The organism is Bacteroides sp. 1001136B_160425_E2, assembly GCF_015559655.1.
Taxonomy (GTDB): domain Bacteria; phylum Bacteroidota; class Bacteroidia; order Bacteroidales; family Bacteroidaceae; genus Bacteroides; species Bacteroides luhongzhouii.
In genome coordinates this window covers 1-57,671 of the sequence record NZ_JADMQH010000017.1, presented here as the reverse complement: position 1 = coordinate 57,671, position 57,671 = coordinate 1, and the positions used below count along the sequence as shown (strand labels likewise).

Annotated in this window: 59 protein-coding genes (1 of these 59 running past the window's edge); 54 read left to right on the top strand and 5 right to left on the bottom strand. The window is 41.8% G+C overall.

Annotated elements, in window-relative coordinates:
- From rpoB to I2I04_RS17045, 38 genes are all read left to right on the top strand, one after another.
- A protein-coding gene (gene rpoB / locus I2I04_RS17230; protein WP_143259186.1) for a DNA-directed RNA polymerase subunit beta crosses the window boundary here: on the top strand, positions 1-2,094 show its 3' portion. Its footprint begins 1,719 nt before the window's first position; only the last 2,094 of its 3,813 coding nucleotides appear in the window; its start codon lies off the left edge, out of view; the stop codon is at positions 2,092-2,094.
- Between the two features lie 106 nt (positions 2,095-2,200).
- A complete protein-coding gene (gene rpoC / locus I2I04_RS17225; protein ID WP_143259185.1) occupies positions 2,201-6,484 on the top strand; it encodes a DNA-directed RNA polymerase subunit beta' in 4,284 nt (1,427 codons plus the stop codon).
- Between the two features lie 145 nt (positions 6,485-6,629).
- Complete coding sequence (locus tag I2I04_RS17220; RefSeq protein ID WP_195655490.1) at positions 6,630-6,938, top strand: DUF3467 domain-containing protein; 309 nt, start codon at positions 6,630-6,632, stop codon at positions 6,936-6,938.
- A 136-nt stretch (positions 6,939-7,074) separates the two neighbouring features.
- Complete coding sequence (gene rpsL / locus I2I04_RS17215) at positions 7,075-7,485, top strand: 30S ribosomal protein S12 (RefSeq protein ID WP_002558078.1); 411 nt, start codon at positions 7,075-7,077, stop codon at positions 7,483-7,485.
- Positions 7,486-7,628: 143 nt separating this feature from the next.
- Positions 7,629-8,105, top strand: a complete 477-nt coding sequence (rpsG, locus tag I2I04_RS17210) for a 30S ribosomal protein S7 (RefSeq protein ID WP_004296352.1) — start codon at positions 7,629-7,631, stop codon at positions 8,103-8,105.
- A gap of 45 nt (positions 8,106-8,150) precedes the next feature.
- Positions 8,151-10,268, top strand: coding sequence for an elongation factor G (gene fusA / locus I2I04_RS17205; protein WP_143259183.1), 2,118 nt, complete (start codon positions 8,151-8,153; stop codon positions 10,266-10,268).
- An 82-nt stretch (positions 10,269-10,350) separates the two neighbouring features.
- Positions 10,351-10,656, top strand: coding sequence for a 30S ribosomal protein S10 (gene rpsJ, locus I2I04_RS17200; protein ID WP_002558075.1), 306 nt, complete (start codon positions 10,351-10,353; stop codon positions 10,654-10,656).
- 18 nt (positions 10,657-10,674) lie between these two features.
- Positions 10,675-11,292, top strand: coding sequence for a 50S ribosomal protein L3 (rplC, locus tag I2I04_RS17195; protein WP_143259182.1), 618 nt, complete (start codon positions 10,675-10,677; stop codon positions 11,290-11,292).
- Positions 11,292-11,918, top strand: a complete 627-nt coding sequence (gene rplD / locus I2I04_RS17190) for a 50S ribosomal protein L4 (protein WP_004313456.1) — start codon at positions 11,292-11,294, stop codon at positions 11,916-11,918. The genes rplC and rplD overlap by 1 nt, the downstream gene beginning before the upstream one ends.
- A gap of 16 nt (positions 11,919-11,934) precedes the next feature.
- Positions 11,935-12,225 (top strand): 50S ribosomal protein L23, encoded by a 291-nt coding sequence (gene rplW / locus I2I04_RS17185; RefSeq protein ID WP_004296347.1) that lies wholly within the window; start codon positions 11,935-11,937, stop codon positions 12,223-12,225.
- Positions 12,226-12,230: 5 nt separating this feature from the next.
- Entirely contained in the window at positions 12,231-13,055 is an 825-nt protein-coding gene (gene rplB, locus I2I04_RS17180; protein ID WP_007747936.1) for a 50S ribosomal protein L2, read from the top strand.
- A gap of 20 nt (positions 13,056-13,075) precedes the next feature.
- The gene (gene rpsS / locus I2I04_RS17175) at positions 13,076-13,345 is read left to right on the top strand and encodes a 30S ribosomal protein S19 (protein ID WP_007747939.1); all 270 of its coding nucleotides are present in this window, start codon (positions 13,076-13,078) and stop codon (positions 13,343-13,345) included.
- A gap of 36 nt (positions 13,346-13,381) precedes the next feature.
- On the top strand, positions 13,382-13,792 hold the full coding sequence (gene rplV / locus I2I04_RS17170; RefSeq protein WP_004296344.1) for a 50S ribosomal protein L22: 411 nt from the start codon (positions 13,382-13,384) through the stop codon (positions 13,790-13,792).
- Between the two features lie 5 nt (positions 13,793-13,797).
- Positions 13,798-14,529 (top strand): 30S ribosomal protein S3, encoded by a 732-nt coding sequence (gene rpsC / locus I2I04_RS17165; RefSeq protein ID WP_004296343.1) that lies wholly within the window; start codon positions 13,798-13,800, stop codon positions 14,527-14,529.
- A gap of 23 nt (positions 14,530-14,552) precedes the next feature.
- Complete coding sequence (gene rplP, locus I2I04_RS17160; RefSeq protein WP_004291234.1) at positions 14,553-14,987, top strand: 50S ribosomal protein L16; 435 nt, start codon at positions 14,553-14,555, stop codon at positions 14,985-14,987.
- A gap of 5 nt (positions 14,988-14,992) precedes the next feature.
- Positions 14,993-15,190 (top strand): 50S ribosomal protein L29, encoded by a 198-nt coding sequence (rpmC, locus tag I2I04_RS17155; protein WP_004296342.1) that lies wholly within the window; start codon positions 14,993-14,995, stop codon positions 15,188-15,190.
- Positions 15,187-15,456 carry a 30S ribosomal protein S17 gene (gene rpsQ, locus I2I04_RS17150; protein ID WP_004296341.1) on the top strand — a complete coding sequence of 90 codons (270 nt, stop codon included), beginning with the start codon at positions 15,187-15,189 and terminating at the stop codon, positions 15,454-15,456. Before rpmC ends, rpsQ begins: the two co-directional genes overlap by 4 nt.
- A 2-nt stretch (positions 15,457-15,458) precedes the next feature.
- The gene (gene rplN, locus I2I04_RS17145; RefSeq protein ID WP_004296340.1) at positions 15,459-15,824 is read left to right on the top strand and encodes a 50S ribosomal protein L14; all 366 of its coding nucleotides are present in this window, start codon (positions 15,459-15,461) and stop codon (positions 15,822-15,824) included.
- Between the two features lie 19 nt (positions 15,825-15,843).
- Positions 15,844-16,164, top strand: coding sequence for a 50S ribosomal protein L24 (rplX, locus tag I2I04_RS17140; RefSeq protein ID WP_004296339.1), 321 nt, complete (start codon positions 15,844-15,846; stop codon positions 16,162-16,164).
- On the top strand, positions 16,164-16,721 hold the full coding sequence (rplE, locus tag I2I04_RS17135) for a 50S ribosomal protein L5 (RefSeq protein WP_004296338.1): 558 nt from the start codon (positions 16,164-16,166) through the stop codon (positions 16,719-16,721). Before rplX ends, rplE begins: the two co-directional genes overlap by 1 nt.
- A 5-nt stretch (positions 16,722-16,726) precedes the next feature.
- Positions 16,727-17,026, top strand: coding sequence for a 30S ribosomal protein S14 (rpsN, locus tag I2I04_RS17130; RefSeq protein WP_004296337.1), 300 nt, complete (start codon positions 16,727-16,729; stop codon positions 17,024-17,026).
- Between the two features lie 52 nt (positions 17,027-17,078).
- Positions 17,079-17,474, top strand: a complete 396-nt coding sequence (rpsH, locus tag I2I04_RS17125; protein ID WP_004296336.1) for a 30S ribosomal protein S8 — start codon at positions 17,079-17,081, stop codon at positions 17,472-17,474.
- 15 nt (positions 17,475-17,489) lie between these two features.
- On the top strand, positions 17,490-18,059 hold the full coding sequence (rplF, locus tag I2I04_RS17120; RefSeq protein ID WP_004296335.1) for a 50S ribosomal protein L6: 570 nt from the start codon (positions 17,490-17,492) through the stop codon (positions 18,057-18,059).
- Between the two features lie 21 nt (positions 18,060-18,080).
- The gene (gene rplR / locus I2I04_RS17115; protein ID WP_143259181.1) at positions 18,081-18,425 is read left to right on the top strand and encodes a 50S ribosomal protein L18; all 345 of its coding nucleotides are present in this window, start codon (positions 18,081-18,083) and stop codon (positions 18,423-18,425) included.
- A gap of 5 nt (positions 18,426-18,430) precedes the next feature.
- On the top strand, positions 18,431-18,949 hold the full coding sequence (rpsE, locus tag I2I04_RS17110; protein WP_004296333.1) for a 30S ribosomal protein S5: 519 nt from the start codon (positions 18,431-18,433) through the stop codon (positions 18,947-18,949).
- Between the two features lie 9 nt (positions 18,950-18,958).
- Positions 18,959-19,135 carry a 50S ribosomal protein L30 gene (gene rpmD, locus I2I04_RS17105; protein ID WP_004296332.1) on the top strand — a complete coding sequence of 59 codons (177 nt, stop codon included), beginning with the start codon at positions 18,959-18,961 and terminating at the stop codon, positions 19,133-19,135.
- 32 nt (positions 19,136-19,167) lie between these two features.
- On the top strand, positions 19,168-19,614 hold the full coding sequence (gene rplO / locus I2I04_RS17100) for a 50S ribosomal protein L15 (protein WP_044655423.1): 447 nt from the start codon (positions 19,168-19,170) through the stop codon (positions 19,612-19,614).
- Between the two features lie 4 nt (positions 19,615-19,618).
- The gene (gene secY / locus I2I04_RS17095; protein WP_004296330.1) at positions 19,619-20,959 is read left to right on the top strand and encodes a preprotein translocase subunit SecY; all 1,341 of its coding nucleotides are present in this window, start codon (positions 19,619-19,621) and stop codon (positions 20,957-20,959) included.
- A 15-nt stretch (positions 20,960-20,974) separates the two neighbouring features.
- The gene (map, locus tag I2I04_RS17090) at positions 20,975-21,772 is read left to right on the top strand and encodes a type I methionyl aminopeptidase (RefSeq protein WP_065539673.1); all 798 of its coding nucleotides are present in this window, start codon (positions 20,975-20,977) and stop codon (positions 21,770-21,772) included.
- A 1-nt stretch (position 21,773) separates the two neighbouring features.
- On the top strand, positions 21,774-21,992 hold the full coding sequence (infA, locus tag I2I04_RS17085) for a translation initiation factor IF-1 (protein ID WP_002558052.1): 219 nt from the start codon (positions 21,774-21,776) through the stop codon (positions 21,990-21,992).
- Positions 21,993-22,000: 8 nt separating this feature from the next.
- Positions 22,001-22,117, top strand: coding sequence for a type B 50S ribosomal protein L36 (gene ykgO / locus I2I04_RS17080; RefSeq protein WP_002558051.1), 117 nt, complete (start codon positions 22,001-22,003; stop codon positions 22,115-22,117).
- 33 nt (positions 22,118-22,150) lie between these two features.
- Positions 22,151-22,531 carry a 30S ribosomal protein S13 gene (gene rpsM, locus I2I04_RS17075; protein ID WP_004296328.1) on the top strand — a complete coding sequence of 127 codons (381 nt, stop codon included), beginning with the start codon at positions 22,151-22,153 and terminating at the stop codon, positions 22,529-22,531.
- Between the two features lie 11 nt (positions 22,532-22,542).
- Positions 22,543-22,932 (top strand): 30S ribosomal protein S11, encoded by a 390-nt coding sequence (rpsK, locus tag I2I04_RS17070; protein ID WP_004296327.1) that lies wholly within the window; start codon positions 22,543-22,545, stop codon positions 22,930-22,932.
- Between the two features lie 117 nt (positions 22,933-23,049).
- Positions 23,050-23,655, top strand: a complete 606-nt coding sequence (rpsD, locus tag I2I04_RS17065; RefSeq protein ID WP_143259180.1) for a 30S ribosomal protein S4 — start codon at positions 23,050-23,052, stop codon at positions 23,653-23,655.
- 11 nt (positions 23,656-23,666) lie between these two features.
- On the top strand, positions 23,667-24,659 hold the full coding sequence (locus tag I2I04_RS17060; protein ID WP_004296325.1) for a DNA-directed RNA polymerase subunit alpha: 993 nt from the start codon (positions 23,667-23,669) through the stop codon (positions 24,657-24,659).
- 3 nt (positions 24,660-24,662) lie between these two features.
- Positions 24,663-25,166: a 50S ribosomal protein L17 gene (gene rplQ, locus I2I04_RS17055; RefSeq protein ID WP_143259179.1), complete on the top strand. Its 504-nt coding sequence runs from the start codon at positions 24,663-24,665 to the stop codon at positions 25,164-25,166.
- Between the two features lie 147 nt (positions 25,167-25,313).
- The gene (locus tag I2I04_RS17050) at positions 25,314-25,709 is read left to right on the top strand and encodes a hypothetical protein (protein ID WP_143259178.1); all 396 of its coding nucleotides are present in this window, start codon (positions 25,314-25,316) and stop codon (positions 25,707-25,709) included.
- Positions 25,710-25,820: 111 nt separating this feature from the next.
- Positions 25,821-26,363: a hypothetical protein gene (locus I2I04_RS17045; protein WP_195655489.1), complete on the top strand. Its 543-nt coding sequence runs from the start codon at positions 25,821-25,823 to the stop codon at positions 26,361-26,363.
- 152 nt (positions 26,364-26,515) lie between these two features.
- Here the strand turns inward: I2I04_RS17045 and I2I04_RS17040 are convergent, their stop codons facing one another.
- A complete protein-coding gene (locus tag I2I04_RS17040) occupies positions 26,516-28,330 on the bottom strand; it encodes a MutS family DNA mismatch repair protein (protein WP_195655488.1) in 1,815 nt (604 codons plus the stop codon).
- A gap of 252 nt (positions 28,331-28,582) precedes the next feature.
- Here I2I04_RS17040 and I2I04_RS17035 point away from each other — a divergent pair, with 252 nt between their 5' ends.
- The 11 genes from I2I04_RS17035 to I2I04_RS16985 all read left to right on the top strand — a co-directional run bounded on the left by I2I04_RS17035 (position 28,583) and on the right by I2I04_RS16985 (position 43,274).
- A complete protein-coding gene (locus I2I04_RS17035; RefSeq protein WP_185911558.1) occupies positions 28,583-29,227 on the top strand; it encodes a DUF6563 family protein in 645 nt (214 codons plus the stop codon).
- A 306-nt stretch (positions 29,228-29,533) separates the two neighbouring features.
- The gene (locus I2I04_RS17030; protein ID WP_195655487.1) at positions 29,534-31,531 is read left to right on the top strand and encodes a urocanate hydratase; all 1,998 of its coding nucleotides are present in this window, start codon (positions 29,534-29,536) and stop codon (positions 31,529-31,531) included.
- 228 nt (positions 31,532-31,759) lie between these two features.
- A complete protein-coding gene (gene ftcD, locus I2I04_RS17025) occupies positions 31,760-32,662 on the top strand; it encodes a glutamate formimidoyltransferase (protein ID WP_143259173.1) in 903 nt (300 codons plus the stop codon).
- A gap of 139 nt (positions 32,663-32,801) precedes the next feature.
- Entirely contained in the window at positions 32,802-34,055 is a 1,254-nt protein-coding gene (gene hutI, locus I2I04_RS17020) for an imidazolonepropionase (protein ID WP_143259172.1), read from the top strand.
- Between the two features lie 42 nt (positions 34,056-34,097).
- On the top strand, positions 34,098-34,727 hold the full coding sequence (locus I2I04_RS17015; RefSeq protein WP_143259171.1) for a cyclodeaminase/cyclohydrolase family protein: 630 nt from the start codon (positions 34,098-34,100) through the stop codon (positions 34,725-34,727).
- Positions 34,724-36,223, top strand: coding sequence for a histidine ammonia-lyase (hutH, locus tag I2I04_RS17010; RefSeq protein ID WP_195655486.1), 1,500 nt, complete (start codon positions 34,724-34,726; stop codon positions 36,221-36,223). The genes I2I04_RS17015 and hutH overlap by 4 nt, the downstream gene beginning before the upstream one ends.
- Positions 36,224-36,570: 347 nt before the next feature.
- Positions 36,571-37,221, top strand: a complete 651-nt coding sequence (locus tag I2I04_RS17005) for a TetR/AcrR family transcriptional regulator (RefSeq protein ID WP_143259169.1) — start codon at positions 36,571-36,573, stop codon at positions 37,219-37,221.
- A 55-nt stretch (positions 37,222-37,276) separates the two neighbouring features.
- On the top strand, positions 37,277-38,623 hold the full coding sequence (locus tag I2I04_RS17000) for a TolC family protein (RefSeq protein ID WP_143259168.1): 1,347 nt from the start codon (positions 37,277-37,279) through the stop codon (positions 38,621-38,623).
- A gap of 33 nt (positions 38,624-38,656) precedes the next feature.
- Positions 38,657-39,694: an efflux RND transporter periplasmic adaptor subunit gene (locus tag I2I04_RS16995; protein WP_143259167.1), complete on the top strand. Its 1,038-nt coding sequence runs from the start codon at positions 38,657-38,659 to the stop codon at positions 39,692-39,694.
- A gap of 114 nt (positions 39,695-39,808) precedes the next feature.
- Positions 39,809-42,967, top strand: coding sequence for an efflux RND transporter permease subunit (locus I2I04_RS16990; protein ID WP_195655485.1), 3,159 nt, complete (start codon positions 39,809-39,811; stop codon positions 42,965-42,967).
- Between the two features lie 13 nt (positions 42,968-42,980).
- Positions 42,981-43,274: a PG0541 family transporter-associated protein gene (locus tag I2I04_RS16985; RefSeq protein WP_004296309.1), complete on the top strand. Its 294-nt coding sequence runs from the start codon at positions 42,981-42,983 to the stop codon at positions 43,272-43,274.
- 147 nt (positions 43,275-43,421) lie between these two features.
- On the opposite strand, the gene I2I04_RS16980 is transcribed toward I2I04_RS16985, so the two are convergent.
- From I2I04_RS16980 to I2I04_RS16965, 4 genes are read right to left on the bottom strand one after another with little or no spacing between them, the layout of a single operon-like run.
- Positions 43,422-46,676, bottom strand: coding sequence for a fimbrillin family protein (locus tag I2I04_RS16980; protein ID WP_229127007.1), 3,255 nt, complete (start codon positions 46,674-46,676; stop codon positions 43,422-43,424).
- Between the two features lie 36 nt (positions 46,677-46,712).
- Positions 46,713-47,987, bottom strand: coding sequence for a fimbrillin family protein (locus I2I04_RS16975; protein ID WP_195655484.1), 1,275 nt, complete (start codon positions 47,985-47,987; stop codon positions 46,713-46,715).
- A 32-nt stretch (positions 47,988-48,019) separates the two neighbouring features.
- Positions 48,020-48,922: a DUF5119 domain-containing protein gene (locus tag I2I04_RS16970; protein WP_195655483.1), complete on the bottom strand. Its 903-nt coding sequence runs from the start codon at positions 48,920-48,922 to the stop codon at positions 48,020-48,022.
- Positions 48,923-48,948: 26 nt separating this feature from the next.
- Complete coding sequence (locus tag I2I04_RS16965) at positions 48,949-50,205, bottom strand: DUF3575 domain-containing protein (protein ID WP_229127006.1); 1,257 nt, start codon at positions 50,203-50,205, stop codon at positions 48,949-48,951.
- 333 nt (positions 50,206-50,538) lie between these two features.
- On the opposite strand from I2I04_RS16965, the gene I2I04_RS16960 reads away from it, so the two are divergent.
- From I2I04_RS16960 to I2I04_RS16940, 5 genes are all read left to right on the top strand, one after another.
- Positions 50,539-51,939, top strand: a complete 1,401-nt coding sequence (locus I2I04_RS16960) for an SGNH/GDSL hydrolase family protein (protein WP_195655481.1) — start codon at positions 50,539-50,541, stop codon at positions 51,937-51,939.
- Complete coding sequence (locus I2I04_RS16955) at positions 51,926-52,843, top strand: SGNH/GDSL hydrolase family protein (protein ID WP_229127005.1); 918 nt, start codon at positions 51,926-51,928, stop codon at positions 52,841-52,843. Before I2I04_RS16960 ends, I2I04_RS16955 begins: the two co-directional genes overlap by 14 nt.
- Positions 52,830-54,317, top strand: a complete 1,488-nt coding sequence (locus I2I04_RS16950) for an MBOAT family O-acyltransferase (RefSeq protein WP_143259164.1) — start codon at positions 52,830-52,832, stop codon at positions 54,315-54,317. The genes I2I04_RS16955 and I2I04_RS16950 overlap by 14 nt, the downstream gene beginning before the upstream one ends.
- 123 nt (positions 54,318-54,440) lie before the next feature.
- Positions 54,441-55,445: an aldo/keto reductase gene (locus I2I04_RS16945; RefSeq protein ID WP_195655479.1), complete on the top strand. Its 1,005-nt coding sequence runs from the start codon at positions 54,441-54,443 to the stop codon at positions 55,443-55,445.
- Between the two features lie 728 nt (positions 55,446-56,173).
- Positions 56,174-57,217, top strand: a complete 1,044-nt coding sequence (locus I2I04_RS16940) for a hypothetical protein (protein WP_195655522.1) — start codon at positions 56,174-56,176, stop codon at positions 57,215-57,217.
- The last annotated feature ends 454 nt before the right edge of the window (positions 57,218-57,671 follow it).

The following is a 57,671-nucleotide window of genomic DNA, read 5'->3' as shown; positions in this document are numbered from 1 at the left end:
GAAGAGGAAGAAAAGGTTATTGCGCAGGGAAATGCTCCGTTGAATGACGATGGTACATTCGTACTTAATAGAGTTAAGTCTCGTCAAGATGCAGATTTCCCGGTTGTAGAACCATCTGAAGTTGACTTGATGGACGTTGCTCCTCAACAGATCGCATCTATTGCAGCTTCTTTGATTCCATTCTTGGAACATGATGATGCTAACCGTGCATTGATGGGATCGAACATGATGCGCCAGGCGGTTCCTTTGTTGAGAAGTGAAGCTCCGATCGTAGGTACAGGTATCGAACGTCAGTTGGTAAGAGACTCTCGTACGCAGATTACTGCAGAAGGCGATGGTGTGGTTGACTATGTGGATGCTACTACTATCCGTATTTTGTATGACCGTACGGAAGACGAAGAATTTGTAAGTTTTGAACCTGCTTTGAAGGAATATAGAATACCTAAGTTCCGTAAGACTAACCAGAACATGACGATTGACTTGCGTCCGATTTGTGACAAGGGCCAGCGTGTGAAGAAAGGTGATATCTTGACTGAAGGCTATTCTACTGAAAAAGGTGAATTGGCATTGGGTAAGAACCTGTTGGTTGCTTACATGCCTTGGAAGGGTTACAACTATGAGGATGCTATCGTATTGAACGAACGTGTGGTACGCGAAGACTTGTTGACTTCGGTTCATGTAGAGGAATATTCTCTGGAAGTTCGCGAAACAAAACGTGGTATGGAAGAGTTGACTTCTGATATCCCGAATGTAAGTGAAGAAGCTACAAAAGATCTGGATGAAAATGGTATCGTAAGAATCGGTGCTCGTATCGAGCCGGGTGATATCATGATTGGTAAGATTACGCCGAAGGGTGAATCTGATCCTTCTCCGGAAGAAAAATTGCTTCGCGCTATCTTCGGTGATAAGGCAGGTGACGTGAAAGATGCTTCTTTGAAAGCTTCTCCTTCTTTGAAAGGTGTTGTGATTGATAAGAAACTTTTCTCACGTGTGATTAAGAATCGTAGCTCTAAACTCGCCGATAAAGCATTGTTGCCTAAGATTGATGACGAATTTGAATCTAAGGTAGCTGACTTGAAACGTATCCTGGTTAAGAAACTGATGATTTTGACTGAAGGTAAGGTTTCTCAAGGTGTGAAGGACTATCTGGGTGCGGAAGTAATTGCTAAAGGATCTAAGTTCAGTGCTTCTGATTTTGATTCACTTGACTTTACTTCTATTCAGTTGAGCAACTGGACGAGCGACGATCATATTAACGGTATGATTCGTGATCTGGTGATGAATTTCATTAAGAAATACAAAGAGCTGGATGCTGAATTGAAACGTAAGAAGTTTGCTATTACGATTGGTGATGAACTTCCTGCTGGTATTATCCAGATGGCAAAAGTATATATTGCTAAGAAACGTAAGATTGGTGTGGGTGATAAGATGGCAGGTCGCCACGGTAACAAGGGTATTGTATCCCGTGTTGTTCGTCAGGAAGATATGCCGTTCTTGTCAGATGGTACTCCGGTTGACATCGTGTTGAATCCGTTGGGTGTGCCTTCTCGTATGAACATTGGTCAGATTTTTGAAGCTGTACTCGGACGTGCCGGAAAAACTTTGGGCGTGAAATTCGCGACTCCTATTTTCGACGGTGCTACCATGGAAGATTTGGATCAGTGGACAGACAAGGCAGGATTGCCCCGTTACTGTAAGACTTATCTTTGTGATGGTGGTACAGGTGAGCAATTTGACCAGGCAGCTACTGTGGGTGTAACTTACATGTTGAAGTTGGGCCACATGGTTGAAGATAAAATGCATGCTCGTTCTATCGGTCCGTACTCATTGATTACTCAGCAACCTCTTGGTGGTAAAGCTCAGTTCGGTGGTCAGCGTTTCGGAGAAATGGAGGTTTGGGCACTCGAAGGTTTCGGCGCTGCTCATATCTTGCAAGAGATCCTGACTATCAAATCTGATGACGTGGTAGGACGTTCGAAGGCTTATGAAGCAATTGTGAAAGGTGAACCTATGCCGCAACCTGGTATTCCGGAATCCTTGAACGTATTGTTACACGAGTTGAGAGGTTTAGGTTTGAGTATCAACCTAGAATAAAATAATGAAAGAATGTGAGATGTCAATACACCGATGAAGGTCTGTTGGCATCCGCACTTTTTTCAATTTCCAATGATTCAATTATCAAATCTCAATTATATAGAGTATGGCTTTTAGAAAAGAAAATAAGACGAAAAGTAATTTCTCGAAGATCTCAATTGGTCTGGCTTCTCCGGAAGAAATCCTTGAGAATTCGAGTGGTGAAGTTTTGAAGCCTGAAACCATTAATTACCGTACGTACAAACCCGAACGCGACGGTTTGTTCTGCGAGCGCATCTTTGGTCCTATCAAGGATTATGAATGTCATTGCGGTAAATATAAGCGTATCCGTTATAAAGGTATCGTCTGCGACCGTTGTGGTGTGGAAGTTACTGAAAAGAAAGTGCGCCGTGAACGTATGGGACATATCCAGCTGGTTGTGCCGGTGGCTCACATCTGGTATTTCCGTTCGCTTCCTAATAAAATCGGTTACTTGCTCGGATTACCGACAAAGAAACTGGATTCGATTATATACTACGAACGTTATGTTGTTATTCAGCCGGGTGTGAAAGCTGAAGATGGCGTAGCCGAATATGATTTGCTTTCTGAAGAAGAATATCTGGATATCCTGGATACACTTCCGAAAGACAATCAATATCTTGAAGATAATGATCCGAACAAATTTGTTGCAAAGATGGGTGCTGAAGCTATCTATGATTTGCTGGCTCGTCTGGATCTGGATGCTTTATCTTACGAATTGCGTCACCGTGCCGGTAACGATGCGTCTCAGCAACGTAAGAACGAAGCTTTGAAACGTCTTCAGGTAGTAGAATCGTTCCGTGCATCACGTGGACGTAACAAACCGGAATGGATGATCGTACGTATTGTTCCGGTTATTCCGCCCGAACTTCGTCCATTGGTTCCGTTGGATGGTGGCCGTTTTGCTACATCTGACTTAAACGACCTTTATCGTCGTGTGATTATCCGTAACAACCGTCTGAAACGACTGATTGAAATCAAGGCTCCCGAAGTGATCTTGCGTAATGAAAAACGTATGCTTCAGGAATCTGTCGATTCTTTGTTTGATAACTCACGTAAGTCAAGTGCTGTGAAGACAGACGCCAACCGTCCGTTGAAGTCATTGTCTGACAGTTTGAAAGGTAAACAAGGACGTTTCCGTCAGAACTTGCTGGGTAAACGTGTTGACTACTCTGCTCGTTCGGTAATCGTCGTTGGTCCGGAATTGAAAATGGGTGAATGCGGTATTCCTAAATTGATGGCTGCCGAATTGTACAAGCCGTTTATTATCCGCAAACTCATCGAACGTGGTATCGTAAAGACTGTTAAGTCTGCAAAGAAAATCGTTGACCGCAAAGAACCGGTGATTTGGGATATCCTGGAACATGTGATGAAGGGACACCCGGTACTGTTGAACCGTGCTCCGACATTGCACCGTTTGGGTATTCAGGCTTTCCAGCCTAAAATGATCGAAGGTAAAGCTATTCAGTTGCACCCGTTGGCATGTACGGCATTCAATGCCGACTTTGACGGTGACCAGATGGCTGTTCACTTGCCTTTGAGTAATGAAGCAATTCTTGAAGCACAAATGTTGATGCTTCAATCACATAATATCTTGAATCCGGCAAACGGCGCTCCTATTACTGTGCCTGCACAGGATATGGTTCTTGGTTTGTACTATATTACCAAGTTGCGTGCTGGTGCAAAAGGTGAAGGTTTGACATTCTACGGACCGGAAGAAGCGTTGATCGCTTACAATGAAGGCAAGGTAGATATTCATGCTCCGGTGAAGGTTATCGTAAAAGACGTTGATGAAAATGGTAACATTGTAGACGTAATGCGCGAAACTTCAGTAGGACGTGTGATTGTGAATGAAATCGTTCCGCCTGAAGCTGGTTATATCAATACAATTATCTCTAAGAAATCTCTTCGTGATATTATTAGTGATGTAATTAAGGTATGTGGTGTGGCTAAGGCTGCCGACTTCCTGGATGGAATCAAGAATTTAGGTTATCAGATGGCGTTCAAGGGTGGTTTGTCATTCAACTTGGGTGATATTATCATTCCGAAGGAGAAAGAAACTTTGGTACAGAAAGGTTACGACGAAGTTGAACAGGTCGTAAACAACTATAACATGGGTTTCATTACCAATAACGAACGTTACAATCAGGTAATTGATATTTGGACACATGTGAACTCCGAGTTGTCTAATATCCTGATGAAGACTATTTCTTCGGATGATCAGGGTTTCAACTCTGTATATATGATGCTTGATTCTGGTGCTCGTGGTTCTAAAGAACAGATTCGTCAGTTGTCAGGTATGCGTGGTTTGATGGCAAAACCGCAGAAAGCAGGTGCTGAAGGTGGTCAGATCATCGAGAACCCGATTTTGTCGAACTTTAAAGAAGGACTTTCGGTGTTGGAGTACTTTATCTCTACCCACGGTGCTCGTAAAGGTTTGGCGGATACCGCTTTGAAGACTGCCGATGCCGGTTATTTGACTCGTCGTCTGGTGGATGTATCACACGATGTGATTATTACAGAAGAAGACTGCGGTACACTTCGCGGATTGGTTTGTACGGACCTTAAGAATAACGATGAGGTTATTGCTACTCTGTACGAACGTATCTTAGGCCGTGTTTCCGTGCATGATATTATTCATCCTACTACAGGTGAATTGCTTGTTGCCGGTGGTGAAGAAATCACAGAAGAAGTTGCCAAGAAGATTCAGGAGTCTCCGATCGAGAGTGTTGAAATCCGTTCGGTATTGACTTGTGAAGCTAAGAAGGGTGTTTGTGCTAAATGTTACGGACGTAACCTGGCGACGAGCCGCATGGTTCAGAAGGGTGAAGCTGTCGGTGTAATCGCTGCTCAGTCTATTGGTGAGCCGGGTACACAGTTGACATTGCGTACATTCCACGCCGGTGGTACTGCTGCGAATATTGCCGCTAATGCAAGTATCGTTGCTAAAAACAGTGCACGTCTTGAATTTGAAGAATTGCGTACGGTAGATATCGTTGACGAGATGGGTGAATCAGCAAAAGTGGTAGTAGGTCGTTTGGCTGAAGTACGTTTTGTGGATGTGAATACCGGTATCGTTCTTTCTACTCATAATGTACCTTATGGTTCAACACTGTATGTAAGCGACGGTGACTTGGTAGAAAAAGGTAAGCTGATTGCTAAGTGGGACCCGTTCAACGCTGTTATTATCACAGAAGCAACTGGTAAGATCGAATTTGAGGGCGTGATTGAAAACGTTACTTATAAGGTTGAATCGGATGAAGCAACAGGTCTTCGTGAAATTATTATTATTGAATCCAAGGATAAAACCAAAGTTCCTACAGCTCATATCTTAACAGAGGACGGTGATTTGATTCGTACTTATAACTTACCGGTAGGTGGTCACGTTATCATCGAGAACGGTCAGAAGGTAAAAGCTGGTGAAGTAATCGTGAAGATTCCGCGTGCCGTAGGTAAGGCGGGTGATATCACGGGTGGTCTTCCTCGTGTTACAGAATTGTTTGAAGCTCGTAACCCGTCAAATCCGGCTGTCGTCTCTGAAATCGATGGTGAGGTGACAATGGGTAAGATCAAACGTGGTAACCGTGAAATCATCGTAACTTCTAAGACAGGTGAGGTTAAGAAATATCTGGTTGCACTGTCTAAGCAGATTCTGGTACAGGAAAATGACTATGTACGTGCTGGTACTCCGTTGTCTGACGGTGCTACTACTCCGGCAGATATCTTGGCAATCAAGGGGCCTACAGCTGTACAGGAATATATCGTGAATGAAGTTCAGGATGTATACCGCTTGCAGGGTGTGAAGATCAATGATAAACACTTTGAGATTATCGTTCGTCAGATGATGCGCAAAGTACAAATTGATGAACCGGGAGATACTCGCTTCCTCGAACAGCAAGTCGTAGACAAACTGGAATTCATGGAAGAAAATGATCGTATCTGGGGTAAGAAAGTCGTAGTGGATGCTGGTGATTCTCAAAATATGCAAGCTGGTCAGATTGTAACTGCCCGCAAGTTACGTGATGAGAACAGTATGTTGAAACGTCGTGACTTGAAACCGGTTGAGGTTCGTGACGCTGTTGCTGCTACCTCTACTCAGATCCTTCAAGGTATCACGCGTGCTGCTTTGCAAACATCAAGCTTTATGTCGGCTGCTTCCTTCCAGGAAACGACGAAAGTGTTGAATGAAGCTGCTATCAACGGTAAGATCGATAAGCTTGAAGGTATGAAGGAAAATGTGATCTGTGGACACTTGATTCCTGCCGGTACCGGACAACGCGAGTTCGAAAAGCTCATCGTTGGATCAAAAGAAGAGTATGACCGTATCTTGGCTAACAAGAAAACAGTACTTGACTACAATGAAGTAGAATAAATACAATTCAATTGACTATATGAGAAGGAGCGGTTGCCAGATTGGGCAATTGCTCCTTTTTTATTTCTTTTTTACTTGCGTGTATTGCCATTAGTTTCAGGAAAAATGTGTTATTTTGCAGGATAACTTTTTAATCATATTAAATATGGAAGAACAAAATAACAACGGACAATTACAGATTGAATTGAGAGAAGAGGTAGCACAGGGAACTTATGCAAATCTTGCTATTATCACTCATTCGAGTTCTGAATTCATCCTTGACTTCGTGCGCGTAATGCCGGGTATACCGAAGGCTGGTGTGCAATCTCGCATTATTGTGGCTCCGGAGCACGCAAAACGCCTGCTGCGGGCATTAGAAGATAATATAGCAAAGTATGAGCGCATATTCGGTCCGATTCGTACTTCAGATGAACCTTCTATTCCTCCTTTGACAGGTGTAAAAGGCGAAGCGTGAGGATGATATAAAAACATTAAAAAAGAAAAAAAAGTTGTAGCGCATTGAATATTCAAATATTATTCGTATTTTTGCAGCCCAAAATGTATAGTTACGAAATTAATATAACAATAATATAAATCAAAAAACAATTAAAATGCCTACAATTCAGCAATTAGTAAGAAAAGGACGCGAAGTGCTGGTGGAGAAAAGTAAATCTCCAGCCTTGGATTCATGTCCTCAAAGACGTGGCGTTTGCGTGAGAGTATACACTACTACTCCGAAGAAGCCGAACTCTGCAATGCGTAAAGTAGCTCGTGTACGTTTGACTAACCAAAAAGAGGTGAACTCATACATTCCGGGAGAAGGACACAACTTGCAGGAACACTCAATCGTTTTGGTACGTGGTGGTCGTGTGAAAGACCTTCCGGGTGTACGTTACCATATCGTACGTGGTACACTTGATACAGCTGGTGTTGCTGGTCGTACTCAAAGACGTTCTAAGTATGGTGCTAAGCGTCCGAAACCGGGACAAGCCGCTGCTCCTGCTAAAGGTAAGAAAAAATAAGGATTAAGACCTAATTAAAATTAAAGTAATAACTTACGTTTTAGTTTGTTGGAAATGCTAAAGGTTGAGTAAATTCTCCGGAGGGAGAGTTGAAGAAGTCAAGAAGTAGACAACCAAGAACAAAAACATTATTTTTCAAACAAATGAGAAAAGCAAAACCAAAAAAACGCCTGATTCTTCCGGATCCTGTGTTTAATGACCAAAAGGTTTCCAAGTTTGTGAACCACTTGATGTATGATGGAAAGAAAAATACATCTTATGAAATCTTTTATGCCGCTTTGGAAACAGTGAAAGCAAAACTTCCTAACGAAGAAAAATCTGCTCTCGAAATCTGGAAAAAGGCTTTGGATAATGTAACTCCGCAAGTGGAAGTGAAGTCTCGCCGTGTAGGTGGTGCTACTTTCCAAGTTCCTACTGAAATCCGTCCGGATCGTAAAGAATCAATCTCTATGAAGAATCTGATTCTGTTTGCTCGCAAAAGAGGTGGTAAATCAATGGCTGATAAGTTGGCTGCTGAAATTATGGATGCCTTCAATGAACAAGGCGGTGCATACAAGCGTAAAGAAGATATGCACAGAATGGCAGAAGCTAACCGTGCATTTGCTCATTTTAGATTCTAATACTGTAAGAAACCTAATATAAACTTAAAGTAAAGGAATTAGAAGATGGCTAAACATGATTTACATTTAACTCGTAATATCGGTATCATGGCTCACATTGATGCCGGAAAAACAACTACTTCTGAACGTATCCTGTTCTACACTGGGTTGACTCACAAAATTGGTGAAGTTCATGATGGTGCTGCTACTATGGACTGGATGGAACAGGAGCAAGAACGTGGTATCACTATTACATCTGCTGCTACAACAACAAGGTGGAAATATGCTGGTGATACTTATAAAATTAACTTAATTGACACTCCGGGACACGTTGACTTTACTGCAGAGGTGGAACGTTCATTGCGCATCCTTGATGGTGCTGTGGCTGCTTACTGTGCTGTTGGTGGCGTTGAGCCTCAATCGGAAACTGTATGGCGTCAGGCTGATAAATATAATGTTCCTCGTATTGCTTATGTAAATAAGATGGATCGCTCTGGTGCAGACTTTTTTGAGGTCGTTCGCCAGATGAAAGATGTCCTTGGAGCTAATCCATGTCCTATTGTTGTTCCTATCGGTGCTGAAGAGTCTTTCAAAGGTCTTGTTGATCTTATCAAAATGAAAGCTATCTATTGGCATGACGAAACAATGGGAGCGGATTATACTGTGGAAGAAATCCCTGCAGAACTTGTCGATGAAGCTAATGAATGGAGAGATAAGATGCTCGAAAAAGTAGCTGAATTTGATGATGCTTTGATGGAGAAATATTTCGATGATCCTTCTACTATTACTGAAGATGAAGTGTTGAGAGCTCTTCGCAATGCAACAGTTCAAATGGCTGTAGTTCCTATGCTTTGTGGATCTTCTTTTAAAAACAAAGGCGTTCAGACATTGCTTGATTATGTTTGTGCTTTCTTGCCTTCTCCACTTGATACAGAGAACGTAATAGGTACAAATCCTAATACGGGAGCTGAAGAAGATCGTAAGCCAAGTGATGATGAAAAAACATCAGCTTTGGCGTTTAAGATCGCAACTGACCCATATGTAGGTCGTTTGACTTTCTTCCGTGTTTATTCAGGTAAAATTGAAGCTGGATCTTATATTTACAACTCTCGTTCTGGTAAGAAAGAACGTGTTTCTCGTCTGTTCCAGATGCATTCTAATAAACAGAATCCGGTTGAAGTGATCGGTGCTGGTGATATAGGTGCAGGTGTAGGTTTCAAAGATATTCATACAGGGGATACTTTGTGTGATGAAACAGCTCCGATAGTTCTTGAATCTATGGACTTCCCGGAACCGGTTATTGGTATCGCTGTAGAACCCAAGACTCAGAAAGATATGGATAAACTGTCTAACGGTTTGGCTAAATTGGCTGAAGAGGATCCGACGTTTACAGTGAAAACTGATGAACAAACAGGACAGACTGTGATTTCTGGTATGGGCGAGTTGCACTTGGATATTATCATCGATCGTCTGAAGCGTGAGTTTAAAGTAGAGTGTAATCAAGGTAAACCACAGGTTAATTATAAGGAAGCTATCACTAAGACAGTTGATCTTCGTGAAGTGTATAAGAAACAGTCTGGTGGTCGTGGTAAATTTGCTGATATCATTGTTAAGATTGGTCCGGTTGATGAAGACTTTAAAGAAGGAGGTTTGCAGTTTATCGATGAAGTGAAGGGTGGTAATATTCCTAAGGAATTTATTCCTGCAGTTCAGAAAGGTTTCACAAATGCCATGAAGAATGGTGTTTTGGCTGGTTATCCGCTTGATTCATTGAAAGTTACTTTGGTTGATGGGTCATTCCACCCGGTTGACTCTGACCAGTTGTCATTCGAAATCTGTGCAATGCAAGCTTATAAGAATGCATGCGCTAAGGCAGGTCCTGTTTTGATGGAACCTATCATGAAACTGGAAGTTGTAACTCCGGAAGAAAACATGGGTGATGTTATCGGTGACTTGAATAAACGTCGTGGACAGGTTGAAGGTATGGAGTCTAGCCGTTCTGGTGCTCGTATTGTGAAAGCAATGGTTCCACTGGCAGAAATGTTTGGTTATGTAACGGCTTTACGTACTATCACTTCTGGTCGTGCAACTTCATCAATGACATACTCTCATCACGCTCAGCTTTCTTCTTCTATTGCTAAGGCTGTATTGGATGAAGTAAAAGGACGTGCTGATTTACTCTAAAATATCTAAAGTAGCAGGCTAGCGAATGACTCTTAGTCTGCTGCTTTATCTTATTATAAATGTATTAATTAAAAAAAAAGTAATGAGTCAGAAAATTAGAATTAAATTGAAATCTTACGACCACAACTTGGTTGATAAATCAGCTGAGAAAATTGTAAGAACTGTAAAGGCTACAGGTGCTATTGTTAGCGGTCCAATACCTTTGCCTACGCATAAGCGTATCTTTACTGTGAACCGTTCGACTTTCGTAAACAAAAAGTCTCGTGAGCAATTTGAGCTCTCTTCTTATAAGAGATTGATCGACATCTATAGTTCAACAGCTAAGACAGTAGATGCTCTGATGAAGTTGGAATTGCCAAGTGGTGTGGAAGTAGAAATTAAAGTTTGATAATTAAAAATTAGTGAAATGCCAGGATTATTAGGAAAAAAAATCGGAATGACATCCGTTTTCAGTGCCGATGGTAAAAATGTACCATGCACTGTTATCGAAGCAGGTCCTTGTGTTGTTACTCAAGTTAAGACTGTAGAAAAAGATGGCTATGCAGCTGTTCAGTTGGGTTTCCAGGACAAAAAGGAAAAGCATACAACTAAACCGTTGATGGGACATTTTAAAAGAGCAGGAGTAACGCCGAAGAGACACTTGGCTGAGTTCAAAGAATTTGAAACAGAGTTGAATCTGGGTGATACCATTACTGTAGAACTGTTTAACGACGCTAGCTTTGTTGACGTTGTTGGTACTTCTAAAGGTAAAGGGTTTCAGGGTGTAGTAAAAAGACATGGTTTTGGTGGTGTGGGGCAAGCTACTCACGGTCAGCATAACCGCGCTCGTAAGCCGGGTTCTATCGGTGCTTGTTCTTACCCTGCAAAAGTATTCAAAGGAATGCGCATGGGTGGACAACTTGGAGGTGACAGAGTCACTGTACAAAACTTACAGGTATTAAAAGTAATCGCGGATCATAACCTTCTTTTGATTAAAGGTTCTATCCCGGGTTGCAAAGGTTCAATCGTATTAATTGAGAAATAATGGAAGTTAACGTATATAACATTAAAGGTGAAGACACTGGGAGAAAGGTTACGTTAAACGAATCTATCTTCGGAATTGAGCCCAACGACCACGCTATCTATTTGGACGTAAAACAATTTATGGCTAATCAGCGTCAGGGTACTCATAAGTCAAAAGAAAGAAGTGAAATCAGTGGTTCAACTCGTAAGATCGGTCGTCAGAAAGGTGGCGGTGGAGCACGTCGTGGTGATATGAATTCACCGGTTCTTGTGGGAGGTGCCCGCGTTTTCGGTCCGAAACCAAGAGACTACTTCTTTAAGTTGAATAAAAAAGTTAAGACACTGGCTCGTAAGTCAGCTTTGTCTTATAAAGCTCAAAACGATGCAATCGTTGTCGTTGAGGATTTCACATTTGAAGCTCCTAAGACAAAAGATTTCGTTGCAATGACAAAAAATCTTAAAGTTTCCGATAAAAAGCTACTTGTGATTTTACCGGAAGCAAATAAAAACGTATATTTGTCAGCTCGTAACATCGAGGGTGCTAATGTGCAGACTATCTCAGGATTAAATACTTACAGAGTATTGAATGCTGGGGTTATTGTGCTTACAGAAAACTCTTTGAAGGCTATTGACAATATCTTAATTTAAAAAGGAGGCTTAAATAATGGGAATTATTATTAAACCGTTGGTGACAGAGAAAATGACTGCAATTACAGATAAGCTGAATCGTTTCGGCTTTGTTGTACGTCCTGAAGCTAACAAACTGGAAATTAAGAAGGAAATTGAAGCTCTTTATAATGTTACTGTAGTTGATGTGAATACTGTGAAGTATGCTGGCAAGAATAAGAGCCGTTATACCAAAGCAGGTATCATCAATGGTCGTACGAATGCTTTCAAAAAAGCAATCGTGACATTGAAAGAAGGAGATACTATTGATTTTTATAGCAATATTTAATAAAAATGGCAGTACGTAAATTTAAGCCCACAACACCGGGGCAAAGACATAAAATTATTGGTACTTTCGAAGAAATTACTGCATCAGTACCAGAAAAGTCTCTTGTATATGGTAAGAAATCATCTGGTGGTCGTAACAACGAAGGTAAGATGACTATGCGCTACATTGGTGGCGGTCATAGAAAGGTGATTAGAATTGTTGATTTCAAGAGAAATAAGGACGGTGTTCCAGCAGTAGTTAAAACTATTGAATATGATCCGAATCGTTCGGCTCGTATCGCTTTGTTATTTTATGCTGATGGAGAAAAAAGATATATTATTGCTCCCAATGGATTGCAAGTTGGTGCGACTTTGATGTCAGGTGAAACAGCAGCGCCAGAGATTGGTAATGCTCTTCCTCTTCAAAACATTCCGGTGGGTACTGTGATTCACAATATCGAATTACGTCCGGGACAGGGTGCAGCTCTGGTTCGTTCAGCTGGAAACTTTGCTCAGTTGACTTCTCGTGAGGGTAAGTATTGTGTAATTAAGTTGCCTTCAGGTGAAGTTAGACAGATTCTTAGCACTTGTAAAGCTACTATCGGTAGTGTAGGTAACTCTGATCATGGATTGGAAAGTTCAGGTAAAGCTGGACGTTCTCGTTGGCAAGGACGTCGTCCTCGTAACCGTGGTGTTGTAATGAACCCGGTTGATCACCCGATGGGTGGTGGTGAAGGACGTGCTTCCGGAGGTCACCCAAGATCACGTAAGGGATTGTACGCTAAGGGACTTAAGACTAGAGCTCCTAAGAAACAATCGTCTAAGTACATTATTGAGAGAAGAAAAAAGTAATCTGATTAATTGAGTAAACTATGAGTCGTTCATTAAAAAAAGGTCCATATATTAACGTTAAGCTTGAAAAGAGAATTCTTGCCATGAATGAATCAGGTAAGAAAGTCGTAGTAAAGACTTGGGCCAGAGCTTCAATGATTTCGCCTGATTTTGTAGGCCATACAGTTGCAGTTCACAATGGAAATAAATTTATTCCTGTTTATGTTACCGAGAATATGGTAGGACACAAGTTGGGCGAATTTGCTCCAACTCGTACATTCAGAGGACACGCTGGTAACAAGAAAAAATAACAGGATTTATTTGAAATAATAAAGTAATAAATAATAATGGGAGCAAGAAAAAAAATATCGGCTGAAAAAAGAAAAGAAGCCCTTAAGACCATGTATTTTGCAAAATTGCAAAATGTTCCTACTTCTCCACGTAAGATGCGTCTGGTTGCAGATATGATCCGTGGTATGGAAGTGAACAGAGCACTTGGTGTTTTGAAATTTTCTTCAAAAGAAGCTGCTGCAAGAGTGGAAAAATTGCTTCGCTCTGCAATTGCTAACTGGGAACAGAAAAACGAACGTAAAGCAGAAAGCGGTGAGCTGTTCGTAACACAGATTTTTGTTGATGGTGGAGCTACACTCAAAAGAATGAGACCAGCACCACAGGGTAGAGGTTATAGAATTCGCAAACGTTCAAATCACGTAACATTGTTCGTTGGTGCTAAAAGTAATAACGAAGATCAAAATTAAGGTAGATGGGACAAAAAGTTAATCCAATAAGCAACCGTTTAGGAATTATCAGAGGATGGGATTCTAACTGGTATGGTGGAAATGATTACGGTGATTCTTTGCTGGAAGATAGCAAAATCCGTAAATATCTTAATGCAAGACTTGCAAAAGCAAGTGTATCAAGAATCGTAATTGAACGTACGCTGAAGCTCGTTACTATTACTGTTTGTACTGCTCGCCCGGGTATTATTATCGGTAAAGGTGGCCAAGAAGTTGATAAGTTAAAAGAGGAGTTGAAGAAGGTTACCGACAAAGATATTCAAATCAATATCTTTGAAGTGAAAAGACCGGAGCTGGATGCTGTGATTGTTGCTAATAACATCGCTCGCCAGGTTGAAGGTAAAATTGCCTATCGCCGTGCCATCAAGATGGCTATCGCAAACACAATGCGTATGGGTGCTGAAGGTATCAAAATTCAGATTTCAGGACGTTTGAATGGAGCTGAAATGGCTCGTTCTGAAATGTATAAAGAAGGAAGAACTCCGTTGCACACTTTCAGAGCTGATATCGACTACTGTCATGCAGAAGCATTGACTAAAGTAGGTCTTCTTGGTATCAAAGTTTGGATTTGTAGAGGTGAAGTGTTTGGTAAGAAAGAATTGGCTCCGAACTTTACACAAAGCAAAGAAAGTGGTCGTGGAAACAATAGTGGAAACAACGGCGGAAAGAACTTCAAAAGAAAGAAAAATAATCGCTAAACGAATTTGAATTTTAGGAAACTATGTTACAACCGAAAAAGACAAAATTCAGAAGACAACAAAAAGGCCGTCAGAAAGGTAATGCCCAGAGAGGTAACCAGCTGGCCTTTGGTTCTTTTGGCATAAAGGCTTTGGAGACTAAGTGGATTACAGGCCGTCAGATCGAAGCTGCTCGTATTGCAGTAACAAGATATATGCAACGTCAAGGACAGATCTGGATCCGTATATTCCCGGATAAACCGATCACTAGAAAACCTGCCGATGTACGTATGGGTAAAGGTAAAGGTGCTCCAGAGGGATTTGTGGCTCCTGTGACTCCGGGTAGAATCATTATTGAAGCTGAAGGAGTATCTTACGAAATCGCGAAAGAAGCATTGCGCTTAGCTGCTCAAAAGCTTCCTATTACAACGAAGTTTGTCGTAAGACGTGATTATGATATTCAAAATCAAAATGCGTAAGTGTTATGAAAATTGCAGAAATTAAAGAAATGACTACTAATGACTTAGTAGAAAGAGTAGAGGCGGAAACAGCTAATTATAACCAAATGGTTATTAATCATTCTATTTCTCCTTTGGAAAATCCTGCTCAAATCAAACAATTACGCAGGACTATTGCGCGTATGAAAACAGAATTGCGCGAAAGAGAACTTAACAATAAATGATCAGCTTGATGGAAGCAAGAAATTTAAGAAAAGAAAGAACAGGGGTTGTATTGAGCAATAAGATGGATAAGACCATCACAGTTGCTGCCAAATTTAAGGAAAAACACCCTATATATGGTAAGTTCGTTAGTAAAACGAAGAAGTACCATGCTCACGATGAAAAGAATGAATGCAATATCGGTGATACTGTAAGCATCATGGAAACTCGTCCTTTGAGCAAGACTAAAAGATGGAGATTAGTAGAAATAATTGAAAGAGCTAAGTAATTATGATACAAGTAGAATCCAGACTTACAGTATGTGATAACAGTGGAGCGAAAGAGGCGTTGTGTATCCGCGTTTTGGGTGGTACAGGCCGTCGTTATGCTTCAGTGGGGGATGTCATTGTAGTTTCAGTGAAGAGTGTTATCCCTTCTAGTGATGTTAAAAAAGGTGCAGTATCAAAGGCTTTGATTGTACGTACAAAGAAAGAAATCCGTCGTCCTGATGGTTCTTATATACGTTTTGATGATAATGCTTGCGTGTTGTTGAATAATGCAGGTGAAATTAGAGGTAGTCGTATTTTCGGTCCTGTAGCAAGAGAACTTCGTGCTACAAACATGAAAGTTGTGTCACTTGCGCCTGAGGTACTTTAATTTGTAAAAGATTTAAGTAATGAGTAAATTACATATTAAAAAAGGCGATACAGTTTACGTAAATGCTGGCGAAGATAAGGGCAAAACTGGTCGTGTATTGAAGGTTCTTGTTAAAGAAGGACGTGCATTTGTAGAAGGTATCAATATGGTATCTAAAAGCACAAAACCGAATGCTAAGAATCCGCAAGGTGGTATTGTGAAGCAGGAAGCTTCTATCCACATTTCAAACTTGAACCCGGTTGATCCAAAAACTGGTAAAGCAACGCGTATTGGGAGAAAAAAGAGTTCGGAAGGAACTTTAGTGCGTTATTCTAAAAAATCAGGAGAGGAGATTAAGTAATGAGTAATACTGCTAGTCTTAAGAAAGAATATGCAGAGCGTATAGCACCTGCATTGAAATCACAGTTCCAGTATTCTTCTACAATGCAGGTACCCGTACTTAAGAAGATTGTTATCAATCAAGGGTTAGGTATGGCTGTTGCTGATAAGAAGATTATCGAAGTTGCAATCAATGAAATGACAGCTATCACAGGTCAGAAAGCTGTAGCTACCATTTCTCGTAAAGATATTGCAAACTTTAAGTTACGTAAAAAAATGCCGATTGGTGTTATGGTAACTTTACGTCGTGAAAGAATGTACGAATTCCTTGAAAAATTGGTTCGTGTAGCTCTTCCTCGTATTCGTGACTTCAAAGGTATCGAAAGTAAGTTTGATGGTAAAGGTAACTATACCCTTGGTATTCAGGAGCAAATCATTTTCCCTGAAATAAATATCGATAGTATTACAAGAATTCTCGGAATGAATATTACCTTTGTAACTTCTGCGGAAACAGATGAAGAAGGTTATGCTTTGCTGAAGGAATTCGGTTTACCTTTTAAAAACGCTAAAAAAGACTAATAGATATGGCAAAGGAATCAATGAAAGCACGTGAAGTAAAACGTGCTAAATTAGTAGCCAAATACGCCGAAAGAAGAGCTGCTTTGAAGCAAATCGTAAGAACAGGTGATCCTGCTGATGCTTTTGAAGCTGCACAGAAGTTGCAAGAGTTGCCAAAGAATTCTAATCCGATTCGTATGCACAACCGTTGCAAACTGACTGGACGTCCTAAAGGTTATATTCGTCAATTCGGAATTTCGAGAATTCAATTCCGTGAGATGGCATCTAACGGACTGATCCCAGGCGTAAAAAAAGCAAGCTGGTAATTATTGTTTAAATATTGTCAGGGTAGTCCTGATTAATTTAATTTATTTTTATATGACTGATCCAATAGCAGATTATTTAACGAGGTTGCGGAACGCGATTGGTGCAAAGCACAGAGTTGTTGAAGTTCCCGCTTCGAATTTGAAAAAAGAAATCACTAAGATTCTTTTTGAAAAAGGCTACATCCTTAATTATAAGTTTGTAGAAGATGGTCCTCAAGGAACTATTAAGGTTGCCTTGAAGTATGATTCTGTTAACAAAGTTAACGCAATCAAAAAGTTAGAAAGAATATCTTCTCCGGGTATGCGTAAGTATACTGGTTACAAAGATATGCCGCGTGTTATTAATGGGCTGGGTATTGCTATAATATCTACTTCCAAAGGTGTTATGACTAACAAAGAGGCTGCAGAACTGAAGATCGGTGGTGAAGTCTTGTGTTATGTATATTAATTAGGAGGAATTAGAATGTCAAGAATAGGAAAATTACCCATTAGTATCCCTGCTGGAGTGACGGTCACTCTGAAGGATAATGTGGTTACCGTAAAGGGACCCAAAGGCGAAATGAGCCAATATGTGAATCCTGCTATCAATGTTGCTATTGAAGACGGACACGTAACTTTAACAGAAAACGATAAAGAAATGCTTGATAACCCGAAGCAAAAACATGCTTTCCACGGTTTGTATCGTTCATTGGTTCACAACATGGTTGTGGGTGTATCTGAAGGATACAAGAAAGAACTGGAACTTGTTGGTGTAGGTTATCGTGCTTCTAACCAAGGTAACATCATTGAGCTTGCTTTAGGTTATACACACAATATTTTCATTCAATTACCTGCTGAGGTAAAAGTTGAAACGAAATCTGAAAGAAATAAGAACCCTCTTATTATATTGGAATCGTGTGACAAACAATTGCTTGGTCAAGTTTGCTCTAAAATACGTTCTTTCCGTAAGCCTGAACCATACAAGGGTAAAGGTATTAAGTTTGTTGGCGAAGTAATTCGTAGAAAGTCTGGTAAATCAGCCGGCGCTAAGTAATTCATATAAAATTAGATTATTATGACAACAAAAATAGAAAGACGAGTTAAGATCAAATATAGAGTACGCAACAAGATTTCAGGTACTACTGAATGTCCGCGTATGAGTGTATTTAGAAGTAACAAGCAAATTTATGTCCAGATTATCGATGATCTTTCTGGTAAGACACTGGTTGCTGCTTCTTCTTTAGGTTTGACTGAGAAAGTCGCTAAAAAAGAACAAGCTGCTAAAGTTGGTGAAATGATTGCTAAAAAGGCTCAGGAAGCAGGTATAACTACTGTTGTTTTCGACCGTAATGGTTACTTGTATCATGGGAGAGTAAAAGAAGTGGCTGATGCTGCTCGTAACGGTGGACTTAAATTTTAATCATTATGGCAGGAGTTAATAATAGAGTTAAGATTACTAACGATATAGAACTGAAAGATAGATTGGTTGCTATTAATCGTGTTACTAAAGTTACCAAAGGTGGTAGAACTTTTAGTTTCTCTGCAATCGTTGTTGTAGGTAACGAAGAAGGTATCATTGGTTGGGGACTTGGTAAAGCAGGTGAAGTAACAGCTGCTATCGCTAAAGGTGTTGAGTCAGCTAAAAAGAACCTGGTGAAAGTGCCTATTTTGAAAGGTACTGTTCCTCATGAACAATCAGCTAGATTTGGTGGTGCTGAAGTATTCATCAAACCTGCATCTCACGGAACCGGTGTTGTAGCTGGTGGTGCTATGCGTGCTGTATTGGAAAGTGTTGGTGTTACTGACGTTTTGGCTAAATCTAAAGGTTCTTCAAATCCGCACAACCTTGTTAAAGCTACAATCGAAGCTTTGAGTGAAATGCGTGATGCAAGGATGGTTGCTCAGAACAGAGGTATTAGTGTTGAAAAAGTATTTAGAGGATAAGGAGGAGATATGTCAACTATAAAGATTAAACAAGTTAAAAGTAGAATTGGTGCTCCAGCTGATCAGAAAAGAACTCTTGATGCACTGGGACTTCGTAAACTGAACCGTGTGGTTGAACACGAAAGCACTCCTTCAATTCTTGGAATGGTAGATAAAGTAAAACACTTGGTTGCCATTGTTAAGTAATTATTTGTTGAATAATAAAACGAAATTACAATATGAACTTAAGTAATTTAAAACCTGCAGAGGGATCTACTAAGACAAGAAAAAGAATTGGACGTGGAACTGGTTCTGGCTTAGGCGGTACTTCTACAAGAGGTCATAAGGGAGCTAAATCAAGATCTGGATACTCTAAGAAGATTGGTTTTGAAGGTGGTCAGATGCCTCTTCAACGTCGAGTTCCTAAATTTGGTTTCAAGAATATCAATCGTGTAGAATATAAAGCCATCAATCTGGATACTATCCAGAAACTTGCTGAAGCTAAGAGTTTGGCAAAAGTTGGTGTAAACGACTTTATCGAAGCAGGATTTATTTCTTCAAATCAGTTGGTAAAAGTATTGGGTAACGGAACTCTGACTAACAAGCTGGAAGTAGAAGCTCATGCATTCTCTAAGACTGCAACTGCTGCTATTGAAGCTGCTGGTGGAACTGTAGTAAAACTCTGATTCAATGAGAAAAGCTATTGAAACATTAAAGAATATATGGAAGATTGAGGATCTGAGACAACGGATCCTCATCACCATATTGTTTGTGGCAATTTACCGTTTCGGATCATATGTCGTATTACCGGGTATTAATCCGGCAATGCTGGCAAAATTGCACGAACAAACAAGTGAAGGCCTTTTAGCCTTGTTAAATATGTTCTCTGGAGGAGCATTTTCTAATGCCTCTATTTTTGCATTAGGAATCATGCCTTATATCTCTGCATCTATCGTAATTCAGTTATTGGGAATCGCTGTACCGTATTTCCAGAAGTTGCAACGCGAGGGTGAGAGCGGCAGAAGAAAGATGAATCAATATACTCGTTACTTGACGATTGCTATATTGTTAGTTCAGGCCCCTTCTTATTTGCTCAATCTTAAAATGCAGGCTGGCCCTTCCTTAAATGCTTCATTAGATTGGACTCTGTTTATGGTTACCTCTACCATTATTTTGGCAGCAGGTAGTATGTTTATTTTGTGGCTTGGTGAAAGAATTACTGATAAAGGTATTGGTAACGGTATTTCATTTATCATCTTGATTGGTATTATCGCTCGTTTCCCTGATGCTTTGTTGCAGGAAGTTGTATCCAGAGTAGCAAATAAGAGTGGTGGTCTGATTATGTTTATAATTGAAATCGTATTCTTATTGTTAGTGATTGGTGCTGCTATTCTTTTGGTGCAAGGTACAAGAAAGATTCCTGTACAGTATGCAAAAAGAATCGTTGGTAACAAGCAATATGGTGGTGCTAGACAGTATATCCCTTTAAAGGTGAATGCTGCCGGTGTTATGCCTATCATCTTTGCTCAGGCAATTATGTTTATTCCAATTACGTTTATCGGCTTTTCAAATGTAAATGATGCAGGCGGTTTCTTGCATGCGTTTACAGATCATACAAGTTTCTGGTATAATTTTGTCTTTGCGGTAATGATTATATTATTTACGTATTTCTATACTGCAATTACAATTAATCCGACTCAGATGGCTGAGGATATGAAGAGAAATAATGGTTTCATCCCTGGTATTAAACCGGGAAAGAAAACAGCAGAGTATATTGATGATATAATGTCTCGTATCACTTTGCCGGGTTCTTTCTTCTTGGCTTTAGTTGCTATTATGCCTGCTTTTGCCGGTATATTCGGAGTGCAAGCAGGATTCGCTCAATTCTTCGGCGGTACATCTTTGTTAATTCTTGTAGGTGTTGTTCTTGATACTCTGCAACAGGTTGAAAGTCATTTGTTGATGAGACATTATGATGGTCTGTTGAAATCGGGTCGTATTAAAGGACGCGCTGGTGTAGCGGCATATTAATTCTTTAGATTAGAAATGATATTTCTTAAAACAGAAGATGAAATAGAATTGCTCCGTCAGAGTAACCTGCTTGTTGGTAAAACTCTTGCAGAGGTTGCCAAATTGGTGAAGCCTGGTGTAACTACACGTGAGTTGGATAAAGTTGCTGAAGAGTTCATTAGAGATCATGGGGCAACTCCAACTTTCAAAGGATTTCCGAATCAATACGGAGAACCGTTTCCCGCATCTCTCTGTACTTCTGTTAATGAACAGGTGGTACATGGAATCCCGGGGGATATCGTACTGAAAGATGGCGATATCGTATCAGTGGATTGCGGAACTTACATGAATGGTTTTTGTGGTGATTCAGCTTATACCTTTTGTGTAGGAGAGGTAGACGAAGAAATTCGTAACTTGTTGAAGGTAACTAAAGAAGCGTTATATATTGGCATTCAGAACGCAGTGCAAGGCAAAAGAATCGGAGATATCGGATATGCTATTCAGCAATATTGTGAATCTCATTCTTATGGTGTAGTGCGTGAGTTTGTTGGTCATGGCATTGGTAAGGAGATGCACGAAGATCCTCAGGTTCCTAATTATGGTAAAAGAGGATATGGACCTTTGATGAAAAGAGGTCTTTGCATAGCGATAGAGCCGATGATAACATTGGGAGACCGACAAGTGATTATGGAACGTGACGGATGGACTGTGAGGACCAGAGATCGTAAATGTGCTGCACATTTTGAACATACGGTAGCTGTTGGAGCTGGTGAAGCTGATATTTTGTCTTCATTCAAATTCATAGAAGAAGTTTTAGGAGATAAAGCAATATAATATGGCAAAGCAATCTGCAATAGAACAAGATGGAGTTATAGTTGAAGCATTGTCAAATGCAATGTTTCGTGTTGAATTAGAAAACGGACATGAGATTACTGCACATATTTCAGGTAAGATGAGGATGCATTACATCAAGATCCTGCCGGGAGATAAAGTGAGAGTCGAAATGTCTCCTTACGACTTATCGAAAGGAAGAATTGTGTTTAGATATAAATAAAATAAGATATGAAAGTAAGAGCATCATTAAAGAAACGCACGCCAGAATGTAAGATCGTTAGACGTAATGGCCGTTTGTATGTTATTAACAAGAAAAATCCTAAGTATAAACAACGTCAAGGATAATTTGTTATTTTTGCAAAAAAAATAATTTAGTATATGGCTATAAGAATAGTTGGTGTAGATTTACCTCAGAACAAAAGAGGTGAAATTGCGTTGACCTATGTATATGGAATAGGTCGCAGTAGTTCAGCAAAAATTTTAGATAAAGCTGGTGTAGATAAAGATCTGAAGGTTAAAGACTGGACAGATGATCAGGCTGCTAAGATTCGTGAGATTATCGGTGCAGAGTATAAAGTAGAAGGTGATCTTCGTTCTGAAATCCAATTGAACATTAAGCGATTAATGGATATTGGTTGCTATCGTGGTGTACGTCACCGTATTGGTCTGCCTGTTAGAGGTCAGAGCACTAAGAACAATGCACGTACTCGTAAGGGTAGAAAGAAAACCGTTGCTAATAAGAAAAAAGCTACTAAATAATAATTGTTGATATGGCAAAAAAAACAGTTGCAGCTAAAAAGAGAAATGTGAAAGTAGACGCTAATGGACAGTTGCATGTTCATTCATCTTTCAACAATATTATTGTTTCTCTTGCAAATAGTGAAGGGCAGATTATCTCTTGGTCATCTGCTGGTAAAATGGGATTTAGAGGTTCTAAAAAGAATACTCCTTATGCAGCTCAGATGGCTGCCCAGGATTGTGCAAAGATTGCATTCGATCTTGGCCTGAGAAAGGTAAAAGCATATGTGAAGGGTCCAGGTAACGGACGTGAGTCTGCTATTAGAACTATCCACGGTGCTGGTATCGAAGTTACTGAAATCATTGACGTGACTCCGCTTCCACATAATGGTTGTCGTCCTCCGAAAAGACGTAGAGTTTAATTTACCTTTAACTTACACAATGATCTTGATTTTGTTTTTGGATTACATTAATTTCTCTCTGTAATCGCGGCTGCAACAAATTGAGTTCATGAATAAACAATTAAATATTTAAAAGAAATGGCTAGATATACTGGACCAAAATCAAGAATCGCCCGTAAATTCGGTGAAGGAATCTTTGGAGCTGACAAAGTTTTGTCAAAGAAGAACTATCCTCCCGGACAACATGGTAATTCAAGAAAAAGAAAAACTTCTGAATATGGTGTGCAACTTCGTGAAAAACAGAAAGCTAAATACACCTATGGAGTTTTAGAGAAACAATTCCGCAATTTGTTTGAAAAAGCAGCTACTGCTAAAGGTATTACCGGTGAGGTACTCCTTCAATTGCTGGAAGCCCGTCTTGACAACGTAGTATTCCGTTTGGGTATTGCTCCTACACGCGCTGCTGCTCGTCAGTTGGTTAGTCACAAGCACATCACTGTAGATGGTGAAGTAGTAAACATTCCTTCATTTGCAGTAAAACCAGGACAATTGATTGGTGTTCGTGAAAGATCTAAGTCTTTGGAAGTAATTGCTAATTCTCTTGCAGGTTTCAATCACAGCAAGTATGCTTGGTTGGAATGGGACGAGGCTTCAAAGGTTGGTAAAATGTTGCACATACCTGAAAGAGCAGACATTCCTGAGAACATTAAAGAACATTTGATCGTTGAATTGTATTCTAAATAATAATTAATTTCATGGCGATATTAGCATTTCAAAAACCTGATAAAGTATTAATGTTGGAGGCGGACTCCAGATTCGGTAAATTCGAATTCCGTCCGTTGGAACCGGGTTTTGGTATTACTGTAGGTAATGCATTACGCCGTATCCTTCTTTCTTCATTAGAGGGTTTTGCTATCACTACTATCAGAATCGATGGTGTGGAGCATGAATTTTCTAGTGTACCTGGAGTAAAAGAGGATGTTACCAACATTATCTTGAATCTGAAACAAGTGAGATTCAAGCAAGTAGTTGAAGAGTTCGAGAGCGAAAAAGTGAGCATCACTGTCGAGAATTCCAGTGAATTTAAAGCAGGTGACATAGGTAAGTATTTGACTGGATTTGAAGTGTTAAATCCGGAATTAGTTATTTGTCATTTAGATTCTAAGTCAACTATGCAGATTGATATTACCATTAACAAAGGCCGTGGATATGTACCTGCTGATGAAAATCGCGAGTATTGCACGGATGTTAATGTAATTCCAATCGACTCTATTTATACACCGATACGTAATGTCAAGTATGCTGTAGAAAACTTCCGTGTAGAACAGAAGACTGACTACGAAAAGCTAGTGCTTGAAATTAGTACCGACGGTTCTATACATCCGAAAGAAGCGCTGAAAGAAGCTGCAAAGATTCTGATTTATCACTTCATGTTGTTCTCTGACGAGAAAATCACGCTTGAAAGTAATGATACTGATGGCAATGAAGAGTTTGATGAAGAAGTGTTGCATATGCGTCAGCTGTTGAAAACTAAACTCGTTGATATGGACTTGTCAGTTCGTGCCCTTAATTGCTTGAAGGCTGCTGACGTAGAAACTCTCGGCGACTTGGTACAGTTCAACAAAACTGACTTGCTGAAATTCAGAAACTTCGGAAAGAAATCGCTTACCGAGCTTGATGATTTGCTGGAAAGTCTGAATCTGTCGTTTGGAACCGACATTTCTAAATATAAATTAGATAAAGAATAAAAAATGAGACATAATAAAAAATTCAATCATTTAGGTCGTACTGCTTCTCATAGAAGCGCTATGTTATCTAACATGGCTTGCTCTTTGATCAAGCACAAAAGAATCACTACGACTGTTGCAAAGGCGAAAGCTTTGAAAAAGTTTGTTGAGCCTTTGATTACTAAGTCTAAAGAAGATACAACGAACTCTCGTCGTGTTGTATTTAGCAACTTGCAAGATAAGATTGCAGTAACAGAGTTATTCAAAGAAATCTCTGTTAAGATTGCTGATCGTCCGGGTGGTTATACTCGTATCATCAAGACTGGTAACCGTTTGGGTGACAACGCAGAAATGTGCTTCATTGAGTTGGTGGACTACAATGAAAATATGGCTAAGGAAAAAGTTGTTAAGAAAGCTACTCGTACTCGTCGTTCGAAGAAGGCTGCCGAAGCTGCTCCGGCTGCTGTTGAAGCTCCTGCAACTGAAGCTCCTAAGGCTGAAGAACCGAAAGCTGAATCAGCTGAATAATTTTACAATTATTCTTATAGATATAAAAAAGGCTACCTGTGAGGGTAGCCTTTTTTGTTTGTTTGCCGTTTACTAATACTAAGATACATTAAAATATATCCTAATTAAACTTTTCATAGAGAGAATCTGTTATATTTGCAAGTGAATATGGCAAAATTTGTAAAGGTGATATTGTTTCTGTTGCTGACAGTTGCTTTTCATAGCATAGCAGGCAATGTTTCTGCCGAAAAAACGGTGGATAAGCAGGAGTGTGATATTACATATGCTATGGGACAGCGTGGGGAAATCTGTGCACCGGACCTTCCGGGTAAGCCTGTGGCTGAATTGACCAATTTACAGAGCCATCAGATATCTGTGACACGTATTCAACGTGTGCAGCTTGGAGAATATTTCTTTTCTTTAAAGAATGTGTTACAAGGTTGTGCTGATCGTGAGAATTCACTGACACAACATTGGGGGCGGATTTATGATACAACGACTTCCTATTACTGCCAGCCATCAAGTGAATACTATGTATACACTTTGAGGCGTATAATTATTTAGTAGTATATTTATTGGTATTGTTTATTTTGTGGTTACTGGTATCTTCTGTATACTGGTGACATCACTTCTTTTATCTTTATATTTTTACTAATAAATTAAACTTTAAATATTATGGCAACTACTCAAACGATTGATGCTACTATATTCGCATCTACACACCCCGATATCGCTAAACGTATAAGTGTTTCAGGAGTTTTAATTTCTTCTGTAATGTTATTGATCGGTATTTTAGCTTTTGCTTCAACATTCGAATTGGATGACAGGTCTTCTACGGTTAGTATGGCTTTAATGGTTTTGGGAACAGGTTTATTCCTTATGGGAATTTTCCGTCTCTTTTGGAAATCAAAGGAGGTTATTTATTTGCCAACAAAAAGTGTAGCTAAAGAGCATAGTGTTTTCTTTGATTTGAAGCATATGGATGTTTTGAAGAATCTAGTGAATTCGGGCTCATTCTCTGTTGATTCGAAAATAAAAAGTGAGGCTAGTGGTAATATACGTATGGACGTGATACTTTCTGCTGATAAAAAGTTTGCAGCTGTACAGTTATTCCAATTTATACCTTACACGTATCAGCCAATAACATCGGTGCAGTATTTCACCAATGAAGAAGCTTCAGCGGTAGTAGCTTTTCTGTCAAAAAGTAAAATGCAGTAAATGTCTATCTATAAGACCTGTTTGATTTTGTTTTTTCGACACATTAAAAAACATGTAGTTTGAAACTTTATATAGAGTTTGCTGCTACTAAATAAAACAGGTTTTAGATGTTACTGTAAAAGATAACTTTGATTTTCATACAAAAATGGGGATTAGTCGTTAATGACGGCGATTCCCATTTTTTTCATTAAGAAGCAAGCGTTCATGTTTTGAGCAACTCCGTTTTTCATTTGATATGAGAAGGTGAGCTCATTGTTTGTAATGTCAGCTTCGAAACAGTAATTCCGGATATTTTGTGGGAAAGACTCTATTAAGGTTCCTAATAACAAGTCATGGGTAGCGATGATACCATTGGCATTCATGTGCATGAATTGTTTGATAAGGGCGAAAGAGCCTTTTTGTTTATCCATGGAGTTTGTGCCTTTCAGTATTTCATCAAGAATGATGAAAAGTTCTTCTCCGGCTTCAAGTTTGTCTATGATTAATTTGAGCCGCTTAAGTTCTGCAAAGAAATAAGATTCGTTGTCGGCTAGGGAATCACTGGTTCGGAGACTGGTAACGAGGCGTGCTGGATATATTTTCATTTGCTTTGCCCAAACGGGGGCTCCAATACATGCCAGTAGATAGTTTACTCCTACGGTACGTAGATAAGTACTTTTGCCTGCCATATTGGCACCTGTGATTATAATAAAGAAAGGACGTTTCTCAATGTCTATTCCGTTGCGCACACATTTGTTGCGATCCATTAAAGGATGTCCCAGAGATTCAGCTTGTAGGTGGAAAGATTGAGCGGCGATAGTGGGGTAGATATAATCCGGATGATTATATGCGAATGTTGCCAGGGAGCAATAGGCATCTATTTCTCCGATTGTTTCTATCCAGCGGGGTAGGTCGGATGCGTGCATTTCTTTCCACTTCTCGATTCGCATCACCTGGCGTAGCTCCCAAAATATCAGTCCGTTGAGTATAGTGCTCATTAGCAGATTGCTTCGTTGGTCGAGTGCGTTCATCAGTTTAGAAAGCTGGCGGACGGCTTGAGAAGCGGTTTGATTCTGACTCGTAAGGTCCGTTTTTAACTCTTGCAGTATATGGCTGTGCATTTCTTTTTGTTCAGTGAGCAGAATTTGGTCAGCATATGTCGAAAGAATCTGCAGCTTTTCTCCGTAGGTTGTTTGCAGTTTCGTGATTCCTTTAGAGAAAATAGTGCTGAATAATACAAAGCTGACAAATACTCCTCCTGCAATGTTAGCCGATATAATTCCCCCAATGGCTAGACTTATGCACAAGAAATTAATAACTGTTACCGCTATTGGAAGGATGCGCAAGAGTGTGCGTTTTCGATAATAACTCGGACTGGCTGCCCATTCTTTGATTTCGGTGGTATCGGCAGGCTTTCCTTTATAGAGTAATCCAAGTAAGCGGATTTGTTGGCGATATTCCAAATCGGTGGAGAGTTCCCGGATCGCTTCCTGACGGTGTTCAATAGCCTCCTTCTTTTCCAGATGTACATTGAACCAGTTTGCGAGATGCTGCTTGCCGATAGGAGTTGCGGTCCGGTTAATGTATTGGAAAAGAGAGAATTCGCCAAATACGTCTAAATCAAGAGTATAGAGGTGAGATGGATTTATGAACTCTTTTCCATCATCAAAATCAGAAAAATCATATTGCATGGCACGTAGTTCCTGCTCATTGATTTCTATTTTCTTTTTCAGAAAGTCTTTCCGGTAGAACCAGAAATTATGGCGTTTTACTAACCAAATGAATAAGATAAAGGGCAGGATAGCCACTGCAGAGAGACATAGCCAACCGTCAGACCAAAAGATAATGGCATTTGCTACGGCTCCTACAAATAAGATAAGTCGGAGAAGGCTTATATAATAGATACGTTTCCGTGCCTTCTGTAACTCCAGCTCTGTTTTCTGAATGATTTGCTGATATGTGGTAATGACCTGTTCTAGTTTTTCCATGACAAATTTAAATCTTTTGCACAAAGGTAATATAATTCATAACGGTCGGGATAGGAGCTTGTTTTTGTCAAGAGTAGATTTACTGTTTATTAACGGAAGTAGGAAGAAGTGCCCCTGAATTGTAACTCATCTTGATAATGTTGTTGTTAGCTGGAAGAAATTTTCAATATTTCTTTTCTCATTCTTGCATTTATCCGCTAAAATTTATAACTTTCCACTCGAAAAGGCGTTAGACAGGAAAGGAGGATGCTTATGAAGAAAGGATGTATCTTATGTTTGCTGATAAGCGTGATTAGCCTTCCGTTAATTGCGCAGAATATTATTTATTCCAACCTGAAAGAGTTACTGACTCAACATGGTGATACCACTACTGTGTTGCGTGTAGAAAAACGTTCCAAAAATCAGATCGTATTAACAGGAGGGGCTGATTACCGGATCACGGCCGGTGATGACGAGTCGATGTGCCGGCGTTTGAAGAAGCGTTGTTTTGCAGTGCGTGACGAAAAAGGGAATTTATATTTGAACTGTCGTAAGTTGCGCTATAAGAAGTTGCGTTTTGGAGCATGGTATGCTCCTGCTGTTCAGTTAGGTAAAAACATTTATTTTTGTGCAATGCCTTTAGGCTCGGTTATCGGAGGTAACTTTGTGGAAGAAGATGATGTAAAACTGGGAGGGAATATAGGCGATGCTCTTGCCGCTTCAAGTCTGGTTACAAAACGTGTTTGCTATGAATTGAATGGTGAAACAGGAAAAGTCGACTTTTTGGGGAAAGACAGAATGCTGCAATTATTGAAGAATTATCCGGAACTGAGACAAGCATATTTGAAAGATGATAGTCAGGAGGCAAAGCATACTTTTAAATATCTGTTAGAGTTGCAGAATAAACAAAAGGAGTAATTCCATTCATTTCGGTTGGCATACTATGAAAGGCCCTATCAATAATACAATCACCTGTATAATGATATTATTGAGATGTGGGTTACTATCCATTTTGAGAAAACAGCTTGTCTTCGTGCTTGTATAGAAGCATAAGAGAGTTTTGGCATTGCTTGTGTCTTGTCCTTCTATCAAACTGTAAATGTAACAATACCTTTCTGATAATAAATCTGTCAATTCTCTTGTCTTTTATCTTCTTTTTTTCTATCTTGCGAAGAGTTATAAGACTGTATTGCTTACAGTTTGTAATCCTTAATTCTGTTTATTATGAGAATAACTCTTGGCAACACACTACCTCCTTATCCGGATTTTTTAGAAGGTATCCGGAGAGCTCCCGACCGTGGTTATACACTTACCCCAGCGCAGGCAATCATAGCATTAAAAAATGCTTTGCGTTATATTCCTAACGAGTGGCACGAACAACTGGCTCCTGAATTTATGGAAGAGCTACGCACTCGCGGACGGATTTACGGATACCGTTTCCGTCCTGCCGGCGACTTGAAGGCAAAGCCGATTGACGAATACCGGGGACAATGCATTGAAGGCAAGGCTTTTCAAGTAATGATTGATAATAACCTTTGCTTCGATATAGCACTGTATCCTTACGAATTAGTTACTTACGGTGAAACCGGACAAGTCTGTCAAAACTGGATGCAATATCAGCTGATAAAACAATACCTCGAAGAACTTACCCAAGAACAGACGCTGGTTATTGAATCCGGACATCCATTAGGGCTTTTTCGCTCCCGTCCCGATGCTCCCCGCGTTATAATAACCAATTCAATGATGATCGGGCAATTCGACAATCAATATGATTGGCATATTGCCGCTCAGATGGGAGTTGCCAATTACGGGCAAATGACCGCAGGCGGTTGGATGTATATCGGCCCTCAAGGAATTGTACATGGAACTTTCAATACCCTCCTCAATGCCGGGCGATTGAAACTGGGTATTCCACAAGACCAGGATCTGCGGGGACATTTATTCGTATCTTCCGGTTTGGGAGGGATGAGCGGCGCACAACCTAAAGCGGCGGAGATAGCAGGAGCAGTCTCCATCATAGCCGAAGTAGATAGCTCGCGCATTGAAACACGCCACCGCCAAGGATGGGTGGGACACGTGACTACGGATATAGCCGAAGCATACCAGATGGCATCTGAAGCAATGCGACGTCGTGAACCTTGCTCGATAGCCTATCATGGCAATGTCGTAGACTTGCTCGAATATGCCGAACGCGAAAGAATTCCTATTGAATTATTATCCGATCAAACTTCCTGCCATGCTGTTTACGAAGGCGGATATTGTCCTGCCGGATTAACCTTTGAAGAACGCACATGCCTTCTTCACGAATCACCGGAACAATTCCGTCACTTAGTCGATGTATCCCTGCGCCGTCATTTCGAAGTTATCGAGAAGCTCGTAGCCCGTGGAACTTATTTCTTTGATTATGGCAATTCTTTCATGAAAGCCATATACGATGCCGGAGTAAGAGAAATCTCCCGCAACGGTATTGATGAAAAAGACGGATTTATCTGGCCAAGCTATGTTGAAGACATTATGGGTCCTCAACTCTTTGATTATGGCTACGGCCCGTTCAGATGGGTTTGCTTGAGTGGCAAACATGAAGATCTGATAAAAACAGATCACGCGGCTATGGAATGTATCGACGTCAACCGGCGCGGGCAGGATCTTGACAACTACAACTGGATACGTGATGCCGAGAAGAATCAGCTCGTGGTGGGGACACAGGCACGTATTCTGTATCAGGATGCAGTCGGGAGAATGAACATAGCCCTCCGTTTCAATGAGATGGTCCGCCGGGGCGAAGTAGGTCCTATCATGCTGGGACGGGACCACCATGACGTAAGCGGAACGGATTCTCCTTTCCGGGAGACATCGAATATCAAAGACGGAAGCAATGTGATGGCAGATATGGCTGTGCAATGTTTTGCCGGAAATTGTGCCCGTGGAATGAGCCTGGTAGCCTTGCACAATGGCGGTGGAGTAGGTATTGGCAAAGCAATCAATGGCGGCTTCGGTATGGTATGTGACGGTAGCGAACGGGTAGATGAAATACTCCGTTCAGCAATGCTTTGGGATGTGATGGGCGGAGTAGCCCGTCGTTCATGGGCGCGTAATCCGCATGCGATGGAGACAAGTGAAGCATTTAATGAATCCCATGCAAGAGATTATCAGATAACAATGCCGTATGTAGCGGACGAAGAACTAATAAAGAAAATAGTCCCACATATTGTGGGAAAGTAGTCTCACAAAATAAGGGAAAATATTCTCATAAAATGAGGGAATAAATTCCCATAATATATGGAACTGTTTAAACATGCAGCTGTTTAGTATAAACCATGCCGTTATTCGATATGAAACTCGTGTGATCCGTGCCTGATAATATAAGGGCTATTTGGCAAGAGCACTTGTTTGATGTAAAACATATAGTTATTCAATTGAATATAACCTCTATAATAATAGATATTTGATATGAGTTGGAATAAAATTATTGAATGCGTACCCAATTTTAGCGAGGGACGCGATTTAGAGAAAATAGATCAGATAGTAGCCCCTTTCCGTATTAAGGCCGGAGTAAAACTGCTTGATTACAGTAATGATGAAGACCATAACCGTCTGGTTGTAACCCTTGTCGGTGAGCCGGAGGCTTTGTACGAAGCAATCGTTGAAGCGGTCGGTGTGGCTGTCCGTTTGATAGACCTGAATCAGCATACCGGGCAACATCCCCGTATGGGAGCGGTAGATGTTATTCCTTTTATCCCGATTAAGAATACCAGCATGGAAGAAGCCGTCGAACTATCTAAGAAAGTGGCCGCAAAAGTGGCCGAGAACTATCATCTTCCTGTCTTCCTGTATGAAAAGTCGGCAACTGCGCCGCACCGGGAAAATCTCGCTTCCGTCCGTAAAGGAGAATTTGAAGGAATGGCTGAAAAAATCAAACTACCCGAATGGCAACCTGATTTCGGACCTGCCGAACGTCACCCAACCGCAGGTACAGTCGCAATCGGAGCCCGCATGCCGCTCGTAGCCTACAATATCAATCTTAATACAGATAATCTGGAAATAGCTACCAAGATAGCAAAGAATATTCGTCATATCAACGGAGGACTCCGCTATGTGAAAGCAATGGGAGTGGAGCTAAAGGAGAGAAACATCACCCAGGTATCCATTAACATGACCGACTACACCCGTACTGCACTTTACCGCGCCTTCGAACTGGTGCGTATCGAAGCCCGCCGTTATGGTGTTACGATTGTTGGTAGTGAAATCATCGGTCTTGTACCGATGGAAGCCCTGATTGATACAGCTTCCTACTATCTTGGACTCGAAAACTTTTCCATGCAGCAAGTCTTGGAGGCCCGCATCATGGAATAGACGGTAAAGAAATATGTTAGAGAATATTCAATCCAAATCAGAACGGATGTTTTTACAGGGGAACGTACCTGATAAAAAACAACGGGACAGGAAGCAGGATGAATGAAACAAGAATAAACAAAGATAATTCGGATAATTTATGAGTGAAAACCTAATCATATTCAATGCCCGTATCGTAACCCCCATCGGCTTTTCCGCCCGTAAAGGAGAAGAAATGTCCCAACTGCAAGTCATAGAGAACGGAACCGTGGAAGTCACCAAAGGAGTCATCACCTACGTTGGTGAGAACCGTGGTGAAGATCGGGATGGTTACTATCAACACTACTGGCATTATAACGCTCGCGGACACTGCCTCTTGCCCGGCTTCGTTGATTCCCATACCCATTTTGTGTTTGGCGGAGAACGTTCCGAAGAATTCTCATGGCGTCTGAACGGCGAAAGCTATATGTCAATCATGGAGCGGGGAGGTGGAATTGCAAGTACCGTAAAAGCCACCCGACAAATGAACTTCCTAAAACTACGTTCAGCAGCCGAAGGTTTTCTGAAAAGAATGAGCACAATGGGTGTGACCACCGTAGAAGGTAAAAGCGGCTACGGGCTGGATCGTGAAACAGAATTATTACAACTAAAGGTAATGCGCAGCCTGAACAACACCGAGCATAAACGTGTCGATATAGTCTCCACCTTCCTAGGCGCTCATGCCCTTCCCGAAGAATATGCAGGAAGAAGTGACGAATACATCGACTTCCTGATTCGTGAAATGCTTCCCCTTGTTCGTGACGGCGAACTGGCAGAATGTTGTGATGTCTTTTGTGAACAAGGCGTTTTCTCTATCGAACAGTCCCGCCGCCTGCTTCAGGCAGCCAAGGAACACGGCTTTCTGTTGAAACTCCACGCTGACGAAATCGTCTCTCTCGGTGGAGCCGAACTGGCAGCCGAACTGGCAGCATTGTCTGCTGATCATCTCCTGCACGCATCCGATGCCGGCATCCGTGCAATGGCCGATGCCGGAGTAGTAGCCACCCTGTTACCCTTGACCGCTTTTGCCTTGAAAGAACCCTACGCACGTGGTCGTGAAATGATTGACTCCGGCTGTGCGGTAGCACTTGCCACCGACTTGAATCCCGGCAGTTGTTTCTCCGGTTCTATCCCACTGACCATTGCTCTGGCCTGCATCTATATGAAAATGAGCATCGAAGAAACCATCACCGCCCTGACCCTGAACGGAGCTGCCGCCCTTCAGCGAGCCGACCGGATTGGAAGCATCGAAGTAGGCAAACAAGGCGATTTTATCGTCCTCAATTCCGACAACTATCATATCCTACCTTATTATATAGGTATGAATTGTGTAATCATGACTATTAAAGGCGGTATGTTATACCCCGTCGCTTAATAGTTGACCAACTCATTTATTAATCACTTAAAACAGAATACCATGTTAGCAGATTTAACCGTAAAAGATTTCTTAGATAAAGTTGCTTGCAGTGACCCTGTACCCGGTGGTGGTAGTATTGCCGCATTGAACGGAGCACTGGCTTCCGCCCTTTCCACGATGGTGGCACGGCTCACCGTCGGAAAAAAAGGATACGAAGTCAGTGAAGAAGTAATGCAACACGCACAAACAATTACTCTTCGTTTGCTGGATGAATTTATTGCGCTTATCGATAAAGACTCCGCTGCCTACGAAGAAGTTTTTGCCTGCTTCAAACTCCCTAAAACAACCGAAGAAGAGAAAGCCGCCCGAAGTGCCGCCATTCAGGAAGCAACCAAACAAGCCGCCCTCGTTCCATTGGAAGTAGCTCGCAAAGCTTTGGATATGATGTCCGTCATAGCAGATGTTGCCCGTCTGGGCAACCGCAATGCCGTCACAGATGCCTGCGTAGCCATGATGTCCGCCCGTTCTGCCGTATTGGGAGCCTTGCTGAACGTCCGTATCAACCTCGGTTCGCTCAAAGACAGAGAATTTGTCCTCCAGCTACAAACCGAAGCCGATACAATCGAGCAAACCGCCTGTCGGAGAGAAAAAGAATTGTTGGATGCCGTAAATCAAGACCTGCGCGTATGAGTAAGAATGTATATCATATCGGTTCCGGAGCATTAACCTTCGAGATCATCGAACGAATTATCAACGAAAACCTGAAACTGGAACTAGCTCCTGAAGCCAAGTTGCGCATCCAGAAATGCCGTGATTACCTCGACCACAAAATAGCTTCTTCCGATGAACCGTTGTACGGTATAACAACAGGTTTCGGCTCTTTATGTACCAAAAATATTTCTCCCGACGAACTCGGAATACTCCAGGAGAACCTCATAAAAAGTCATGCTTGCAGTGTAGGCGAGGAAATCCGCCCCGTCATCATCAAACTGATGATGCTTCTCAAAGCCCACGCCCTCTCATTGGGACATAGCGGTGTACAAGTAATCACCGTACAACGCATCCTTGACTTCTTCAATAATGACGTCATGCCCATCGTCTACGACCGCGGCTCCCTTGGAGCCTCCGGCGACCTCGCACCGCTTGCCAATCTTTTCCTCCCCCTGATCGGTGTCGGCGATGTCTACTATAAAGGAAAAAAGTGCGAAGCCATCAGCGTACTCGACGAATTCGGCTGGGAACCCGTCAAACTAATGAGCAAAGAAGGACTGGCCCTGCTTAACGGCACCCAATTTATGAGCGCCAACGGTGTATTTGCCATACTGAAAGCCTTCCGCCTCTCGAAAAGGGCCGACCTCATAGCTGCCCTTTCTCTCGAAGCCTTTGACGGCCGTATCGATCCGTTTATGGACTGCATCCAGCAAATCCGCCCCCATCAGGGACAGATTGAGACAGGCGAAGCCTTCCGTAAACTACTGGCCGGCAGCGAACTTATCGAACGCCACAAAGAACACGTTCAAGATCCCTACTCCTTCCGTTGCATCCCGCAAGTACACGGTGCCACGAAAGATGCTATCCGTTACGTTGCCTCCGTATTGCTGACCGAAATCAATTCCGTCACGGACAACCCCACCATCTTCCCCGATGAAGACCGGATCATCTCCGGCGGAAATTTCCACGGACAACCGCTTGCCATCTCTTATGACTTCCTTGCCATCGCTTTGGCCGAATTGGGAAATATCTCCGAACGCCGTGTCTCCCAACTGATTATGGGACTCCGGGGGCTGCCTGAATTCCTGGTTGCCAACCCCGGTCTGAACTCCGGCTTTATGATTCCGCAATATGCCGCCGCTTCGATGGTTAGCCAGAATAAAATGTACTGCTATGCGGCTTCGAGCGACTCCATCGTCTCTTCCAACGGACAGGAAGACCACGTAAGCATGGGCGCCAACGCCGCTACCAAACTCTATAAAGTGATGGACAATCTGGAACATATCCTTGCCATCGAACTGATGAATGCCGCACAAGGCATCGACTTCCGTCGTCCGCAGAAAACTTCCCCAATCCTTGAGCGTTTCCTCCATGCTTATCGGAAAGAAGTGCCTTTTGTGAAAGATGATATCGTGATGTACAAGGCGATACATAAAACAGTTGCCTTCTTGAAGAGGACACAGATTGAATACTGACAATAAACTGACCCTTTTTCGCTTTTCGTTAATAATGGTGACTGCTGTTGCCGGGTAAGTGTTGATTCTATCGACATTTATCCGGCATTTGTCGACTGTAATCCTTCTGCCGGCGATAAAACTTTACTTCGTATTGCCTTCCTTTTTACCTTTGCCCTATGTTTGTTCCGTATTTCCTATTAACACTTGTTTTCATTTTGCTCTATTGAATGATAATAATTCCCAAATGGATTATAAATAGATGGAAACTTGATTTGTTAATTGAGTTTTCTGCATATCTTTGTTCCGTTTTTCCTTTGGAAATGAAAAGAAAACGAAAACTGCATTTTAATAAAATAGAAAAACGGATGATGACAGAGCATGGAAAAGACGCTTCTCAACGGATAGAGTTAAGAGAACGGATCATAACGGCGGCAACAGAAGCTTTTACTTCAAAAGGCATCAAGAGCATTACAATGGACGATATTGCGGCAGCATTAGGAATATCCAAACGTACGCTCTATGAAGTCTTTTCGGATAAAGAATCGTTGTTGAAAGAATGCATACTGAAGGCGCAGGCAGAAAGAGATAAGTACTTGCAGAAAGTCTTTGAAGAGTCGCACAATGTGTTGGAAGTGATACTTGCGGTCTTTCAGAAAAGTATCGAGATGTTTCATCAGACGAACAAACGCTTTTTTGAAGACATCAAGAAATATCCGAAAGTGTATGAGATGATGAAGAACCGGCAGGACAGCGATTCGCAGAAAACGATGTCCTTCTTCAAAACAGGAGTAGAGCAGGGCATTTTTCGTCCGGATGTGAACTTCGCCATCGTCAATTTGCTGGTACGAGAGCAGTTTGATGTACTTCTGAATACGGATATCTGCAATGAATATCCTTTTATTGAAGTGTACGAATCCATCATGTTTACTTATATACGCGGCATCTCCACCGAAAAAGGAGCAAAAGTACTGGAAGACTTTATACAAGAATATCGTAAGAACCGCATCGCAGATTAGAGCAAGAGTGAGGTTCTATTGACAAACAAGTAAGATTAAATTAGAAATTCAGTTTATGAACAAGATGAAAAGATTGGCAGGTAAGAAGATTCTTCTGGTAGCCGTGGCACTCTGTGCATTTGGTTTTGCAAAGGCGCAGGACACACAGGTGGAGAAGAATATACTAACCTTGACCTTAGACAAAGCCCTGGAAATTGCATTGGATGAGAATCCGACAATAAAAGTGGCAGCAGAAGAAATCGCTTTAAAGAAAGTTGCCAGTAAGGAAGCCTGGCAAAGTCTGTTACCGGAGGCTAGTATTGCCGGTTCATTAGACCATACCATTAAAGCGGCTGAAATGAAATTGAACGATATGTCGTTCAAGATGGGGCAAGACGGTTCGAACACCGCCAATGCCGGATTGAGTATTAATCTACCACTCTTTGTGCCGGGTGTTTATCGTGCTATGTCGATGACAAAGACAGATATTGAACTGGCAGTAGAGAAGTCACGCGCTTCCAAACTGGATCTCGTGAATCAGGTGAGCAAGGCTTATTATCAGTTGATGCTTGCGCAGGACAGCTATGAAGTGCTTCAAGGCAGTTATAAACTGGCAGAAGATAATTACAATGTAGTGAATGCCAAATATCAGCAGGGAACTGTGAGCGAATATGACAAGATCAGTGCAGAAGTGCAGATGCGCAGTATTAAACCGAACTTGATTTCGGCGGCCAATGCGGTGACTTTGGCTAAGTTGCAGTTGAAAGTCCTGATGGGCATCACAGCCGATGTGGAGATCAGGATTAATGATAATCTGACCAACTATGAAACGGTCATGTTTGCCAACCAGTTGAGGGAAGAGAATGTAAATCTGGACAACAATACCACCATGAAGCAGTTGGACCTGAACATGAAGTTGCTTGAAAAGAACATAAAGTCTTTGAAAACAAACTTTATACCGACTCTTTCAATGAGTTTCTCCTACCAATATCAATCACTGTATAATCCGAATATCAATTTTTTCAATTACAACTGGAGCAACAGTTCTAATCTGATGTTCAATCTTAGCATACCTTTATATAAAGCAAGTAACTTTACGAAAGTGAAATCTGCCCGTATACAGATGCGCCAGCTCGATTGGAACCGTATTGATACGGAAAGACAGTTGAATATGCAGATTGTCAGTTGTCGCAATAACATGAGTGCCAGCACAGAGCAGGTAGTCAGCAACAAGGAAAATGTGATGCAGGCAAAGAAAGCGGTAGTGATTGCTGAAAAACGTTATGATGTAGGTAAGGGTACAGTGCTCGAACTGAACAGTTCCCAAGTGTCGCTGACACAGGCGCAACTCACCTATAATCAGTCCATATACGATTACCTGGTTGCTAAGGCAGACCTCGATCAGGTTCTGGGAAAAGAATAAAGATAGACAACTAAAAAATTACAAATAAGGAATATGAAAAGAAGTATCCAATTGGTAGCCCTGCTGTTAACTGTGTTTATGGGCTCATGTACAGGTGGAAAAGACAAAGCGGCTACGGGACACGTGGACGCGAAGCCCATTGTGAAGCTGGCAGACGTAAAAGCCCGTCCCGTAGATCAAATACAAGATTACACAGCGACGGTGGAAGCCGAAGTAAAGAATAATATAGCACCTTCGTCTCCCGTACGTATCGACCGGATTTTTGTGGAAGTGGGCGACCGCGTATCCAAAGGCCAGAAACTTGTGCAGATGGATGCAGCCAACCTGAAACAGACAAAGCTGCAACTAGATAATCAGGAAATAGAATTCAACCGTATCGACGAATTATATAAAGTGGGCGGTGCGTCCAAATCAGAGTGGGATGCTTCGAAGATGCAACTCGATGTGAAGAAAACTGCTTATAAGAATCTGCTGGAGAATACCTCTTTGCAAAGCCCTATCAATGGTGTAGTCACTGCACGCAACTATGATAATGGCGATATGTACAGCGGTGGAGAACCGGTACTTGTAGTGGAACAGATCACTCCCGTAAAACTCCTGATTAACGTGTCCGAAACTTACTTCACGAAAGTGAAGAAAGGTACTCCTGTCGACGTGAAACTCGATGTATATGGAGATGAAGTATTTACAGGAACCATCAACCTGATTTATCCTACCATAGATGCCACTACCCGTACATTCCAGGTAGAGATCAGACTGGATAATAAAGACCGGCGCGTGCGTCCGGGAATGTTTGCCCGCGCGACATTGAACTTCGGTACGGCAGAAAACGTAGTTGTTCCCGATTTGGCAATCGTTAAGCAGGCAGGTTCCGGCGACCGTTATGTATTCGTTTATAAAGACGGTAAAGTATCTTATAATAAGGTCGAACTGGGTAGACGCATGGGTACGGAGTATGAGTTGAAATCCGGTGTACCGGATAACTCACAGGTGGTAGTTGCCGGACAGTCACGTTTGGTGAACGGTATGGAAGTAGAGGTGGAAGCCTCTTCCCGGCCTTCTTCCAAATAAGAGGTGTTCAGTACCTTTCGCCCAATGTTTTTATTAATTAACCTGATTTCAAAACTATCTTCCGGCTCCTTCTTTTTGGGAGAGGAGCGGGGAGAGGCTTTTAAATAAAACAACATGAGTTTATACGAAGGTGCGGTTAAGAAACCGATTATGACCTCCCTCTGCTTCCTGGCAGTGGTGATTTTTGGTCTTTTCTCTTTGTCGAAGTTACCTATCGACTTGTATCCGGATATTGACACGAATACAATCATGGTAATGACCGCTTATCCCGGAGCAAGTGCTTCGGATATAGAAAATAATGTGACTCGCCCGCTCGAAAATACGTTGAACGCGGTGAGTAACCTGAAACATATTACCTCCCGTTCTTCCGAGAATATGTCATTGATTACATTGGAGTTCGAGTTTGGTAACGATATTGACGTTCTGACCAATGATGTACGTGATAAACTCGACATGGTAAGTTCGCAGCTTCCCGATGATGTCGAGAATCCGATCATCTTCAAATTTAGTACGGACATGATTCCGATTGTGCTGCTTTCCGTACAGGCTAATGAGAGTCAGTCAGCACTTTATAAGATATTGGACGACCGTGTGGTAAATCCGCTGGCGCGTATTCCGGGAGTCGGAACCGTGTCTATCAGTGGTGCGCCGCAACGTGAGATTCAGGTATATTGCGATCCCAATAAACTGGAAGCCTATCACCTGACCATCGAAACTATCAGTTCCATCATCGGTGCCGAGAACAAAAACATCCCCGGTGGTAACTTCGATATCGGTAGTGAAACCTATGCATTGCGTGTAGAAGGTGAGTTCGATGATTCCCGCCAATTGGCAGACGTAGTGGTAGGTACGCATAATGGGGCAAATGTCTTTCTGCGTGATGTAGCCCAAATCGTCGATACCGTGGAAGAACGCGCGCAGGAAACCTATAACAATGGTGTGCAAGGTGCTATGATTGTTGTTCAGAAACAGTCGGGAGCCAATTCGGTAGAAATCTCCAAGAAAGTAGCCGACGCACTGCCGAGGCTTCAGAAGAACCTGCCGAGTGACGTAAAGATCGGTGTCATCGTCGATACCTCCGAAAACATTTTGAACACTATCGACAGTTTGACGGAAACCGTTGCGTATGCCTTGCTCTTCGTTGTCATCGTCGTGTTCCTCTTCCTGGGACGCTGGCGTGCAACGCTGATTATCTGTATTACCATTCCGCTTTCGTTGATTGCCTCATTCATTTACCTGGCTATTAGTGGAAATACGATTAATATTATCTCGCTTTCGTCGCTTTCTATCGCTATCGGTATGGTGGTGGATGATGCGATTGTAGTACTTGAGAACGTAACGACCCATATCGAACGTGGCTCCGATCCGAAACAGGCAGCTGTGCACGGAACAAATGAGGTGGCAATTTCTGTAATCGCTTCTACGCTGACCATGATTGCCGTGTTCTTCCCGTTGACAATGGTAAGCGGTATGTCCGGTGTACTTTTCAAACAGCTGGGTTGGATGATGTGTGCCATCATGTTTATTTCTACGGTCGCCGCACTATCCTTGACTCCGATGCTTTGTTCCCAGTTGCTTCGTTTGCAGAAGAAACCGTCGAAGATGTTCAAGCTCTTCTTTACTCCGATAGAGAAAGTGCTTGACGGACTCGATACCTGGTATGCGAAGATGCTGAACTGGGCTGTACGCCATCGTCCGATTGTCATTGTGGGATGTATTGCTTTCTTCGTTGTCAGTTTGCTGTGTGCAAAGGGCATCGGTACAGAGTTCTTCCCGGCACAAGATAATGCCCGTATTGCCGTACAGTTGGAACTTCCGATCGGTACACGAAAAGAGATAGCGCAAGAATTGTCACAGAAGCTGACCAACCAATGGCTGACGAAGTATAAAGACATCATGAAAGTCTGCAACTACACCGTTGGTCAGGCTGACTCCGATAATACTTGGGCGTCCATGCAGGACAACGGTTCGCATATTATCTCGTTCAACATCAGTTTGGTAGACCCGGGTGATCGTGACATCACTTTGGAAGCAGTTTGTGATGAGATGCGTGAAGATTTGAAAGCCTATCCGGAATTTAGTAAAGCACAGGTAATCCTTGGCGGTAGTAACACGGGTATGTCCGCACAGGCAAGTGCCGACTTTGAGGTTTACGGATACGATATGACAGTAACCGATAGCGTAGCAGCCCGTCTGAAACGTGAATTGTTGAAAGTAAAAGGCGTGACCGAGGTAAACATCAGCCGTAGTGACTACCAGCCGGAATATCAGGTAGACTTCGACCGTGAAAAACTGGCGATGCATGGTTTGAATCTTTCAACTGCCGGTAACTATCTGCGTAACCGTGTCAATGGTGCGGTAGCCTCTAAATATCGTGAAGACGGAGATGAGTACGATATCAAAGTGCGTTACGCGCCCGAATTCCGTACAAGTCTGGAAAGTCTCGAAAACATCCTCATTTACAATGCACAAGGACAATCCGTTCGTGTGAAAGATGTAGGAAAGGTAGTCGAACGTTTTGCGCCTCCAACCATCGAACGTAAAGACCGTGAACGTATCGTGACCGTTTCCGCGGTAATCTCCGGTGCTCCGCTGGGCGACGTAGTGGCTGCCGGTAATAAAGTGATAGATAAGATGGATCTTCCGGGAGATGTCACCATTCAGATTTCCGGTTCGTACGAAGACCAGCAGGACTCGTTCCGTGATTTGGGAACACTTGCCATCCTGATTGTTGTGCTCGTATTTATCGTAATGGCAGCGCAGTTCGAGTCACTGACCTATCCGTTCATTATCATGTTCTCCCTGCCGTTTGCGTTTAGCGGCGTCTTGATGGCACTATTCTTTACGAACAGTACATTGAGTGTCATGAGTTTATTGGGAGGTATCATGTTGATTGGTATTGTAGTGAAGAACGGTATTGTGCTTATCGACTACATCACCCTTTGTCGAGAACGTGGATTGGCTGTTTTGAACTCTGTGGTAACAGCCGGTAAGAGCCGTCTCCGTCCGGTATTGATGACCACTGCCACTACCGTTCTTGGTATGATTCCGATGGCTATCGGTGGCGGTCAGGGTTCTGAAATGTGGAGCCCGATGGCAATTGCCGTAATCGGTGGTTTGACAATATCTACAGTTTTGACATTGATTTTGATTCCTACTCTATATTGTGTATTTGCAGGAACAGGTATTAAGAACCGTCGTCGTAAACTCCGTCGTCAACGCGAATTGGATGTTTACTTTCAGGCGAATAAAGACAACATTATTAAGAAATAACAAGAAAAGAAATATGAAATCAGTATTGATAACATTCGATCAGGCTTATTACGAACGAATCATGGCGTTGCTCGACCGTTTGGGATGCCGTGGTTTTACATACCTCGAAAAAGTGCAGGGACGTGGTTCGAAAACAGGCGATCCGCATTTCGGAAGCCATGCCTGGCCAAGTATGTGCTCGGCTATCCTGACGGTAGTAGACGATAGCAAAGTCGATCCGTTGCTGGACACTTTGCATAAGATGGACTTGGAAACGCAGCAATTAGGTTTGCGTGCATTTGTGTGGAATATTGAGCGGACCATTTAAAAAAAAAGGTGGTCCGAAGGTAGGCCGATTGTAAAAGAAAGTGTGCCAAAAGTCAATAGCAACTGACTTTTGGCACACTTTCTTTTTGGGGGAAATACTGTATAAAAAGAGCCCGGTATTCTCTGGAAGAGACTCTTCGTAGCTGCTTTAGTTTCCTGTTCCCGTTTGGCCATCACGGATGGGGCGGATAGTGAAACCGTATGCGTTGTTGGTTCCGTCAATAGGAGTTGTACAATTTGGAAATTTAACAGTATTTCTCTTATCAATAGAGAATATCAAACAACTTGAAGAGGAACCATTGTGGAAGCCGGATGACGCAATGTACGTTATTGAAGAGAAGGCTGGAAATGTGCCATATTTTACATCTCTTTGCTTTATTCCCATATCACGTACTCCCGTAGCGGGAAAATAAAAATCTTTTCCATTGATATTTACTTTCCATCCATCGAATGGGCTATTTACGTGCGTTGCATTTGGTATTTCGGCTACAGTTTTTTTAGCACTGGGGTCTTCTTCAGTTGGGGCATCTACTTGTTTCAACGTTACATTATCAAAAAAATCAGCAAAAGCCTTAATAGGCGGAATTTTAAATCCTGCAGGCGATGGGTCGTATATTGTTTTAACAACATATTGATCATTAGGTGATTGCTTGTAGTCCGGATTGTCTTTCTTGTCATAGTTGAAATAGTTTGCATTTCCACTTTCTATTAGTTGTATATTCCAATAGTTCATAATACTTTTTTTCTGATAAGCAGATTCCCCATCGTGCCAGTGACGTCGTTTGAAGTTATTAATAGGGTCTTTTTGGTCATCGTCTGGTCGTTGGTGGATAAAAAATTGATAAGGCAATTGTATGCTCTCTCCGATACTTTTGGAAGTTTCTCCTGAAGTGAAGCGGAAACCTTTAGAAGAATAGAACATTTTATTCACCATATCCAATTCTATTTTTTGATCACCAGACAGACCATTATTACGAGTCACCTCATTGTGCACACCTGGTAGCATCGCATCCTTACGTCCCCATTGATAATAGGTATTGTCGCCGGCTACGGACGCTGTAATTTTAGGTTGAATCAACGTAATGATGGCCGCTTCTTCTTCCGTTGAAGATTGCATTGGTGCTCCTGTCACTTTGATATGTTTATTCAGTATGACCCCATCGCCACCCACCAGTTTAGGATCAACGACAAAACGCATAAGTATACTTCTTCCGTTCTCTCCTTTATGCGGTTCGCAATAACCAAGGTTGCAAGGAGCTATGATAAACGGCTGTTTTTTTTCATTCAAATTATTATCCGACATCTGTATACAGGAAGACTCGTTCCACTTACGATGGGTGACCCATATATGCCAGCTCCATAAAATCTCTCTTTGGTTGTTACGCACGGCAATCACGGCATTGCCTTGGTTGATGGTCTCTTTGGGTACACGAAAAGATACCCAGCCGAGTGTTTTGTCGTTCAGTTTCACATCAGTAACAAGGTCCGGGCTGTCTTGCCATAGCAGTATCGCATCAGCCACGCCATCAATACTACCTTTTAAGATGGACTTGTTATTATGATCTACAAAATGGGGAAGTACCAAATTTTGAACATTGGCTGGAATATCACCTTCGCTACTATCATATATGTAAGACGAGGTATCGCCATCCTTATCATAAGTATTTCCATAGTAAGCCGGAAATGTATAATAACCATGATTATTCACAATATAACAGTTGGCGCTTTCCTGTGCCACTTCATTATTTCTGACCAAATCGTGTGGCTCTGTTGCCGTTCCTTCTCCTGGATCGGTAACTGTACGAGATAACGTACCATCTATAGATGCTCGTTCTCCATACAGGAAATCCTGCATGTATGTAAATTGCGTTTGGGCAGGCAAAAGTATGCTTCCTTTTACGGGAGACTTCCAATTGGTATCATCCGCAGCGGTTTGGGAGGTAGCAATAGGGTGCCATCCCATTGGGTTATTATGGGAGTCTTGCCCCCCCGACTTCCAATCTTTGCCGTCAAAAGACCATTCAATCTTAAAATCAAGTTTTCGAAACAGTTCTTTCGTTTCATCTTCCGCACTGGCCTGCACCACATGGGTGTATGCGACAATGCTTACGTCATTCAGAAAACCGCTGACCGGAAGATAGGCTAGTTTTTCATCATCTGTCATGTCTCTTGAATACAGACTGGTTTCGTCTGCCTTAAGCGTCATAACGTCTATACCTATCTGACCGCCATTAGGATACAAGGTGTTAGCCCGATTGATTTTCACTTCAATAATCGGTTCTACTATGATGCCAGTGGTATTGACAGAGTAAGTATATTTTTTCCCTGCCACCCATTTATAGTCTTTCGTATGCTCTTTCAGTTTGGCAGTAAGAGTGTGGGGTGTTTTCGAAATACTGTCTGCAAAGACTATGGTCAGAGTAGCGTTATCCGTGAGTGTTTGAGGAATCATCATGAAGGTATATCCTTCTTCGTCTTTATTCAACTCAATGCCGGGCTTGGTCATCAGGTCGTCTTTATTCTCATCCAGTTTTATTTCTGTCTCTATGCTGAAACTGTGATCAGCGTTATCTTCGGTTTTCCAGTCTTCCGTTCCTATCTGACAAGTTCCTTTTCCGTACACTCCGGAAATCGTTATGCCGGTGACTTCTCCGGAAAGCATCTCTTTACCGGTTTTTATGGTGATGGCGGCCAGCGCATGCTTGAAATCTAGCTTTACCGCACCTCCTTGACCTCCGGAGCAGTCTTTCGTCGCTGTCATGAGATCGTGTTGCTTTGTCACGTCTGTGGGGACGGTGTAGGTAAGCGTCGGAATGCCGCCTTGGCTTGCAGGAGAATGTTCTATGCCGTTATCCGAAGAAGAATATGGCGAATAGGCAAAGAACCGTATTCCGCCCGTTCCTAACCAGTTCAACTTCTCTGTCGATTTCCATATCCCTTCTTTTTTTTCTACTTTCAGATTATGTGCAAAATCAGTGTGCCAATTGGTTGGATTACCATCGGGCCATGTACCGGTGTAGCAGATGGCGGAAAGTCCGAAATTATTGTGGAAATTGTTGGTAGAGTTAACCATAGAGCCGCGGGTTGCCGCTTCTTCTGCCGCTGCATCGGAAGCTGCCGCATCTGCGGCAACTTCCGATATTTCAGTGACAAGATATAGTGGCTCCGCATGATCAGATTGCGACATTCGCTTGATACTTATATCCGTAGCTGCACGAGATAGGCCATTGGTCCAATTGCTAGGCACTTTTACATCGAATGTAAGTAACCCGGTATCTTCCTGTTGATATTTATTGAATGTGTCGTCTGTGCAGGACGATACGGAACATGCTACTGTTATATATACAAATATACGACCTAGCAGACCGGATACAGGACGAAATAAACAAGAATGTCGCATCATAATTAACGGTTGGTTTTTCTACAAAAATACAATCACTTAGTTCATTGGAGTATCTTCATCTTTGTCAGCAGGAGTCCATTCGGCTACGCCAACTGTAAAAGTAATCGGATTGTCCAGCACAAGGTCACCCGGGTACTTGCCTTTTGGAAGATCTTTAATTATATCTCCTCCATCTGGTGAAGACGGCAGTCCGGCAGGTATTTCCGCAGGATAAATACCGCCACCACTCTCATGACCGCAGAACTCGAGATTATATATATATTTCTTTCCAGGTGTCCAATTGAGAGCAACGGGAACGCAGGTGTATCCATATTGTTCTTGCACGAAACTGGAAGTTGGGTTAATTGGGAAAAGTTGATGGATATGTCTATTTCCCTCCACCTTTACCGTTGTGTCATCACCATCATGATTAGCACCATCATGAATAGCCTCAATGCGGCAAAGAATTAAGATATATGTACCATCATCACCTGTCACTACCTTGCTGTCTCCTTCTCCAACCGTGGTAAATTTCAGCTCGTTGGTTGTTTGAGGTACTAACATGAGACCTGAGTTATTATTGCTGTTACCAATTAAAGTAGTACCTTTAATATTATTTTCTACTGCTTTAGCAACAACCTTTGCAGCATCTTTTTCGAATTCAACTCCATACTGAGTTTTACTACTACCAGCATTCCACTGCATATAATTGCCATTTTCTCCTACTTCTTTACTAAATGACAAAGTTCCTGATTTTTTTACATTGACTATCCACGCACCTTTAATATATATGTTTTTATCTGCGTCCGGACAATTTGCAATTATTTCAACCTGTGATAAAGCATGATGAAAAGTCAATGGTACAGCCATTCCTGGAACCTTGTCGCGCTCGGCTTCTGTATATGCTACTACAAAATCTTGTTGATCCTCTCCCTTCGCTTTAGGGGTGAAGTCTGAAAATGTCTGAGATGTTGTATTGATTTGAGGTTCTCCCTCTTTAAGCTCAAGGTTGCACGGACCGTATGCCCAGAAATTGAATTGCTTGACACCGGATGGCCAATATTTATTATCGGGTAAAGTATAAATTGCTTTACCTGGTTCTTTTTTTGTAGCCTGTACTTTATCTAAAAACATATTATAATTAGGTGCATCGGCATATACATAGAAGGATTCGAGATTTTCGAGTTTCGTTTCAGTCGCACGTGTTGTCACTCGCGTAGTGAATGAAATTTCTTCACCTTGATAACTTTCCACTAATTCATCATTCGAACAAGCGGCAAACGTCATGGAAAGCATTGCTGTTATTCCCAGTAATTTTACATTTTTGTTCATAATTTAGTCTTTTTATTTTGTTAATTTATTCATTAATTCATTGGGATATCTTGGATCACTTCGTCCCATTCCGGAATCGAAGGACTCATCCCTTCTTCCGGATCCGGAAGGGTCACTTTTTCATCAATTATTATATGGACATGCTTCGGATCGGAAGCTTCGTGCATCTGATCGGTCACATCAAAATCAAGATAGTTTTTATTAGAAGTATAGATGGAAAAGTAGTGGATTCCTTCTTCTTGCGGGCAATGACCGAATGATACAAATCGTGCCGTGAGCGTATGATTGTCGGGGCGTTCCAGTTGAAGCGGCATCGTCACCGGTACACCGGAAGATGTGCCGTCTGCAAGCCGCCAGCTTTCGGACATACCCGTAAGGGCACCACTGATATCGAGGTCGTCGGACATGTTTTCTACGTTGCATACTTCGACGGTATATTCCATCGTTGCTTCGGCAGGGAATAAGGTGACAGACTGTCCCGGCACTCCTGCCAGCACTTCCAACTGTTCGTGGCATCCGCCCCAAACATTTTCGGGGACTCCACATACGGGTTCATGACCAACTTCCGACGGACGTGGCGGCATGCTTAACTCACCCCGTCCCATCGGGTCGAGAAGTGATTGGGAAACGGTGGTCACCTCGTAGTTGTCATACGTATTTCCGCGTTCGTCCACCGATTTCATTTCGCCGTTGTGGAACAGCAATTTATATTCGCCTGCTTCAATGCGGATCTTTCCACCCTTGGCCGAAGTGAACTCGTGGCGAACATAATGGCTGCCGTCGGCACGGAAAAACTGTACGACCATCGTCTGAGGGGTGGCGTCGGGCGCAGCCTCCCAGTCGAACTTGATTTCCATATCGACCATGTGCGAATGGTCGAGACAAATATCCTTATGCTCGCACGCGCTAAACAGTATGGTTAATGCCGATAACATATTCCATATTATAGTGGAGAAACGCATCACCGCACACCTCCTTTCTGCTCATTGCGGCCACCAATGTACCAGACAAGTGATACTTCGGCTTTAGTAGGACCGAACCATTTCCGTTTGCGAGTGGATTCCCACACATAACAGTTGTCTTCAGGTTGGTATTTCATGTAGTCACCGCTCAAATAACCTACTCCCAGTGTGAAATCGATATTGAATTGCCGTCCTATCGGCAATGAATATCCGTAAGACAAACCGGCTCCCCAACTCCAGCGGTCGCCTAAATAACCACGTCCGCCCCATTCTATGTCGTAAGTTAGCATTTGACCGTAAAGTCCTACATGATGTCCGCACATGGCCGACCGCTTTTTATACTGGGGAGAAAACCAATAACGACATTCTGCGTCGCCACCATAAACACGCCAAAAACGATGCTTCGCATCATTGCTCCACCACGCATACTGCCAATTGGCTCCAACCGACCATTGCTGGCCGATAGCGACTTCCAACCCAATGTTAGGAATGGTAGCGACATCATAAAGCATGTTTGTTTTCAGCAAAGCTGTAATTCTTTGGCGTTCTTTCTTCGTTGATGGTATTACTGTAGTAGGAAGTACCTCGGAAGACACTGGAACATAAGTATCTACGGCATCAGTAACCTGGGGAATCGAATCATGACTCGGAGTTTTTACTAATTGGTCCGTAGTGGTGACCGTATACTCTTTAGCTTCATTAGCAGTGGCATTCAACATCTCCCGCTCGCATGCGATGCGAAATCGCGCATTTCGTAAGTCCGGAAAAAACTTTTCTTTCATGTATTTCCATGCACGTCCTCCCCGTAGCATACATAAACGGTTTTTGCGACCATCGATGATACGTTTGTTTTTGTCAAAAATCCAAATAGGGGTGTTAGCTATGATTTCAATCGCTTCGTTACGCCACGGCTGTTCAGTAGTAGCAATCATTTTACTCAGCAGTTCCCAATCTACATCAGAAGGAACTACTTTAATGATAGAGTCTGTCAGGTGAGTTTTGTTAAGAATATAAGTACGCACATTTTGAGCACGTTTTTCTGAAAGCTTACGATTCATGGGAGTATATCCTTCGGGCGAAGCACAGCCTTTTATCGTTATAGATTTTACAATAGCTGACGAATCGGAAGCAGCATTGTTTAATAACGAAACCAGATGTTCCAAATGTACCTTATTGTCACAGAATAAAGTATCAACAGAGGAATATCCCAGCTGAAACTTTACTTGTACATACAAAGTGTCTTTTGACACTTTCATGGCCCGTATTGGTAGAATAAATAAAAAAAGTAGTAATAAATGACATGTAATTCCCGCCCCCTTCATAACTACACAGCACTAACTTAAATTTTTTAAATTTAGGTCTCTAAAAAAAATATTTTGCAAAATAAAAATATGGAAATATAAAAAACAAATATTTTAACTAAAAAACAAATATTTTAACTAAAAAAATTATGAAGCTGTTTTAAATATTTTGATAGATACATCAATATACTAAAAGAACGGATAATCTCAAAATATATTTTTGGACAGTCTCGTTCTTTATTGTGGCTTTTGTCTATCTTTGCGGTCGTTTGGGATTTTAGAAACATTATGGAGATAATAAAGAATTATTTGAAATATTCGTTGTGGTTCGTACTGATTGTATTGGCAGCCTTACTCGGGCTTCATTGGCTTCCGGTACTGACTATTGACGGGCACACGATGAGGCGTGTAGACCTTTTGAGCGACCTTCGTTATCCGGAGTCGGAGACTGCCGCAGCTGATTCGGACAGCATCCTTTTGCCTCCGGTTGTAAAGCCGGCCTTTGTAGATACCTGTCGTACAGGTATGACTTGTATTGAAGATTACAGTGATTCCACTCTTCGGGGGATGGCTCCTTTTTATGAAGCACTCAATCGTATCTCTTCCAGTGATTCAGATGACTCCGATGACAAACAGGTACGTATTGCCGTATTCGGAGACTCCTTTATCGAAGCGGATATCTTTACCGCCGACTTACGCGAAATGCTTCAGAAACAATTCGGCGGTTGTGGCGTAGGTTTTGTTACTATCACTTCCATGACAAGCGGTTACCGTCCTACGGTGCGACATACGTTTGGCGGATGGTCCAGTCATGCAGTAACAGACAGCGTCTATTTCGATAAGAAGAAACAAGGCATATCCGGTCACTATTTCGTTCCCCGGAATGGAGCTTATGTAGAACTGCGCGGACAAAATAAATATGCCTCCCTGCTCGATACTTGTCAGCGGGCCTCCATCTTCTTTTATAACAAGGATTCTGTTCTTCTTTCTGCTCGTGTGAACAAAGGAGAAAACAAGAATTATTCATTAGGTCCTTCCGATGGATTGCAGCAAATTCAGGTAGGCGGGCGCATCGGCTCTATCCGTTGGACAGTAGACCGTGCAGACTCTACATTGTTCTATGGTTTGGCAATGGATGGAAAAAAAGGAATCATTCTCGACAACTTCTCGTTGCGTGGCAGTTCCGGTCTTTCTCTGCGCGGCATTCCTTCACAGATGTTGAAACAGTTTAACCGTCAACGTCCTTACGACCTCATTATCCTCGAATATGGTTTGAATGTAGCTACCGAACGGGGGCGCAATTATGATAACTATCAAAAAGGATTGCTTACGGCTATCGAGCATTTGAAAGAATGTTTCCCACAAGCAGGAATCCTGTTGTTGAGCGTCGGTGACCGTGATTATAAAAACGATAATGGCGAACTTCGTACCATGCCCGGTGTGAAGAATCTGATTCGTTATCAGCAGAACATTGCGGCCGAAAGCAATATTGCCTTTTGGAATATGTTTGAAGCAATGGGCGGAGAAGGCAGCATGGCAAAACTGGTACATGCCAAACCTTCTATGGCAAATTATGATTATACACATATAAATTTCCGTGGTGGCAAGCATTTGGCGGGACTACTTTATGAAACGATGATTTATGGTAAGGAACAATACGACAGGAGGCGTGCTTATGAACAAGAATAATCTGCAGTCTATCTTTATTTTTATTCTCGTCGCTATGTTGAGTGTTTCTTGTTTCCTTGCAGAAGCAATCGCACAAGACCGCATGCCTGTATGCCCCCCACCGGGAAAGACTGCCAAGTTGATAAAACCTTTGCGGGAAATGAACAAGGCAAAAGATACGATCACCGTACAGATAGCCTTTCCTTCAGCTTTCCGCGAAACCGGTCGGAATGAGATTATTGACAGTATTGCTCTGCTGGCTCCCGTCTTTGAACATCTCCGCCAGGTGCATGCCGGACTCTCCGAAGATACAGTCCGTATCGTTCATATTGGCGATAGTCATGTACGCGGACATATCTACCCTCAAACCACCGGTACTCGTTTGACAGAAGCTTTCGGTGCTATTTCTTATATTGATAAAGGCGTCAACGGAGCGACTTGCCTTACATTTACCCATCCGGATCGTATTGCTGAAATCGCCGCCTTGAAGCCCGAACTGCTGATTCTCTCTTTCGGAACCAATGAAAGCCATAATCGGCGTTATAATATAAATGCGCACTACAATCAGATGGATGAACTGGTGAAACTGTTGCGTGACAGTCTTCCCAACGTACCAATTCTTCTGACTACCCCTCCCGGTTCTTATGAAAGTTTCCGGCAACGAAGGCGCAGACGCACGTATGCCATCAATCCACGTACAGCAACAGCGGCGGAAACTATTCGCCGTTATGCAAAAGACCATCGTCTGCTCGTGTGGGATATGTATGATGTAGTCGGAGGAAAGCGCCGTGCCTGTACAAACTGGACGGAAGCCAACCTGCTGCGTCCCGATCATGTACATTATTTACCCGAAGGATACATCCTGCAAGGAAATTTATTATACCAAGCACTTATCAAAGCATATAATGACTATGTTTCCCATTGATATAGATTTCAGTAGACTGAAAGAGATACTTACCTACGATCCGCAGGCGCCAATGATATTCAGCAGCGGTATCTTCCTTTGGTTGTTCGCTGCTTTCATGGTAGTGTATGTGTTGCTGCAACGCAAATACACTGCCCGTATCTTGTTTGTCACCCTCTTTTCCTATTATTTTTACTATAAGAGTAGTGGCACCTATTTTTTCCTGCTTGCCATAGTTACCGTTGCCGACTTTTTCCTTGCGCAGCTAATGGACCGTTCAGAGGGCTATTGGAAACGTAAAGGATTGGTTGCTTTGAGTTTGGGTATCAATTTAGGACTTCTTGTCTATTTCAAATATACCAATTTCCTGGGTGGAGTGATTGCGTCATTGATGGGAGGAGAATTTACCGCTCTCGATATATTCCTGCCGGTCGGTATCTCCTTTTTCACTTTCCAATCGTTAAGCTACACCATTGATGTTTACCGAAGAGACATAAAACCATTGACCAATCTTTTGGATTATGCCTTTTACGTATCTTTCTTCCCTCAGTTGGTGGCAGGACCTATTGTGCGTGCCCGCGACTTTATTCCGCAAATCCGGAAACCCTTATTTGTCTCGCAGGAAATGTTCGGACGCGGAATCTTTCTGATCGTTTCCGGTCTTTTCAAGAAAGCCATCATATCCGATTATATCAGTATCAACTTTGTAGAACGTATTTTTGACAATCCCACTCTCTATTCCGGTGTTGAAAATCTGATGGGAGTCTATGGTTATGCTCTGCAGATTTACTGTGACTTTTCCGGATATAGCGACATGGCTATCGGCATCGCCTTATTGTTAGGTTTCCATTTCAATCTCAACTTTAATTCACCTTATAAGTCTGCCTCTATTACGGAATTTTGGCGCCGTTGGCACATCTCTTTATCCAGTTGGTTGCGAGATTATCTGTATATCTCTTTAGGTGGAAACCGGAAAGGCAAGTTCCGTCAATACCTGAATCTCATCATTACCATGTTCTTGGGTGGATTGTGGCATGGCGCCTCCTGGAATTTTGTACTTTGGGGAACTTTTCATGGAGTAGCTTTGGCATTACATAAAATGTGGATGTCTGTCACCGGTCGCAAGAAAGGGGAGGAAAGTCACGGTTGGCGACGTGTGTTTGGAGTGATTATTACTTTCCATTTTGTCTGTTTCTGTTGGATTTTCTTCCGTAATGCTGATTTTCAGAACTCAATGGATATGTTGGGGCAGATATTCACTACTTTCCGTCCGCAACTGTTCCCGCAATTACTCGAAGGCTATTGGAAAGTATTTGCATTGATGTTACTTGGCTTCTTGCTTCATTTTGCTCCCGATAGTTGGGAAAATGCAGTTTGTCGAGGAGTAATTCGTCTGCCGTTCGTAGGAAAAGCAGTATTGATGGTAGCTTTGATTTACCTGGTTATTCAGATGAAGAGTTCGGAGATTCAGCCGTTTATTTATTTCCAGTTCTGAACGGTTGTATGGTTAATGTGACATCCAGCTTTTAATCAAAGTGTTCTTTTTAATATTCGACTAAAGTTGTATTTGGAATATTTTTTCTTACTTTGTGAAAGGAAAATATAAACATTCTGTTTTATGGAAAACTCTTTCAGTTATCAGCCGGTAGCCGGACGCTACGAACGGATGCCTTATAAATATTGTGGTAAGAGCGGCTTGCAGTTACCTTTAATCTCTTTGGGATTGTGGCACAACTTCGGTAGTGTGGACAATTTCGATGTAGCAACCGACATGATTAAGTATGCTTTCGATCACGGTATTACTCATTTCGATCTGGCAAACAACTATGGTCCTGTTCCCGGAAGTGCCGAAATTAATTTCGGACGAATCTTGCGAGAGAACTTCCAAGGTTATCGGGATGAAATGATCATCTCTTCCAAAGCTGGTCATGACATGTGGGCTGGTCCTTATGGTGGAAATAGCTCCCGTAAGAATCTGATGGCGAGCATTGACCAAAGTCTCCGTCGGACAGGATTGGAGTATTTTGATATCTTTTATAGCCATCGTTATGATGGAATTACTCCGGTCGAAGAAACCATTCAGACATTGATTGATATCGTGAAACAAGGGAAAGCGCTGTATATCGGAATCTCTAAATATCCCCCCGAACAAGCACGTATTGCCTATGAAATGATGGCGAAAGCCGGTGTTCCCTGTCTCATCAGCCAGTATCGGTATAATATGTTTGACCGTGCAGTGGAGGCGGAAACACTTCCACTGGCAGCCGAGTTTGGTTCCGGTTTTATTGCCTTTTCTCCTTTGGCGCAAGGACTGTTGACAGATAAATACCTGAATGGTATTCCGGAGGGCTCTCGTGCTGCACGTTCCTCGGGTTTTCTTCAGCTTTCGCAAGTGACGCCTGAAAAGGTAGAGGCAGCCCGCCGGTTGAATGAAATAGCTCTCCGACGTGGACAAACACTCGCTGAAATGGCATTAGCATGGGTGCTGAAAGACGAACGGATGACTTCGGTGATTGTAGGCGCAAGCTCTGTCAACCAGTTGGCCGACAATTTGAAAGCGCTGGAATATTTGGAGTTCACGGCAGACGAGTTGAAAGAGATCGAACAGATTTTACCTGAATAATTTCAGCCTGAATCGTATGCTGATTTCGCCTTATTATTGAAAATGATAAGGTGAAGTCATGTATTTTAAGGATGATTCTGTCCATAAAAGAAATGAGTGCCGATATTTGCTTTGGTCGTTATGTAAAACTTTGTATAACAACTATTGCGGTGTATTCCTTAAATCTATGATGTCCGTGATTTTCCGTAACAGGGAGAATCCCACTTTCTATCCTACCATTGACCAGTTGTGTACATTTATAATTTCCTATTTATGCATCTTATTGAATTTTTGCAAAGAAGTAGGCCCGTTCATAATTAACTTCTGTTCCAAGTTCTTGATTGTACATGAGAGCAATGTTGAATAATGTAATTCCCAATGGATATAAAGGCATTGTGTTTAACTATATCGGTTACTTTTGCGTATATATCGGTTATCTTGTATAGTTTCATAGTATTTTTGTTGTAATAAAAGGGCGTGTGCCTGCCTGCAAAGGCAAAAATACTTTTGGGAAAAGTGTGGATATATTCTATAGTAACATATAGTAATTTGATTTGTCTCATGGTAATGAAGTTTCTCACTGTGCGATTATATCCTATCATTTAGACATTGCCCGATTGCTTGTATTTTGAACATGACTGCTTACTTCTGGGAAATCATTATTCCATAAGTATAAGTCTTTTTATATAAACATTTGTGAGGAGAATGGAATATTTTAGATTGTGGTAAAAAACAGAAAAGTATTAGGAATGCTCGAAAAGAATATATACATTCGTATAATATTCACCTTAAATACTTGTGGTATGAGGCACTTAACTGTAGTATTCGTTCTGTTGTGTATTTTTGCTTGTAGTAGCGAAGAGGTTGTAAGTACCATTGAGGAATCTGTAAAGCCGGCTAATGAGGTGGCTATGCAAACTGTCAATTTGCTTGATAGCCTTGAAATTATGGATTATATTTATAGCATTATTGGTCCGATGGCTAAGACACGATCAAATCTACCGGAGGGAGGGTATATTTTTCCTGATAATTGTTTTGCCTATTCGTTGGGGTTTGATAATAAGTGGATAGAGTTTAGTACTTGGGATCAAGTAAGATATGGATATGAAAATGCGAGTTCCGTGTATCATGCCGCTTATGATTACATGAAAGGGGCAACCTTAATATCAGGATACTATCCTGTAGTTTGGGGTTGGGGAAATGCCCCTCTGCATGTATCTCTTGGAGGTACTCCCCATTGTGAGGCGCCTTATTCTAAGATGGGGCGTATGTGGTTATTGTGGCACCTTGTAAGTGTGTTTTCTAATGGAATGTATGGAGTTCCTGTGGAAACCTATGGTACGGTTTCTCCTACCCGTAGTCTAAGTGAAATGGATGCTAATGCAATGAAAAAAATAAGTGAGGATATTCACGAAAATATAATCTTCTCACCGGATGAGTTGATGATGATTGCTAGAAAAGTAAAAATATGTAGAGAAGGTTCAAGGTTTGAATCTCTGTTTAATGAATGGAAGGAAGCATGGCATTACTCGCTTAGTAATAACACTGTTACTACAAGAAATTTACCTCAATATGCCGATTTAAAGGCTATGGGAAAAGAAATCATTCCATTATTGATTGAGAAGATGGTAACAGAAGAGGATAATTTCTTTGCAATAAGATTGTATGAAGATCTACAAGATAATCCTAATCTGATAATACGATATGCGAACGATGATCCACATCAACTTGAAGGATTACAACAAACAACCAAAAAAACTATAAAAAAGTGGTTAGAATATAATTCCAATTAAAGTTACCTTGGAAATGGTAGGTTGTTGTATATTGCGTATACCTTTAAATTAAGAATATCGGCTCAAATTGTGCCGACATTTAAAAATGAATATTCAAGAAATAGGACATCAATAATAATAGAGATAAGTTTGTTTTTAGGATCTTTTGCTGGAGTGTTTCTCATTTGATTTTATTGTGAAAACTTATTTGTAGTCTTAATCGAAAAATGGATTTTTGGAGTGAAGAAAATATGAATAGTATTTCTCTGTTTTTGAAAGAACTGAATGTCATACGTGCGGATTGTGAACGTAGGGCAAAACGGAAAATATAACTAACCGTTCACCCTGGAATTCAGGTTACTTACGCACTTTCCTCTGCGGCTTATTTTTCATTTTCAGACACTGTCCACAATTTTGTGTAAATGGAACCAGGATTCAGTTGTAAGTTTCCTCTTATATCTGTATTCTGTTTTCA

Coding starts and splice junctions, on each gene's coding strand:
- rpoC (WP_143259185.1), top strand. CDS start 2,201: ATGGCTTTTAGAAAAGAAAATAAGACGAAAAGTAATTTCTCGAAGATC.
- I2I04_RS17220 (WP_195655490.1), top strand. CDS start 6,630: ATGGAAGAACAAAATAACAACGGACAATTACAGATTGAATTGAGAGAA.
- rpsL (WP_002558078.1), top strand. CDS start 7,075: ATGCCTACAATTCAGCAATTAGTAAGAAAAGGACGCGAAGTGCTGGTG.
- rpsG (WP_004296352.1), top strand. CDS start 7,629: ATGAGAAAAGCAAAACCAAAAAAACGCCTGATTCTTCCGGATCCTGTG.
- fusA (WP_143259183.1), top strand. CDS start 8,151: ATGGCTAAACATGATTTACATTTAACTCGTAATATCGGTATCATGGCT.
- rpsJ (WP_002558075.1), top strand. CDS start 10,351: ATGAGTCAGAAAATTAGAATTAAATTGAAATCTTACGACCACAACTTG.
- rplC (WP_143259182.1), top strand. CDS start 10,675: ATGCCAGGATTATTAGGAAAAAAAATCGGAATGACATCCGTTTTCAGT.
- rplD (WP_004313456.1), top strand. CDS start 11,292: ATGGAAGTTAACGTATATAACATTAAAGGTGAAGACACTGGGAGAAAG.
- rplW (WP_004296347.1), top strand. CDS start 11,935: ATGGGAATTATTATTAAACCGTTGGTGACAGAGAAAATGACTGCAATT.
- rplB (WP_007747936.1), top strand. CDS start 12,231: ATGGCAGTACGTAAATTTAAGCCCACAACACCGGGGCAAAGACATAAA.
- rpsS (WP_007747939.1), top strand. CDS start 13,076: ATGAGTCGTTCATTAAAAAAAGGTCCATATATTAACGTTAAGCTTGAA.
- rplV (WP_004296344.1), top strand. CDS start 13,382: ATGGGAGCAAGAAAAAAAATATCGGCTGAAAAAAGAAAAGAAGCCCTT.
- rpsC (WP_004296343.1), top strand. CDS start 13,798: ATGGGACAAAAAGTTAATCCAATAAGCAACCGTTTAGGAATTATCAGA.
- rplP (WP_004291234.1), top strand. CDS start 14,553: ATGTTACAACCGAAAAAGACAAAATTCAGAAGACAACAAAAAGGCCGT.
- rpmC (WP_004296342.1), top strand. CDS start 14,993: ATGAAAATTGCAGAAATTAAAGAAATGACTACTAATGACTTAGTAGAA.
- rpsQ (WP_004296341.1), top strand. CDS start 15,187: ATGATCAGCTTGATGGAAGCAAGAAATTTAAGAAAAGAAAGAACAGGG.
- rplN (WP_004296340.1), top strand. CDS start 15,459: ATGATACAAGTAGAATCCAGACTTACAGTATGTGATAACAGTGGAGCG.
- rplX (WP_004296339.1), top strand. CDS start 15,844: ATGAGTAAATTACATATTAAAAAAGGCGATACAGTTTACGTAAATGCT.
- rplE (WP_004296338.1), top strand. CDS start 16,164: ATGAGTAATACTGCTAGTCTTAAGAAAGAATATGCAGAGCGTATAGCA.
- rpsN (WP_004296337.1), top strand. CDS start 16,727: ATGGCAAAGGAATCAATGAAAGCACGTGAAGTAAAACGTGCTAAATTA.
- rpsH (WP_004296336.1), top strand. CDS start 17,079: ATGACTGATCCAATAGCAGATTATTTAACGAGGTTGCGGAACGCGATT.
- rplF (WP_004296335.1), top strand. CDS start 17,490: ATGTCAAGAATAGGAAAATTACCCATTAGTATCCCTGCTGGAGTGACG.
- rplR (WP_143259181.1), top strand. CDS start 18,081: ATGACAACAAAAATAGAAAGACGAGTTAAGATCAAATATAGAGTACGC.
- rpsE (WP_004296333.1), top strand. CDS start 18,431: ATGGCAGGAGTTAATAATAGAGTTAAGATTACTAACGATATAGAACTG.
- rpmD (WP_004296332.1), top strand. CDS start 18,959: ATGTCAACTATAAAGATTAAACAAGTTAAAAGTAGAATTGGTGCTCCA.
- rplO (WP_044655423.1), top strand. CDS start 19,168: ATGAACTTAAGTAATTTAAAACCTGCAGAGGGATCTACTAAGACAAGA.
- secY (WP_004296330.1), top strand. CDS start 19,619: ATGAGAAAAGCTATTGAAACATTAAAGAATATATGGAAGATTGAGGAT.
- map (WP_065539673.1), top strand. CDS start 20,975: ATGATATTTCTTAAAACAGAAGATGAAATAGAATTGCTCCGTCAGAGT.
- infA (WP_002558052.1), top strand. CDS start 21,774: ATGGCAAAGCAATCTGCAATAGAACAAGATGGAGTTATAGTTGAAGCA.
- ykgO (WP_002558051.1), top strand. CDS start 22,001: ATGAAAGTAAGAGCATCATTAAAGAAACGCACGCCAGAATGTAAGATC.
- rpsM (WP_004296328.1), top strand. CDS start 22,151: ATGGCTATAAGAATAGTTGGTGTAGATTTACCTCAGAACAAAAGAGGT.
- rpsK (WP_004296327.1), top strand. CDS start 22,543: ATGGCAAAAAAAACAGTTGCAGCTAAAAAGAGAAATGTGAAAGTAGAC.
- rpsD (WP_143259180.1), top strand. CDS start 23,050: ATGGCTAGATATACTGGACCAAAATCAAGAATCGCCCGTAAATTCGGT.
- I2I04_RS17060 (WP_004296325.1), top strand. CDS start 23,667: ATGGCGATATTAGCATTTCAAAAACCTGATAAAGTATTAATGTTGGAG.
- rplQ (WP_143259179.1), top strand. CDS start 24,663: ATGAGACATAATAAAAAATTCAATCATTTAGGTCGTACTGCTTCTCAT.
- I2I04_RS17050 (WP_143259178.1), top strand. CDS start 25,314: ATGGCAAAATTTGTAAAGGTGATATTGTTTCTGTTGCTGACAGTTGCT.
- I2I04_RS17045 (WP_195655489.1), top strand. CDS start 25,821: ATGGCAACTACTCAAACGATTGATGCTACTATATTCGCATCTACACAC.
- I2I04_RS17040 (WP_195655488.1), bottom strand. CDS start 28,330: ATGGAAAAACTAGAACAGGTCATTACCACATATCAGCAAATCATTCAG.
- I2I04_RS17035 (WP_185911558.1), top strand. CDS start 28,583: ATGAAGAAAGGATGTATCTTATGTTTGCTGATAAGCGTGATTAGCCTT.
- I2I04_RS17030 (WP_195655487.1), top strand. CDS start 29,534: ATGAGAATAACTCTTGGCAACACACTACCTCCTTATCCGGATTTTTTA.
- ftcD (WP_143259173.1), top strand. CDS start 31,760: ATGAGTTGGAATAAAATTATTGAATGCGTACCCAATTTTAGCGAGGGA.
- hutI (WP_143259172.1), top strand. CDS start 32,802: ATGAGTGAAAACCTAATCATATTCAATGCCCGTATCGTAACCCCCATC.
- I2I04_RS17015 (WP_143259171.1), top strand. CDS start 34,098: ATGTTAGCAGATTTAACCGTAAAAGATTTCTTAGATAAAGTTGCTTGC.
- hutH (WP_195655486.1), top strand. CDS start 34,724: ATGAGTAAGAATGTATATCATATCGGTTCCGGAGCATTAACCTTCGAG.
- I2I04_RS17005 (WP_143259169.1), top strand. CDS start 36,571: ATGATGACAGAGCATGGAAAAGACGCTTCTCAACGGATAGAGTTAAGA.
- I2I04_RS17000 (WP_143259168.1), top strand. CDS start 37,277: ATGAACAAGATGAAAAGATTGGCAGGTAAGAAGATTCTTCTGGTAGCC.
- I2I04_RS16995 (WP_143259167.1), top strand. CDS start 38,657: ATGAAAAGAAGTATCCAATTGGTAGCCCTGCTGTTAACTGTGTTTATG.
- I2I04_RS16990 (WP_195655485.1), top strand. CDS start 39,809: ATGAGTTTATACGAAGGTGCGGTTAAGAAACCGATTATGACCTCCCTC.
- I2I04_RS16985 (WP_004296309.1), top strand. CDS start 42,981: ATGAAATCAGTATTGATAACATTCGATCAGGCTTATTACGAACGAATC.
- I2I04_RS16980 (WP_229127007.1), bottom strand. CDS start 46,676: ATGATGCGACATTCTTGTTTATTTCGTCCTGTATCCGGTCTGCTAGGT.
- I2I04_RS16975 (WP_195655484.1), bottom strand. CDS start 47,987: ATGAACAAAAATGTAAAATTACTGGGAATAACAGCAATGCTTTCCATG.
- I2I04_RS16970 (WP_195655483.1), bottom strand. CDS start 48,922: ATGTTATCGGCATTAACCATACTGTTTAGCGCGTGCGAGCATAAGGAT.
- I2I04_RS16965 (WP_229127006.1), bottom strand. CDS start 50,205: ATGAAAGTGTCAAAAGACACTTTGTATGTACAAGTAAAGTTTCAGCTG.
- I2I04_RS16960 (WP_195655481.1), top strand. CDS start 50,539: ATGGAGATAATAAAGAATTATTTGAAATATTCGTTGTGGTTCGTACTG.
- I2I04_RS16955 (WP_229127005.1), top strand. CDS start 51,926: ATGAACAAGAATAATCTGCAGTCTATCTTTATTTTTATTCTCGTCGCT.
- I2I04_RS16950 (WP_143259164.1), top strand. CDS start 52,830: ATGTTTCCCATTGATATAGATTTCAGTAGACTGAAAGAGATACTTACC.
- I2I04_RS16945 (WP_195655479.1), top strand. CDS start 54,441: ATGGAAAACTCTTTCAGTTATCAGCCGGTAGCCGGACGCTACGAACGG.
- I2I04_RS16940 (WP_195655522.1), top strand. CDS start 56,174: ATGCTCGAAAAGAATATATACATTCGTATAATATTCACCTTAAATACT.